Origin of the sequence: Mucilaginibacter gynuensis (assembly GCF_039541195.1) — a bacterium.
GTDB classification, from domain to species: domain Bacteria; phylum Bacteroidota; class Bacteroidia; order Sphingobacteriales; family Sphingobacteriaceae; genus Mucilaginibacter; species Mucilaginibacter gynuensis.
On record NZ_BAABFT010000016.1, the window covers coordinates 1 to 57,671 of the forward strand.

Below are 57,671 nucleotides of genomic sequence, written 5' to 3' on the forward strand. Positions count from 1 at the left end.
AACTTTTCCTGGTGGCTTTTCTTCCCTTGCATATTACAAGATAAGAAACACCTCGCCTTTCATTATTAATGTCTTTTCAACATTGTGTTAGTTGTGCAACAGCCACGAAAAGAAAAAAGTACATCCATTAACGATAATAATCGCAGAAACATTCCTAACGAAGCACAAACTACAATGATTCATTTTAGCTTGCGATGCCTGATCAAGAAGATATGATACCAAGTAAAAGCTAAAAAAATAATTCTAACTTTACCGCACTTTTAAAAACTAACAAAATGGCTTATAATTTATTAAAAGGCAAAAAAGGGATCATATTTGGCGCGTTGGATGAAAATTCGATCGCCTGGAAAACTGCCCAGCACTGCAAAGCAGAAGGTGCCGAAATTGTATTAACCAATGCGCCGATCGCATTACGTATGGGTGCCATCAATAAACTGGCCGAAGAAATTGGAGCACCGGTTATTCCGGCTGATGTTACCAGCGATGAAGATATTGAAAACCTGTTCATCAAATCAAAAGAGCATTTTGGCGGCGGTGTCGATTTCGTGCTGCACTCTATAGGCATGAGTATCAACGTACGTAAGGGCATTCACTATACCGAAAACAACTACGATTTTACCCACAAAGGTTTGGATATATCAGCCATCAGCTTACACCGTGTATTAAAGATCGCTTTAAAGCACGATGCTATTAACGAATGGGGATCAGTTGTGGCTTTAACCTACATTGCTGCCCAACGCATATTCCCTGATTATAATGACATGGCCGACGGTAAAGCTATGCTGGAAAGCATTGCCCGTAACTTTGGCTACCATTACGGTGTTAAAAAGAACGTACGTATCAATACCATTTCGCAATCGCCAACCCGCACTACAGCAGGTTCGGGCATTAAGGGCTTCAATGGCTTTATTGATTATGCCGAAAAAATGAGTCCGCTGGGTAATGCAACTGCTGATGCCTGTGCAGACTATATCGTTTCCCTGTTCTCTGACCTTACCAAAATGGTTACCATGCAAAACCTGTTCCACGATGGTGGTTTTTCATCAACCGGAGTTACCCAGGCGGTTATCGAACAAATGGAAAAAGAATAATCATATTCCACATAAATGCAAAAAGCCATCCGGTGTACGGATGGCTTTTTGCATTTATTAACGTTATTGATTACGGTTGCGAATCAACAAATACTACTTTGATTAAACCTGTTGGTGGCGCGCTGGTTAGCGGGTTACCATCAGAGTCTTCGGCATCAATTTCAATACTACCTGCCTTGTGGGTATAGCTGTACGAAACACCTTCGTAAGTTTGTGGTATTTGTTCGTAAACACCATTATCGCCTCTTGAAAAATAAACCAGTACCGCGCCGTTATCGTTAAAGTAATTATCAATTTCAGGAGTGCTGTAGGTTACAAAGTAAATACCGGTAGATGAATTGCGTTCCCACTTATCAAGATTGAACAATACAGTTTTATTTGGCTGAACAATTTGAGTGATTTCTTTACGGCATGATGAGGCTAACAGGCCCACACTTAGTAACAAAACGAGAGTTAATATTTTTTTCATAATACATGTTTTTTATATTTATAAGAACAACTAAATAAGGAAAGGTTTAATTACTTTTAACATTAATTATACTAACCAATACCTTATTTATGTCCCTCAGGATATTATTAACGCTAATATTGTTCTTTCCAGTATGTTGCTTTGCCCAATATAATATCTCCGGCAAGGTGTATAACGCGGTGGATAATAGCCCTTTCCCTGATGCCAGCGTGTTCCTGAGCAATACCACTATAGGTGCCCGCAGCAATGCTGACGGTTCATTTTTTATTAATGATGTTAAGCCCGGAAAATACACCCTGGTGGTATCGGCAGTTGGTTTCGAGAGCCACACCGAGGAGATCATGCTCGACAGGAATTTCAGCCTGCGCGATGTGAAACTGCTGCCCAAAAGCACCGTATTGCAGGATGTTACCATTAAGTTTGATGCCGCCCGTGAGAAACGGCTTAAGCTATTCACCCAGGAACTTTTAGGCTGGAGCGAGAACGCCAAAGAAACCAAAATACTCAATCCCGAGGTAGTCAGTTTAAAAATAGATAAGGACAGTGTACTCACCGCATCGGCAGACGATTATATTCAAATAGAGAACAAGGCGCTGGGTTATAACATCAAGTACCTGCTAAAGGTATTTTCGCTGCAATTGAAAACCGGGCTGGTATCATACACCGGCGAGTATAAGTTCGAAAAGATGCAGGGCACTTCATCCGAAGATCACCGCTGGGAGAAACACCGCAAAGAAGCCTATTTAGGCTCGCCCAAACATTTCTTCCGCTCGCTGATTGCCAATACTTACAAAAAAGATGGCTTTACAGTTTACAAGGTGGTGCGCGAACATAAACCCTTGTTTGTGGATACCAACTTTGTTAAAAGTTTGATAGTTAACGATTCGCTCATCCGCGTAAAAGATGATACCAACAGCTATCGGGTAGTAGTGAAAAAAGACACGGTGAAGTACAATAAAAAGAACCCGCCAATGGAGAAACTGCGTATTATTGATCCGCAGTTGACGGCAAAAGAAATATTCAGCCCGACAGATCAGCCCGGGATATACGCGCTCCGTTTTGATGACCTGCTTAAAAATATCATGTTTGTGATATACACCAAAAAACTCACCATGAACAGCGCTTACGAATTTGTGAACCGTCGCCGGTTCTTAATCGACAGGCCAACCACTTTTGTAGCATTTACCAAGCCTTATGCCTTGTTCGATAGCAACGGCATTATCACCAGCGCGGGCAGTATTGCCTACTCCGGCGATTGGAGCGTAACACGTGTGGCCGACCTGCTCCCGGTAGATTACTGGCCAAATGAATAACCCAAAACCAAGCCTATGAGAACGATATTCCTGATATTTTTATACCTGTTACCCCTCGGCTGCCTGGCCCAATACAGCATCACAGGTAAAATAGTAAACGCTACTGATAATACGGCCTTCCCCGATGCCAGCGTATTGTTAAGTAATACCACCGTGGGTACCAAAAGTAATGATGACGGTAGCTTTACCTTGAACAATGTTATGCCGGGCAAGTATACCCTCATTGTATCGGCAGTAGGGTTTGAAAAGTACCAGCAGGAGATAATGGTAAACAAAAATATTGCTGTTAACAATATCACCCTAAAAGTAAAAACCACAGTATTACAGGATGTAACCATAAAGCTCGATCCAAACCGTAATAAATACCTGGCGATGTTCACCAAGCAATTTCTTGGCAGCAAGGGCAACGCGTTGCAATGTAAAATACTGAATCCGGAAGTATTAAGGTTTGATTTTGACCAGGCTGCCAATGTGCTTTATGCCTATGCCGATGACTTTATAGAGTTAGAGAATAAGGCCCTTGGTTATAAGATCAAATACCTGCTAAAATATTTCTCAACCAATGAATCGTACGGGCAAACTTCATATACCGGCGAGCATGTGTTTGAAAAATTAACCGGCGATGCAAAGGCCGAAAAGGAATGGGAAGAGAACCGAAAGGAGGCATATAACGGCTCGCCTAAACATTTCTTCCGCTCACTTATTGCCAATAATTTAAAGAAGGAAAAGTTTTACGTGTTTAAAGTAACCCGTGAAGGCTGGTCGTTACTGCCTAATAAATTGCTTATTAAAAAATTGATAGATAAGGATACTTTAAGGCTCAAAAACATTACTGATGCCGATATATCAAGCACCAGTTTTGGCAAGCCGGGAAACGAGAGACTAAAATTGGTTCAGCCGAAATTGGAGAGGGCCGATATATTCAGTAAAACTGATCAGCCGGGCTTATACGCCTTGCGGTTCGATGACCTGCTTACACACCTTATGTTTGTAATGTATACCAAAAAAACTGTGCTCAAAAACACTTACTATTTTGTGAATACCTCGTTTACAATAGACAAATCTGCCACGTTTATTATATTTAGCAAGCCATATGCTTTGTTTGATGATAACGGCATAGTTGCCAGTTCGGGTAGTATCGTATTTTCGGGCGAATGGAGCGACTCACGTATCGGCGAGCTTTTACCTGCCGATTATTGGCCCGATAAATAACCCTAAATTATGCGGATAAACCTATTGCTCTTGTTATTCCTGTTACCGATATGTTGTTTTGCGCAGTACAGCATCAGCGGTAAAATTGTTAATGCTATAGATGGTTCGCCGTTTGCAGATGCCAGCGTATTTTTGAGTAAAACCACAGTGGGTACTAAAAGTAATGCCGATGGTACCTTTACCTTAAACAACGCCCTGCCGGGGCAGTATACGCTGGCTGTTTCGGCAATAGGCTTTGAAACCTATAACCAGGAAATACTGATTGATAAGAGCATCACCATTGCCGACATCAAGCTTATCCCCAAAACCACCGTATTGCAGGACGTTGTCATCAGGATTGATCCTAACCGCGAAAAATACGTTAAGATTTTCACCGAGCAGTTTTTGGGCAAGTATGACAATGCCCGTCAAAGCAAAATATTGAACCCCGAAGTGGTGAACTTTTATTTTGATAAAATCACCAACATACTTACTGCCACTGCCGACGACTTTTTGGAGATAGAGAACAAAGCCTTGGGCTATAAAGTAAAATATCTGCTTAAAGATTTTGAATATGCTGACAATGACGGCTCCGGCAAAACAAGCTACGAAGGCGACTTTCTGTTTGAAAAACTGAAAGGAAAACTCAAAGACGAGGCCCGTTGGCAGCGCAACCGCTTAAATGCCTACAAAGGTTCGGCGAGGCATTTTTTCCGCTCGGCAATAGGTAACATCATTCCCGACGAAGGATTTACGGTTTACCGCATTAAGCGTGAGGTAAACGACGGCACCGAAGACACTGCTTTTATCAGGAGCAGGATAGATTATCTCTCGCAAAAAGTGATTGACGGTCGCCCTGTAAAGTTGAATGATTCCTTGCAATACTATATCAAAAAACGGGATGGTATACCGGTTTTAAGACTTGATAAAGCAGAACTATCGCCGCTTGATTACATTACCAATACCGATAGAAAAGGCTTATACGCTATCCGCCTGGATACACAACCCAAGGATCTGCTGTTCGTGATATATAATAACCGGAAAGATGAACGTGCTATTTACGATTTCTTTAACGGCAGTTTCAGCACTAATAAACAAGCCACCATTATCAGCTTTGATAAATCCTACGCTACTTTTGATATCAATGGCATGTTAAACAGTTCTAAAAGCCTCACTTTTTCGGGGTATTGGACAAGGCTGCGGGTGGCAGATCTATTGCCGGTAGACTATCAGCCGGGGAAGTAAAATTTGGCTTTAATAAAACACCGTCATTGCGAGGTACGAAGCAATCTCTACTTAGGCTGAGCTTGTGCTGTAATTGACATTAATCTGCTCTTGGCCGCAGAGGCCCATTACTTTTGAGGGCAAAAGTAACAAAACCCATGTCCAGCAAAAGGCTTCTTTGCCGCACGAGGCCATTACCCTGCAAAGCAGCCAGAACTTGGGGCTGGAACTTTTGCCACACCGCTCATTTCCTACCCTCATGCAACAAGTTCCTATGCCCGCCTTTGCGCTCGTAATCTCCAAAGTTCTGCCCGCTTTCGCCCGAAGCTGTTTGCTGACGAGGGAATCTCCTTTAAACACTGTCATGCTGAGGCACGAAGCATCTAATCGCTCACCCGCAAGGTAAAGAAGATTCTTCGCTCCGCTCAGGATGACAGTTAATTATTGCCCCAAACAATAAATGCCCCGCAGTACGCGGGGCATTTATATTTATAAGTATGTTAACTTATTTTTGTTCTTCTTCTTCAGGTGTTTTGTCTTCACCTTTTCTGTCGAGGATAACGATCTGGTCGAGCTCTTTGTTGTAGTCTACCTGCATGGTATCACCTTCATGAAGCTCGCCTTTCAGTATCTCTTCAGCAATCGGATCTTCCAGATACTTCTGAATGGCACGTTTAAGCGGACGGGCACCGAACTGCGAGTCGTAACCTTTTTCGGCTATGAACTCTTTAGCGTTTTGGGTAAGTTCAATTTTGTAACCTAAACCGTTAACCCTGCTGAACAGGTAAGCCAATTCGATATCGATGATCTTGAAGATCTCGTCTTTACCCAATGAGTTAAACACGATCACATCATCAATACGGTTCAAAAACTCAGGAGCGAAGGCACGTTTAAGCGCGTTCTCTATCACACCTCTTGAGTGTGCATCGGCCTGTGTAGTTTTGGCGGCTGTAGTGAAACCAACACCCTGTCCGAAATCTTTCAACTGGCGTGCGCCAATGTTTGAGGTCATGATGATGATGGTATTCCTGAAGTCAACCTTGCGGCCTAACGAATCGGTCAGCTGGCCTTCATCCAATACCTGTAACAGTATGTTGAATACATCGGGGTGAGCTTTTTCAATTTCATCAAGCAATACTACCGCGTAAGGTTTACGACGTACTTTCTCGGTCAATTGTCCGCCTTCTTCGTAACCTACGTAGCCCGGAGGCGCTCCCACTAAACGTGATACCGCGAATTTCTCCATGTACTCGCTCATATCAATTTGTATCAGCGCGTCTTCAGTGTCAAACATAAAACGGGCAAGCTCTTTAGCCAACTCTGTTTTACCAACACCTGTAGGGCCCAGGAATATGAACGAACCTATTGGTTTTTTAGGATCTTTCAAACCGGCACGGGTACGTTGTATAGCACGTGTCAGCTTTTTAATAGCATCTTCCTGCCCAATGATCTTGCTCGATATGGTATCGCCCATTTGCAACAGCTTAACGCTATCGGCCTGGCCAACCCTTTGTACCGGGATACCGGTCATCATTGATACTACTTCGGCAACATTATCTTCCGTTACGGTGTAACGTTTCGATTTGGTTTCGGCTTCCCATGCTGATTTTGCTTGTTCAAGCTCTTCCAGCAGGTGCTTTTCAGTATCGCGAAGCTTAGCGGCTTCTTCATACTTCTGGCTGCGTACTACCTTGTTCTTTTCAATTTTTATCTGCTCAATCTTTTGCTCAATATCCAATATGTTTTGAGGCACGTGAATATTGGTCAGGTGAACGCGTGAACCCGATTCGTCTAAAGCGTCGATAGCTTTATCCGGTAAAAAGCGATCGGTAATGTAGCGTGTTGTTAAGTTAACGCAGGCCAAAATTGCTTCCGGAGTATACGTAACACCGTGGTGTTCTTCGTATTTCTCTTTAATCCTGTTTAAAATTTCAACAGTTTCATCCGGTGTGGCCGGTTCAACCATTACCTTTTGGAAACGACGGTCTAAAGCGCCGTCTTTTTCAATGTACTGGCGGTACTCATCTAAAGTAGTGGCGCCAATGCACTGGATCTCTCCTCGGGCTAAGGCCGGTTTAAACATGTTAGATGCATCGAGCGAGCCTGAAGCGCCACCTGCACCAACAATAGTGTGGATCTCGTCGATAAATAAAATTACATCGGGCGATTTTTCCAGTTCGTTCATTACCGCTTTCATGCGCTCCTCAAACTGACCGCGGTATTTGGTACCTGCAACCAATGAGGCCAGATCTAAAGTAACCACACGTTTGTTGAACAATACGCGCGATACCTTACGCTGCACTATTCGTAATGCCAAACCCTCGGCAATGGCAGATTTACCTACGCCCGGCTCACCTATCAAAATAGGATTGTTCTTTTTACGGCGCGATAATATCTGCGATACCCTTTCAATCTCTTTTTCACGACCAACGATCGGATCCAAGCGGCCATCTTCGGCGGCTTTGGTTAAATCGCGGCCAAAATTGTCAAGTACCGGGGTTTTTGATTTAATGTCTGATACTTTTTTAGGCTGGCTGAATGATTCTTCTTCTTTAAAATCATCCTCCCCCCCTGTTGATGAGCCCGGCATCTCGTCGGTTACATCATTTTTGTGGGCTTCCACCTCTGCTTTAAACACCTCGTAGTTCACGTTGAACTGCGATAGTATCTGCGAGGCAATATTATCTTCATCGCGAAGTATAGAAAGCAGCAAGTGCTCGGTTCCTATAACATCGCTTTTAAATATCTTAGCTTCAAGATAAGTGATCTTTAATACTTTTTCAGCTTGTTTGGTCAGCGGGATGCTGCCAATATTTACGTTAGTTCCTGTTGTTCCTTTAACAGCATCTTCAACGGCACGGCGCAATTTAGCGGTATCAACGCTAAATCCCTTCAGCAACTTAATTGCAACACCGTCACCGTCGCGTATCAATCCTAATAAAAGATGTTCGGTACCAATATAATCATGCCCAAGGCGCAATGCCTCTTCCCTGCTATACGATATAACATCTTTAACGCGTGGCGAAAATTTAGCTTCCATATAATACCTTTCTGATTAAGAACGTCCCTAATTTATTAATTCAATTTTTAATAGTTAAAAACGTACTGTGCAACATTTATCAACAACATTGCCAATAATTTTCGCTATATAAAAACAGACACTGTTATGATATTGCAATCTATTAATTTTAAGCAAACAGAACAATTATATAACAATAAAACACCGTTTTTTTTATTCTTTTTTACAAAAGCATTGAAATACAATAATTTGATGTGGCAATTGTTAAAAAGTTTAACACAGCGCACTATATTTTTTGTTTAAATGGCAACAAAGGCAATTTCGTCACTATTTATGACAGAACGGCACACGACACATTAACAACTGTTATTAAGATATACGCAAAATCATACCAAACTGATTTGCTAAAGGCATAATTTCCACTCATATTTGACATCTTTTTATTTTGATACTTATGGCAGACGAAAAAATCATATTTTCAATGGCTGGGGTTAGTAAGATCTACCCTCCGCAAAAAACTGTTTTAAAGAATATTTACCTGTCTTTCTTCTATGGCGCCAAAATCGGCGTTATCGGTTTAAACGGTTCGGGTAAATCATCCCTGTTAAAAATTATAGCCGGTATTGATAAAACCAATATTGGCGAGGTTATATTTTCGCCGGGTTACTCGGTAGGCTATCTAAGCCAGGAGCCCGAGCTAGACCCTGAAAAAACCGTGCGCGAAGTGGTGGAAGAAGGCGTGGCCGAAATAACCGCTATATTAAAAGAGTACGAAGACATTAACGAGAAATTTGGACTGGAAGAGTACTACAGCGATGCCGATGCCATGGATAAGCTGATGAACCGCCAGGGCGAATTGCAGGACAAGATAGATGCCGTGAACGCCTGGGAGCTTGATACCAAGCTGGAACGTGCCATGGACGCCCTGCGTTGCCCGGAGCCTGACACCAAGATCGCGGTACTGTCAGGTGGTGAGCGCCGCCGTGTGGCATTATGCCGCTTATTGTTGCAGGAGCCCGATGTTTTACTGCTTGATGAGCCTACCAACCACCTGGATGCCGAGTCGATCGACTGGCTGGAGCAGCATTTACAACAATATAAAGGTACTGTAATTGCCGTAACGCACGATCGTTACTTCCTTGACAACGTAGCTGGCTGGATCCTGGAACTTGACCGCGGCGAAGGTATCCCGTGGAAAGGCAACTATTCATCATGGCTGGATCAAAAGGCTAAACGCCTTGCCCAGGAAGAAAAAACCGAAAGCAAACGCCAGAAAACTTTGGAGCGCGAGCTGGAATGGGTGCGCATGGCCCCGAAAGCCCGCCAGGCTAAAGGCAAGGCCCGTTTATCGAACTATGAAAAACTGGCATCAGAAGAAACTAAGGACAGGGAAGAAAAATTGGAGCTGTTCATTCCGCCGGGCCCGCGTTTGGGTAATGTGGTAATTGAGGCTACCAACGTAACAAAAAGCTACGGCGATAAATTATTATTTGATAACCTGAGCTTCAGCTTGCCGCCCGCGGGTATAGTGGGTATTATTGGCCCCAATGGTGCAGGTAAAACCACACTTTTCCGCCTCATTACAGGACAGGAACAACCCGATGCAGGTACCTTCCGTGTAGGTGAAACAGTTGCCCTGGGTTATGTTGACCAAATGCACGACGATCTTGACCCTAACAAATCTGTTTGGGAAAACGTAACCGGCGGCCTCGAAACCATTATGGTGGGTAACCGCCCCATTAACTCGCGTGCCTATGTATCGCGCTTTAACTTTAACGGTGCCGATCAGCAAAAGAAGGTAGGTGTATTATCGGGTGGTGAACGTAACCGTGTCCACTTATCTATCACGCTAAAAAAAGGCTCGAACGTATTACTACTGGATGAGCCTACCAACGATATCGACGTAAACACGCTCCGCTCATTAGAAGAAGCCCTGGAAAACTTCGGCGGCTGCGCGGTGGTGATCAGTCACGACCGTTGGTTCCTCGACCGTATTTGTACGCACATCCTGGCTTTTGAAGGTAATTCACAAGTTTACTTCTTTGAGGGTAACTACTCTGATTACGAAGAAAACCGTAAAAAACGTTTAGGTGACGTAGCGCCGAAACGCATCAGGTATAAAAAACTCGTATAATCTTATTCTTAACAGCCCCGGTCTAAATTAGATCGGGGCTGTTTTTGTTTTAACACTTTTCCATCAAAATCGGCGGAGCCACCCACTAATCAATAAAATGGCGAAAAGAATAAAAAATATACATTTGCATATAACATCAGTATATGAACCGAATTTGCCTCATTGAAGACGAAGAGAAAGTGGCCGCTTTTATTACAAAGGGGTTGCAGGAGCATAACTACCATGTTGAGGGAGCGGTTGACGGTATTGCCGGGCTGATGCAGGTACTGCAAAACGATTATGATCTGGTGATTCTCGATATTATGCTGCCACTGCTTGGCGGCATTGAGGTTTGCAGGCAAATAAGGCAAAAGAAAGCACAGCTGCCCATATTAATGCTGAGCGCTTTAGGCACTATTGACGATAAGGTGAACGGTTTGCATGCCGGGGCTGATGATTATTTGCTGAAGCCATTCCATTTTAAAGAGTTGCTTGCCCGTGTTGAGGCATTGCTTCGCCGCAGGCAACCTGCCGATACGGGGAGCCATCACCTCACCTTTGCCGATCTTAAACTGAATACCTGGGATAAAACAGCCGAACGTGCCGGTAAACAAATTATGCTTACCGCTAAAGAGTATGCTCTGCTCGAATTGTTTATACACAATCCTAACAGGTTACTCTCTCGCGAATTCATTACCGAGAAAGTATGGGGGTTCAACTTTGATACCCAAACCAATATGGTTGATGTGTATGTGAATTACCTGCGTAATAAGATACAGAAGGGGTTTGATAAAAAATTGATCCACACGGTGATTGGCATGGGGTATATATTAAAGGAGCAATAGTGGCATGAAGATCAAAACCCGGCTATCGTTATATTTTACCCTCATTAGTTCGGGGGCATTGCTGATAGTTTTGGTGGTGATCTACTTCGTAGTGTTCTCCTTTTTTCGGGCCGATTTTATAGAGCGCCTTACCGACCGTACCAATGTAGCCTCGCAATTGTATTTAAAGGCAGATGAAATTGATGCTGATTCGATGTTGCAGGTACAGCAGCGTTACCTCGAAAAACTCCCCGATGAGGTGATCCGCATTTATAACAAGAATAACCGCATCGCCTTCAATACCCATAATAATGTGTTTTGGACATCTTCTATTATTGATCAGGTACGCCGGGATGGGTATATTGAATACCAGGAAGGCGAGCGCCAGGTAGTGGGCAAGTTGTATAAAGATAACCAGGGCGATTTTGTGATACTGGCTTCGGCTATTGATAAGAGTTTTTCGCGACGGGCCATGATGTTGGGCAAAACGGCCGTGCTGCTGTTCCTGATATTTATGCTGATCTCCTTTTTTGCCGGGCAAATTTTCGCTAAAAACGCGCTGGCACCCATAAAAAAGATCATCGACCAGATGCGGCAAATACGATCGAGCAATCTGCATTTGCGGGTTGATGGCGTAAAGAACAAGGACGAAATTGCCGACCTCATCAGTAATTTCAACAGTTTGTTGGAGCATTTGGAAAACGCTTTTGAGTTACAGCAAACCTTCGTATCCAACGCGTCGCATGAGTTGCGCACGCCTGTTACCAGTATTATGGGCGAGGTGGATGTGGCCCTGTCCAAAGAGCGCAGCAGCACAGAATATAAAAGGGTATTGCAATCCATCTCAGCAGATGCGTTCCGCTTGCAGGAAACCATTACCAGCCTGATGGAACTGGCCCAGGTTGATTTTAATTACACACAGGCTACGCTATCGCCGGTGCGTATTGATGAACTAATATGGGAACTGGAAGAGCATTGGTCAGCCAGGCAGGGCCCGGGTATGCTCAACCTCAAATTTGCCGATCTGCCGGAGGATGAGAACGAGCTGATCATCTTCGCTAACAAGCCGCTGCTGTACATCGCCATTAATAATATTATAGATAACGCCTTTAAATATTCGGGCACTCAACCTGTTGATATTTACTTTGAGGCAGGTATCAGCCAAATTAAAATAACCATTACTGATAAAGGCCCCGGCATTAAGGCTGCCGATACCGGTAAAATATTCCAGTCTTTCTATCGCTCGGCAAGTGTTAAAAACATCCCGGGCAGCGGCGTAGGGCTATACATTGCCAGCAAAATCATCCAGTTATGCAAGGGAAAAGTAGCCGTTGTAAGCGATGGCGAAGCGGGCAGTACCTTCATTATTGAGTTTGCCAAATAGCCAAATCAATTTTAATGCTTTTCTAATGTCGGTTTAATTCGGGTCTAATTCGGGTACAATAGTTTTGATTTAGTCAAACAGATCAAAATAAGATGACCGCGAAATATTTAAAATTACTCATAGTAATACTGGCCACAGGTTTTACCCAAACCGCCTGGTGCCAAACCGATACCCTTAAGCTGTCGTTTAAGGATGCCGAAAAACTATTCATCAACAATAACCTGAGCCTGCTTGCCCAAAAGTATAATGTAGATGCCAGCAAAGCCATGATACAACAGGCCAAACTTTGGGACAACCCCGTACTAAGCACCGACCAAAATATTACCGATGCCTCTAAAAAATATTTTAACCATGCCAACGGCAACGGGCAAATATTTGTACAGCTAAGCCAGCTGATACAAACTGCCGGCAAACGCGGTAAGCAGGTGCGCCTGGCTACTGATGATGCCAATATACAGCAGGCGCAATTTGACGACCTGATGCGTAACCTGCACTATAACCTGCTGCTCGATTTTTCACAGGTAGCTACACTGGCCGATCAGAGTAAGGTTTACAAGAACGAAATTGCTTCGGCTACCAATTTGGTTAACGCCATTGATAAATCGTACCAGGCAGGTAACTCGTCCTTAAAAGATCTTATCCGTTTAAAGGCGTTATTGTTCAGCCTGCAAAATGATTTGGTGGAGAACGACCGCCAACTGAACGATCTGCAAAGCGAGCTGAAAACATTGCTGGCTACCAGGCCTGATCAATTCATCGCCCCGCAAATTACCTTTAGCAATACCGATACCCCGCTGGATGCAGCCGCTTTAGCCGAACAGGCAAAAACCTTCCGTGGCGATTACCTGGTGAACAAATACGGCCTCACCCAAAGTAATGATAACCTTGCCCTGCAAAGAGCACTGGCCGTACCTGATGTTACTGTAGGTGCCGCTTTCGATCAGCATAGCAGCTATGCCAACAACTATGTGGGCTTGCAGATTAGCGTACCGCTGCCATTGTTCAACCGTAACCAGGGCAGTATAAAATCGGCCAGGCTGGCTGTACAAAGCCAGGAGTATACGCTTAAGAACAGCGAATTGCAGTTAACCAATGATGTGTACTCGGCCGTTAACCAATACCGCCTGAGCCAGCAACTGCTCAATAAAAACGAAACCGACTTTTACGATAAGTACGACCAACTGTATACCAGCATGCTCAAAAGCTTTAAAGAAAGGCAGATAGGGTTGCAGGAGTTCATCGACTTTTTCGACTCGTACAAAGAAACCAAGCTTAAAATTTTACAGCAGCAGCTTAACCTGCAAAAGGCTATCGCCGATATTAATTATGCCGTTGGCACCACAGTAGTAAATCCTCTATAAACAAAATATTTCAGCATATAAAAAGATGAAAAAAGCAGCAATATATATAGCCCTTGCCGGTATGGTAGCCCTGGCATCCTGCGAAGAAAAGAAAACAGGTACCATGGAAACCAAGCAGGTTTGCATTAGCGATTCACTGGCGAAAATGGTAACCATCGATACCGCCAAAACATCGCCCATGAAAGATGAACTGGCGCTATCGGGCGAGGTATCGTTTGATGAAAATAAGGTAGTAAAGATATTCCCGTTTGCAAGTGGGCAGGTAACTGAAGTGAAGGTGTCATTGGGAGATAAAGTGAGCAAGGGGCAAACCCTTGCCATTTTAAAAAGTGCCGATGTGGCGGGCAGCTATTCTGATCTGTCATCGGCCAAGGCAGATCTGGCCATCAGCAAACGCCAGTTGCAACAAGCCGAATACCTGTACAAGAACGGCATCAGCAGCGAACGCGATTATACCGAGGCCAAAGAGAATTACAACAAAGCCGAAAATGCCGATAACAAAGTTCGCCAGCAAATAGCCATTAATGGCGGAGGCAATACCAATGCCAATGGCACCCTGGTAATTACAGCACCACGCGATGGTTATATTGTAGAAAGGAACATCGCTGCGGGCAACTACATCCGCCCGGATAATAACAGCAGTTTGTTCACCATATCAGATATGAAAGATGTGTGGATAACCGCCAATGTGTTTGAGACCGATATATCAAAGGTTAAGGTAGGCTTTAATGCCAAAGTAACCACCATAGCTTACCCTGATAAGGTATTCACCGGTAAAGTGAACCTCGTTAATTCGGTGCTCGACCCTGATACTAAAGTAATGACGGTGCGCATCGCCCTGCAAAATGCCGACCTGCTGTTAAAGCCGGAGATGTTCACCAATGTACTGATCACCAATAGCGAACCAGGCCAGGCGGTATCTATCCCGGCGGCGGCCATTATATTCGATAATAGTAAGAACTACGTGGTGCTATACAACAGCAAATGCGATTTGCAGGTGCGCGAGGTTAGCATAATAAAAACCGTTGACGGCACGGCCTACATTTCATCGGGCTTAAAACCGGGCGATAAGATCATTTCAAAAAGCCAGTTACTGTTGTACAACGCCTTAATCGCGGAGTAAGCACCCGATGTTGCTTTACCTAATTTTTTAAATCTACAGAACATACACTGTACTACATAAATTGCAATGAATAACCTCATTAAAAGCATTATACATTTTTCACTCAGGCGCCGGGCGTTTATATTTTTCCTTACCGGGGTGCTGGCTGTATTGGGTGTATGGAGTTATATGAATACTCCTATCGAAACATTTCCGGATGTTACCAACACCCAGATCATTATTATAGCGCAATGGCCGGGCCGCAGCGCCGAGGAGGTAGAAAAAATGGTGACCATCCCTATGGAAACCGTGCTTAACTCGGTACAAAAAAAGGCTAACCTGCGCACTACTTCATCTTTCGGGCTATCCTATGTCCGCATTATTTTTGATGACGACGTTGACGATGCCTTTGCCCGGCAGCAGGTATTGAGCAGACTAAGCAATGCCGACCTGCCCGATGGTGTAAAACCCGAAGTAGAGCCGCCTTATGGCCCTACCGGCGAAATTTTTCGCTATACGCTGAAAAGCAAGACAAAATCAATACACGACCTTACCGAGATACAGGATTGGGTGCTCGACCGCCAGTTTAAAGCCATCCCCGGTGTTGCCGATGTTAACAGCTTTGGCGGTGAGGAGAAAGATTACGAGGTAAGCGTTAATCCATCTTTACTTCAAAAATACGGTTTAACATCGCTGGATGTGTACAACGCCATTAACCGCAGTAACATTAACGTAGGTGGCGATGTAATTGAAAAGAACGACCAGGCCTTTGTGGTACGTGGTATAGGTTTGATCAACAACATCAGCGAGATAGAGAACATCATTATCAAAAACATCAACGGTGTGCCTATCCTCACCCGCAACGTAGCCGATATTAAAGAGAGCGGGCTGCCTCGTTTGGGCCAGGTTGGCAGGGATAAGAATAACGACGTGGTAGAAGGTATTGTGGTGATGCGCAAAGGCGAAAACCCTGCCGAAGTATTGAAAAGGATACGCGATAAGGTGACCGACCTGAACGATAACGTGCTGCCGCCGGATGTAAAAATAAGCACCTTTTACGACCGCACCACGCTGATGGAGTTTTGTACCGAAACCGTGTTGCATAACCTGGTTGAAGGTATTGTACTGGTTACCGTTATTGTGTTTTTGTTTATGGCCGACTGGCGCACCACCTTAACCGTGGCCATTATTATACCGCTGGCACTACTGTTCGCCTTTATATGCCTGCATCTAAAGGGCATGAGCGCCAACCTGCTCTCTATGGGTGCGGTAGATTTTGGGATCATCATAGATGGAGCGGTGGTAATGGTGGAAGGCATATTCGTCGCCCTTGACCACAAGGCGAAGGAAGTTGGGATGCAGAAATTTAACGGCCTGGCCAAGCTGGGTTTGTTTAAAAACGTGGGTAGTGAAATGGGTAAGGCTATCTTCTTCTCCAAGCTCATTATCATTACCTGCCTCATTCCAATATTCGCCTTTCAAAAGGTAGAGGGTAAAATGTTTTCGCCGCTGGCCTATACATTGGGTTTCGCCTTACTGGGCGCGCTACTGTTCACGCTTACGCTGGTGCCTGCTTTGTCAAGTATCCTGCTTAAAAAGAATGTGAGGGAAAAACACAACCCGGTAGTGATCTTCTTTGAGAACGGGATCCGCCGCATGTTTAGCTTTACTTACAAAAATCAAAAGCTAAGCCTGCTCGTCGCCCTAACCTGCATGACGCTCACCTTCGCATCGGCCAAGTTCTTAGGATCGGAGTTTTTACCGCAGCTAAACGAGGGGGCCTTATGGGTAACCGCGCAAATGCCGATGAGTACCTCATTAGAGAACTCGGTTAACATTACCAACAAAATGAGGCAGATCCTGTCACAGTTCCCGGAGGTAAAACAAACCCTGTCGCAGGTAGGCCGTACCAATGATGGTACCGACCCTAAAGGCTTCTTTAACGTGCAGATCCAAGTGGACCTTTACCCTAAAAAGGACTGGAAAAGGCACATCACCCAGGAAGAACTGATTGCCGAAATGGATAAAAAGTTAAGCCTGTATCCCGGCATCATATTCAACTATTCGCAGCCTATTATTGACAACGTGGCCGAGGCCGTGGCTGGTGTACCAGCATCAATGGCCGTAAAAATATTCGGCCCCGATTTTAACGTGCTCGATGAGGATGCCAACAAAGTGATGGCTACGCTTAAACAGGTTAAGGGTGTAGAAGATCTGGGCATACTGCGTAACCTTGGTCAGCCCGAGTTCAGGATAGAGCTTGATCAGCAAAAGATGGCCCGTTACGATGTAGCTACCGCCGATGCCAATGCAATAATTGAAATGGCCATTGGTGGTAAGGCTGCCACCCAGCTATACCAGGGCGAACGCAAATTTGATATCCGCGTACGTTATCAGAAACAATACCGTGCTACGCAAGAAAAAATAGAATCGCTGATGGTACCTACCCTTAATGGTTCAAAAATATCGCTAAAGGAGATCTCTACCATTAAAGAACTCATTGGTCCGGCATTCATTTTCAGGGATAACAATATGCGCTATATCGCGGTGAAATTTTCGGTACGCGGTCGCGATTTGGGCAGCACCATTGCCGAAGCCCAGCAAAAGGTAAACGATGCCGTAAAACTTAAACGCGGCTACACCTTCACCTGGAACGGCGAATTCGAAAACCAGATCCGTGCCTCTAACACCCTGGCGCATGTGGTACCGGTTTGTTTACTGGTGATCTTCCTGATACTGTATACCACCTTTGGTAATGCTAAAGATGCTATACTGGTAATACTCAACGTACCGTTTGCCCTTATTGGCGGGATACTGGCACTGCATATTACCCAAACCAACTTCAGTATATCTGCCGGTATCGGTTTCATCGCGCTGTTTGGGGTGTGTATCCAGAACGGGGTAATCCTTATCTCGGTGTTCCGCAAAAACCTGGAGGAAGGTAAACACCTTGATGAAGCATTGCTTACCGGCGTAATATCAAGGGTACGCCCCGTTGTAATGACCGCTCTTATGGCTGCCATCGGCTTAATGCCTGCCGCCATATCAACCGGTATAGGTTCAGAAACCCAAAAGCCACTCGCCATAGTGGTAATTGGCGGACTGGTAACCTCTACCATACTAACCCTGCTGATACTCCCTATTATTTACGGGATAGTTTACAAATTCATCCGCAAGCGTGAAAACCGTAAACTGCTCAAAAAGATAGGCGCTATCAACAGCTAACCGTTCCCCTTAATTATCTATATATAAATACCCCCTGCCCTCAGCGTGTAAATGCTGGGGGCTACTTTTTTGAATAGGATAGTTTTGGGTGCGCTAATGGTTTTGATGTGTAGATAGAGTTTGATGTGCAGATGTGCAAATTAGCAGATGTGCAGATGATGTTTTCTCCCATCCCCTCCTCGGAGGGGCGAGCGTAGGGAATGCGCGGTGGCGGGGTGGGTTTATACGATATTAATTGACACTATGCAGGTGACCGTTTTGGCAAAATCCGCAAATCTTCTCCTTTCCCCTCCTCGGAGGGGCGAGCGTAGGGAATGCGCGGTGGCGGGGTGGGTTTATGCGATATTTAAAGCCTCTTAAACAAATTTGAAAGGGAAAAAGATTTATTGGCTTGCCGTTTATGGTTTAGCTCTAAAAAGTCGGTTATATAATCGGCTGTTTCGAAAGCATGTGAACGGATTAGAGAATTAGGAATACGTAGTGTTATATACCCTCTTCTAAAGGAGTGGAATGTTCTTTTTAAATCGGCCAGTGCTTGTCGTTTATCATAATTGTGATGACCGCCGTCAACTTCTATATGTACTTTGGCCGCTTCAATAACAATGTCAACTGATTTATAGCCATCAAATTTTTCGAGTTCGGCGGGCACTCCATTTTCTTTTAGTAAAAAATACAGTTGAATAGCATCATCTGTAGCAACGTGATTTTTAATCCAATTTTGATGTGCGCGGCACAATGGTACATTAAAATTGTATACAGAATAATTATAGACATCCTGATAGATGCTGCATTTGCATTCTAAGCATTTCATAATTGTAAAAAGGTTTAGGTTATAAATATAATGCAAAAAATAAAAATGCAAAAGCCCCTTAAACCCGATAGCAGCGATACCGGCCCCGAGCTTAATGCCTGTGTAGTATAAGCGGATAGCGGGGCTATCGTAACCGAAGTACTACTGCTATTCATTTTCAAAAAAGCTATTGGATTAACTTGCTTGGCGTAGAAACCCACCCCGCCATCGCACGGGCTTGCGCTCGCCCCTCCGAGGAAGGGATATGGAAAAAGTGCATCATTCCATCATCTGCACATCTACTAATTTGCATATCTGCACATCAGATCAATCTGCACATCAAAACATCACATTCGAAACCTACTCCACACTTGCTATCGCTTGATTTAGCGTGGCGTCGTTGATGTTGATGGCCTGGAAATAGTAAGTGTCGCCCCATTTGAAGCGGGCGGCGTAGGCTTTAAGCAGCGATTTTATTTCGGTTTTTGATAGCTGTACTTCCGGCTCGTCGATGTGCTTGAGCGAGTGCGAGGCGTATTGTATAAAGCTGTTAAAATCGGTATCGGTTGGCGTGTAATTTTTTATGAAACCATCGGCCTGTGGGTATTCTTTCAGCAGGGGCTGCATCCTGTCTACAATGTAAGCGGTAAAAACCTGTGCCGAACTTAGTTTTTGAATAAGGCGGGTGGTTTGTGCGGTATCGGCAGGTATAAATACGTCGGGCATAATGCCGCCACCACTGAATACTTGTTTGCCGCTTGATGTACGGTAAGGCGATTGCTTGCTGAAAACACTGTCGTTACGGATGTTTTCGGCCGAGAAAAGTTCACCTTTTTTCATGCGTTCTGATAGCTCACGACGATAACTCTCCACCCCGTGGCTGTACGATTTTTGTATCGACCTGCCCGATGGAGTATAATACCGGGCCACGGTAAGATTAATGGCCGAGCCATCGCCAAACGGAAATTGCTGCTGCACCAATCCTTTACCAAACGAACGGCGACCAACAATTACGGCACGATCCAAATCTTGCAATGCTCCGGCTAAAATTTCACTGGCCGAGGCCGAATATTCGTCGATCAATACGGCCAGTTTACCTTGCTGAAACGCGCCTGAATCTGTAGCGAAATAATCGGTACGGGGTTCGTGCACACCTTTGGTGTAAACAATCAGCTTGCCTTTAGTTAAAAACTCGTCGGCCAGGGCGGTCGCGGTATTGAGGTAGCCACCGCCATTGCCGCGCAGGTCGAGCACCAGTTTTTTCATGCCTTCGGCTTTCAGCTTGTTGAGTGCTCCGCGAAAGTCTTTATCTGTAGTGGAGGCAAATTTGCCTATTTTGATGTAGCCTGTGTTATTGCCTGCAATGTAAGCGGCATCTAAACTGCTCAATGTTACACGGCCTGGTTTTACAAGGTATGGCTTGGCCTCCTTTTCGCCGGGGGCAATAGCGGTAAACAGGATGGGTTTGCTTTTATCCTGACGTAAGGCTTTACTGATCTGATCGTCGGTTAGGCCTGTGCCCGCGAATTTTTTGTTGTTTATATCGATGATCTTGCAGCCGCCGGTTAAACCTGCGCGTGCCGCCGGGCTACCCGCATATACTTGCGTAACCACAAAGGTATCGCGCAGCAGCAGGTATTCGATACCCACGCCGGTAAAGCCGCCTTCCAGTTTTTCGCTTAAAGCCGATGCCTGTTGCGGCGGCAGATACAGCGAATGCGGATCGAGTTTTTGCAGCAGTTCGTTAACGGTAACGCCGGTTATGCTATCCACATTTACCGAATCAACGTAGTTATATTGCACCAGTTCCAGCACTTTCGACATTTTATCGTCAGTACCCGAAAGCGACAAGCCCATACGCCTCCCCGTAAGTCCATTATCGCTAATGAACAGCCCCAGGGCTATACCAATGAGTATGAGCAGGGTTGAACGGAAAATTACGGATGCTGTTTGTTTCATAAATAGCGCTTAACACAAAGATAACAATTGCCCGGGATACCAATTATTAATTAGCTGTAGTATTTGATGATTTTTACCGAATTTTGTTTCAACTAAATTGAAAAATGGAAGCTACTACCGAGAAGAGTTCATACTATAATAACCTGGAGCAGATGACCGTCGCGGAGATTCTGCAAAGCATTAATACCGAGGACAAAAGCGTTCCGCTGGCGGTAGAAAAGGCCTTGCCGCAAATTGAGGCGCTGGCAACCGCCATTGCCGAAAGGATGAAAAAGGGTGGCAGGTTGTTCTATATTGGTGCGGGCACCAGCGGCAGATTAGGCGTAGTTGATGCCAGCGAATGCCCGCCAACTTTTGGTGTTCCGTTGGATTTGGTAGTAGGTATTATAGCCGGGGGCGACGGCGCCATACGCAAAGCGGTTGAGTTTGCCGAGGATGATGCCGAGCAGGCCTGGAAAGATCTGTCGGCCTATAACATTAACGATAAGGATGTATTGGTAGGCATAGCGGCATCGGGCAAAACACCTTATGTAATTGGCGGGTTAAAAAACGCTAACGAGCACAATATTTTAACGGGCTGTATCGTATGTAACAGTGGCGGCCCGGTTGCGGCTATAGCCCAATACCCGGTAGAGGTAGTAACCGGTCCGGAATTTTTAACGGGCTCAACCCGCATGAAGGCCGGTACCGCGCAAAAACTGGTATTGAACATGCTTACTACCAGCGCCATGATACAGCTTGGCCACGTAAAGGGTAACCGAATGGTAGATATGCAACTATCAAACAACAAACTGATAGACCGCGGCACCCAAATGGTAATGGCCGAAACAGGCTTGCCCGAAACGGAAGCGGCCACCCTGCTGAAACAACACGGCAGCGTACGCAAAGCAGTTGAGAGCTTCAACAAAATATAAAATAAGTCAAAATTCAAAAGTAAAAAGTCAAAAAAGGGAACTTTCAAGGCTTTTGAATTTTGACTTTTAACTTTTGAATTTAAAAAATGCACGAGATAGAGCCATATTACCGCTGGCGGGATGATTATATAGCATCAGAGGATGAGCTATCACCTTTTTATGCTACGCAGTACAACGAGTTTGAGTTTGATAAGCAGATCTATAATTACCTGCTTCACCCGCAATGGGATACCTTTGGCTCAAATACCCTGTACCTGAAGGTGCTGTTTGTTGATTACGATAAGGGCTTTTCCATTATTGAACTGATTGGCGAGTGGAACGATGCCATCAATAACGATATTATGCTGATGAAGCGCGAACTGCTGGAGCTGATGATTGACGCTGGCGTAACCAAGTTTGTGCTGATCGGCGAAAACGTGCTGAACTACCACTCGTCCGACGATTGTTATTACGAGGAATGGTTTCAGGATGTGGAAGATGGCTGGATTGCCGGTGTTAATTTTCGCGACCATGTGATAGCCGAGTTTAAGCAAAACAATATCGACTATTACATCAACTTCGGCGGCGAACTCGATAACCTGAGCTGGCGCGGATTAAAGCCGGTACAGGTATTTAAAAAGGTAGAAGAACAGCTGATGAAAAGGCTTAATTGATTAAACCATCGGGCCCGAAATTCGTCTAACTGTTATAACAACAAATTAGCCGCGGTAATTATTTTAAGCAGGGTAATTTTTAGTAAATTCGTACAATTTAAACCATATAATAAAAATGGAGATTAATAAAAGTAATTACACTTATGATAGTGTATTTGTAAATGAAGATGCAGCTGCATCGCGCAAATTTATTGCGAACGTGTTTTTATGGATGTTTGTGGCATTAGGTATATCGGCAATATGCGCGTGGGTGTTTGCGCACGACAAAACGCTGATCAGTTCATTGGTTGATTTTAATACAGGCCGCAGAACAGGCTTGGGTACAATCGTTATGTTTTCGCCGCTGGCTTTTGTTTTAACGATGAGTTTTGCATTCAATCGCCTGTCATTTGCCATGCTGGCCGTGTTCTTTTTAGGTTTCGCGGTAATGATGGGCATTAGCCTTAGTTTCATATTTTTAGCTTATACAAGCGGAATGATCTATGGTACTTTTATTACCGCATCGGTAGTATTCGGTATAATGGCTATAGCGGGTTATACTACCAGCCAGGATCTTACCAAATTCGGTTCAATTTTAGGTATGTTCCTGATAGGTATTGTTGTAGCCTCAATTGTTAACTGGTTTATCGGCAGTTCCGGCTTAAGCATGATCATCAGCTATGTAGGTGTTGCTGTATTCGTTGGCTTAACCGCTTATGACGTACAAAAACTAAAACGTATTGGTGCCGGTTTAGAGTACGGCGATCAGTCAACTCAAAAAATAGCGATCATGGGTGCATTAACCCTGTACCTTGATTTTATCAACCTGTTCTTGATGTTACTGCGTGTATTCAGCGGCAACAGAAAGTAATAGTATTGATTATACAATATTTGAAAAGCTGCATGTAAATGCGGCTTTTTTTGTGGACTCACCCGATCTACGCTTCGCTGGATCACCCTCTCTGCTGCGCAAAGAGGGCTTTGTTTTGAATGTTACGGAACATGTAATACTTATACCTTCTTTTTCGCTTGCGAAAGAGAGGGGCGCCCAGCGAAGCGTAGGCGGGGTGAGTTAAAACCCTTCCTGCAACAATATTGCATTTCGCTTATATACATAAGCCAAAAGCCTATTGCACATTAAAACTTTATTATGCACCTTTGTGCTGCTTATGGAGAAAGACGGAGGGATTAGACCCTGCGATGTCTTAGCAACCTGTACTTACAAGGTGCTACATTCTACTTAACAAGTCAACTGGACCGGTTAGGAAAGATAAGCGAAAGTCAAATACACACGCCCGACTTTTCGAGATAAGCTGTTATAGTATCAAGTAATTAGTATCAGGTATCAAGTAGTTTTTACTGTTGATCACACTGTGCTAATCACGCGGGCTCATAAAGTCTTGCTACTTGATACTCGCTACTTGATACCAAAATGGATATTAGAAAAGAACTACAGAAACGCATTTTAGTGATTGATGGGGCTATGGGTACCATGATACAACGGTACCAGCTCACCGAGGAGGATTTTCGTGGTGAGCGTTTCCGCGATCATATATCCGATTTAAAAGGCAATAACGATTTGCTGAATATCACCCGCCCGGATGTAATTAAGGCTATTCATGCCGAATACCTGGATGCCGGGGCAGATATCATCGAAACCAATACCTTCAGTACCCAACGCATTTCATTGGCCGATTACCACATGGAAGAGCTCGACTATGAGCTGAGCTATGAGGGTGCCCGCATTGCCCGTGAGGTGGTTGACGAATATAATATAAAAACACCCGAAAAACCGCGCTTTGTTGCCGGTGCCGTTGGCCCAACCAACCGTACGGCTTCTATATCGCCGGATGTGAACGACCCGGGTTACCGCGCGGTATCATTTGATGACCTGGCCGATGCTTATTACGCGCAGGTACGCGGACTGGTAGACGGTGGATCGGATTTGCTACTGGTGGAAACCATATTTGATACCCTGAATGCCAAGGCGGCATTATTTGCCATACAACGCTACGCCGAAGAAAGCGGCAAGCATTTGCCTATCATGATATCGGGTACTATTACCGATGCTTCCGGCCGCACCCTTTCGGGGCAAACGGTGGAGGCATTCTGGAACTCTATCCGCCACGCCAACCTGCTGTCGGTAGGGTTAAACTGTGCTTTGGGCGCCAGGGAAATGAGGCCTTATTTGGAAGAGCTGTCTGAAAAAGCAGAGGTATACATATCGGCCTACCCTAACGCTGGCTTGCCAAACGAGTTTGGGGCCTATGATGAAACCCCGCACGAAACCGCGCACCAGGTTGACGATTTTATAAAAGCCGGCATAGTAAATATTGTGGGGGGGTGTTGTGGCACTACGCCCGAGCATATCAAGTGTATTGCCGATAAAGCAGCAAAATTCCCTCCGCGCAAAATCCCCGAAATAAAACCCTTTTTACGCCTAAGCGGACTGGAAGCAGTTACGCTTACGCCCGAAACCAACTTTGTTAACGTTGGCGAGCGTACCAACATCACCGGTTCACCAAAATTCTCCAAACTGATACTTGCCGAAGATTACGAGGCCGCGCTAACAGTTGCCCGTCAGCAGGTAGAAGGCGGCGCGCAGGTGATCGATATTAACATGGATGAGGGGATGATTGATTCGGAAGCCGTGATGGTGAAATTCCTAAACCTCGTAGCATCCGAACCGGATATTTCCAAACTGCCTATCATGGTAGATTCATCCAAGTGGACGGTATTGGAAGCCGGGTTGAAATGCCTGCAAGGCAAGGGCATCGTTAACTCCATATCCCTTAAAGAGGGCGAAGAAAAATTTATAGAGTACGCCCGTAAGATACAAAGTTATGGCGCTGCTGCCGTAGTAATGGCATTTGACGAAACCGGTCAGGCCGATTCGCTGGAACGCCGTAAAGAGATCTGCCAGCGCTCATATAATATACTGGTTAACGAAGTTGGTTTCCCTCCGCAGGATATTATCTTCGACCCAAACATACTTACCGTAGCCACCGGCCTCGAAGAACATAATAACTACGCGGTAGATTTTATTGAAGCTACCCGCTGGATAAAGCAAAACCTGCCTTACGCTAAAGTAAGCGGTGGGGTGAGTAACATTTCGTTCTCGTTCCGCGGTAATAACGTGGTAAGAGAGGCTATGCACTCGGCGTTCCTGTACCATGCCATTAATGCCGGTTTGGATATGGGCATTGTAAACGCGGGGATGCTTGAAGTATACGAAGAAATTCCGAAAGATCTTTTGATACTGGTAGAAGATGTATTGCTTAACCGCCGCCAGGATGCTACCGAGCGACTGGTAGAATATGCCGACACCATTAAGAGTAAAGGTAAGGAGATTGTTCGTGATGAAGAATGGCGTAAAGACCCGGTGGAAAAACGCTTGTCGCACGCGCTGGTAAAAGGCATCATTGAGTACCTTGATGCCGATGTGGAAGAAGCTCGTCAGAAATACGATAAACCGCTTGAGGTAATTGAAGGTCCGCTGATGGATGGTATGAATATCGTAGGCGACCTGTTCGGTTCGGGCAAAATGTTTTTGCCGCAGGTGGTAAAATCGGCCCGTGTAATGAAAAAAGCCGTGGCTTACCTGCTGCCCTTCATTGAAGAAGAAAAACGTAACAATGCCAATGCCGATCAGCGCAAAAATGCCGGTAAGGTATTAATGGCCACCGTAAAAGGTGACGTGCACGATATTGGCAAGAATATAGTAGGCGTGGTACTGGCCTGTAACAACTTCGAGGTGATTGACCTTGGGGTGATGGTGCCTGCGCAACGCATTATTGAAGAAGCCAAAAAGCAGGATGTGGACATCATCGGCCTGAGTGGTTTAATTACCCCATCGCTGGATGAAATGGTACATTTTGCCAAAGAAATGGAACGCGAAGGCTTTACCATTCCGTTGATATTGGGTGGGGCTACTACCTCACGCATCCATGCCGCGGTAAAGGTGGCGCCTAACTATTCAGGGGCAGCCATTCACGTGCTTGATGCATCGCGCAGCGTAACGGTTTGCAGTAACCTGATGAACCGCGATGGTCGTGATACGTATATACAAGGCATTAAGGATGAATACGCCAAAGCACGGGAGGCGCACGCCAACAAAAAATCGGACAAGCGTTTTGTGAGTATTGAGGATGCCCGTAAAGCGAAATTTCAGATCAACCTTAACGGCTCGATACCGAACAAACCTACCTTCACGGGTACTAAGGTATTTGAATCGTTCCCGCTGGAAGAATTAGTACCGTATATCGACTGGACCCCCTTCTTCCATACCTGGGAGTTACGCGGCAGCTACCCGAAGATATTTAACGATAAATATGTAGGCACCGAAGCGCAAAAACTATTTGACGACGCGCAGGTGCTGTTGAAAAAGATAGTTAAAGAAAAATTGCTGCATGCTAATGGCGTAATCGGTTTTTGGCCGGCCAACAGCGTGGGCGATGATATCGAGATCTACTCGGATGAAACCCGCAAGCATGTGATCACCAAAATACATACCCTTCGCCAGCAAGGCGAAAAGGTAAAGGATGATCCGTATTATGCGCTGTCGGATTTTATTGCGCCCAAAGAAAGCGGCGTTACCGACTATTGGGGCGGCTTTGCCGTTACTACCGGAATTGGTTGCGACGAGCTGGTGGCCGAATTTGAAAAAGATCACGACGATTATAACAGCATTATGGCCAAAGCCCTGGCCGATCGCCTGGCCGAGGCCTTTGCCGAAAAAATGCACGAACTGGTACGTAAAGATTACTGGGGTTACTCGAAAGATGAGCAACTGGATACCGACGGATTGATCAAAGAAGAATACCAGGGCATCCGCCCGGCACCAGGTTATCCTGCTTGTCCGGATCATACCGAGAAAACGACACTATTTGAACTGCTGAAAGCTGAAGACAATGCCCACATGCACCTTACCGAAAGCCTGGCCATGACACCGGCGGCATCGGTAAGCGGTTTTTACTTCGCCCACCCGCAGGCCCGCTATTTCGGCCTCGGCAAAATAAGTAAAGACCAGGTACAAGACTACGCCAAACGCAAAGCCCTACCACTGGAAGAAGTAGAAAAATGGCTGGGACCGAATTTGAACTATTAATCAGGTTGGGTTCGAGGTTTCAGGTTCGTGGTTTGAGTGTTGGGTTTTGAGATTTGGGTGATTCGGTTTTAATTTGCGCATTGGTAAAGAATATATGATTTATACAGATTTAGAGGCATGGAAGGAAGCCCGGATTTTGGTTAAGTTGGTTTATCTCAACTTAGTTAACTTCCCGAAGGATGAATTGTTCGGGTTGCAATCTCAAATTCGCCGTTCTGTAGTATCAATACCATCAAATATTGCTGAAGGGTCGGGCCGTAACCACCGGAAGGATACACTGCAATTCTTTTATATTGCGAGAGGTTCAATATATGAATTAGAAACACAGCTTTATCTTTCCTTCGACCTTGGTTTTTTACAGGAAGAGGTATTAAATAAGTTATTAAACCAAATTGGAATTGTCAGAAAATTATTAGCTGGCCTGATCAATTATTTCAAATCTAAATTAGAAGCATAACCAGTATTGTTTTTTACAGGCCACACGAACCCCAAACCACGCCACTGATACACAAATGAAGATCACCGAACACATAAAGAACGCTAACGGCAAAACACTTTTTTCTTTTGAACTGATTCCGCCATTGAAGGGGCAGAGCATACAGGGTATTTATAACGCTATTGATCCGTTGATGGAGTTTAAGCCGCCGTTTATTGATGTTACCTCGCTGCGCGAAGATTTTATTTATAAGCAGCATAACAGCGGTTTGCTGGAGAAACTGGCTTACCGCAAACGTCCGGGAACTATTGCCATTTGCGCGGCTATCATGAATAAGTACAAGGTAGATACCGTTCCGCATTTGCTGTGCGGTGGCTTTACTAAGGATGAAACCGAGAACGCGCTGATAGACCTGGAGTTTTTAGGTATCGAGAACGTACTGGTGCTTCGCGGTGATGCCCGCAGTGGTGATTCTGCCTTTGTGCCTAATCCTAACGGTCATTGCTATGCTACTGACTTGCTACAACAAGTAGTGAACATGAACAATGGCGTTTACCTGCACGAAAATTACGATAACATTCAAAAAACTAATTTTTGTATAGGAGTGGCCGGTTACCCCGAAAAACACTTTGAGGCACCAAACCTTAAAACCGACTTTAAATACCTCAAACAAAAGGTAGATATGGGCGCACAGTTTATTGTAACCCAAATGTTCTTCGATAATAAAAAGTACATCGAGTTTGTGAACAACTGCCGGGCTAATGGCATCAATGTTCCCATCATTCCGGGTTTGAAGCCGATTACCTCGTCGAAACAGTTGGTGAGCCTGTCAAAAACCTTCCATATCGATATGCCCGAAGATTTGAGCGATGCCATACAAGCCTGTACCAGCGAAAAAGATGTACGCGAAGCAGGTATAGAGTGGATGATCAACCAGTGTAAGGAGCTGGTTGCTTTTGGCGTACCTGTATTGCACTTTTATACCATGAGCAACGCCGGGCCAACAAAGCGTATTGCCGAAGCTATATTTTAATATATTTGCGGCAACATAAATTCTTATCACATGCGTATTTTTTATTGCGCGGTATTATTGCTTTTACCGCTTTTTGCCTTGTCGCAGGCAAATTATCATGATGGCTACGTTGTAAAAGCCAATGGTGATACTGTAAAGGGTTATATTAATGCAAGGGAGTGGGCGCACAGTCCGGAAGTTATTGAGTTTAAAAACTCAAAGAGCGACAAAGATGCCCTGCGTTTTTCGGCAGCAGATATATCCCTTTTCCACATTACACCTTATGATACTTACGTAAGCTATACCGGCCGTATCAGTAATAATCGTAACGGGTTCCCTAATATGGATAAAAGGCTGGATACTACTAAAACCCAGGCTACCATATTTATGAAACGCGTTGCTTCAGGGCCTAATGTTACATTATATGCACAGTCAGACAATGTTAAAACCCGCTATTTTTACCAGGAGAAAAGCGATGTAGTAACAGAATTGGCTTATTACTATTATTATAACAATAGCAGTGTGACCACAGTTGTCACCAAATTATACGTCGGACAGTTGCTTTTACTTCATAAAAAGTACAATAATGACAATAATAAGAATCGTTCTACGATAGAAAATTCCAATTTTGTTGAAAGCGATTTAGTAAAAAGTATTAATATCATTAACAACAGTAGCAGTACTACGAGCAACACTCAGAAAGGTACTGAAGTAGTAAGGCCATCAAATAATCGTTTTTTTGTTGGCCTTGGGCTAACCTATACTAAAACACGTTTCAAAGGCCAAAATCCGTTTGATGGCGGCGATGGCGGTAAAACATATACGCCCAAGATAAGCATAGGTTATGACGCCTTTGCCAATTCGCAGGTACAACGAGTTGTTTTCAGGGGCGAATTATCCTTCAACTATATTAGCTCAAAAATAACATCAACCCAAAGTGCTACATCAGGGGCTGTATATTCTTTTAACCAGGGCAACTTTGCTTTTACGCCGCAATTAATATTCAACTTATATAATACTGATGATCTTAAACTTTATGTCGAGGGTGGCGCGGCGCTTACTTTTTCTTTTTTTAGTAATGATAAGATCGTATCCGGAAACAGTAATATTACGAACCAGGCAAAGCCATATGATGTCGAAAGTTTTTGGCTTAGCTATCCTTTCCAGATAGGCGCTGTTATTAATAAAAAGTTTGATGTATCGGTAGGTTATACTCCATCGGCAACATATACCCGTTACACCTTTTTTACTTTAAGCAATGAAGTGATCGGCTTAAACCTGAAGTACTTGTTTAACAAAAAATAGCACTCCATTTATATAAAAACAAAACGGGCAACTTATCTAATTAAATTGCCCGTTTTGTTTTTATGGATGTATTTTATTTAACAATATCCAATCGCCATAGTTCGTGTACGCCTTCAAAAAGCATAAGGCCGCTCAAGGCTACTGATGAATGGTATTCGTCGTTTTTAGGTTGTTCGCGCCAGTTTGGTCCGTAATATCTTTCCGGGCTTTTTACAGCGGTAGCAACAAGGCTTTCGGCATTCTTTACCAGGTAGGTACTGTAGGTGGTTTTAGTAGCCGCATCGAGGTCGCCTTTAAGAATCAGTTGTACCATGTAGCGGATAAGGATGCCTTTAAACAAGCCACCATCTCCCGTACCGTTACCTATCAATATCCCTTGCGAGTTAAAGAACGAGTCGGTTAATATCGAGTTGGTAGTTTGCTTGGCATCGTTCAGGTATTTAGCTTCTTTGGTAATAGCGTATAACTCAACGGCAGCGCCAATGTAAGTACCCTGGTTATAAGTGAAACGCCAGCCATTGTCATAATTGCCGTAAGCATCCCATACCAAACCAGTAGCAGCATCTACTAAGTATTGCTTTTCCCATTCATATATCTTTTTAGCCCAAGCCAAATCATCCGGATTTTTATCGAGCTGGTAAAGGCGCGCAGCTATAATAGCGGCAGGCCCGTTTGAACAAGCGTTTTTACCATCGGGTGTGTTGATGTTCCACATAATACCACCGTGATTTTTATCAGTCCAGCCGGTTTTTATGTAGCCCCACAGCTCCACAGCCGCATTTTTGTAAGTAATATCCTTAGTGGCGTCATAGGCGCGAAGGCACGATATGGCCCACCATTCCATATCATCATAAAAATCATTTTTGAATTTGTTGCCGTTCTTATTGTACGATCCCTGCAATACGTTTTTCATCTGCGTAAGATATTTAGGATCGTTAGTGCGGTTATAGGCATCCACCTTTACACCAAGGGCGTGCGCATTCCACCAATAGTTAAAGCCAAAATCAGTTTGGGTAGTCTTGTAGTATTTACCGGTAGGATCATAAAAGTATGTCTCCAATGCTTCCTGTCCCTTTTCGGCATATGTATTCCATTTACTTGGGTCGGCTACGGCAATGGTAACCTCTTTTTTGGCTATATTGCCATCAGCATCGGCAGTAGTAAAAACAACCTTGAACGAGCCGTAAGCCGTGTATTTATGTTCGGCATTCATTTCGGTAGAAGTATTACTGTCACCGAAATCCCACTTAACGGTTTTGTAGTTGGTAGCAATACCTTTAAACGAGTAAGTCTTTCCGAATTTATCGGCAGTAACAGTTTGCGCGGTAAAGTTGGCCGTTGGTTTAGTCTTTTCGGGCGTTACTACCTCCGGGTTATCGGCGGGTTTGGTATCGCTCTTTTTGCACGATTGTGTGAGGGTTGCCGCAGCTACGCACAGCATGAATGTGATAGATGTAAATCTGTTCATGTTAGGTTATAATTTAGTAAAATTGGTTTCAATGGGCTCGGGTGTTCGCAAATGTTTCGGCACTCATCGGCAGCAGAACAACCTGGTTTACAAAACCAAAGCTAAAACAATTTAATAAACATGCAAAAGGATTTATTAGTGAGTTGCAGGTTGTGTGTCGTAAGTTGTGTGAAGTTGTAAGTTGCGGGTTGTAAGTTGTAAGACTTGATTGATAATGGAAGGAACAGGAATATGGAATTTGTATAGCCCCACAACTTACAACACACAACCTGCAACTCAATTTGAAATCGTATCTTTGCGGCAATGGGCCGAAAGCACTACAGATCAGTGGTATGGGCTAAACGAATATGGAAGCAGTAGCGGGATTAAATCAGGGTATTAAGGGATATAACAATTACGGTGCATGGCTGCGCGAGAAGTACGCAGGCCAGCGCGTGTTTAAGGTTATTGTGGATGGTGGTTTTACATGCCCTAACCGTGATGGCTCAAAAGGTTATGGCGGTTGTACCTATTGCAATGTTGATTCGTTTACGCCATCGGTATCACGCAAAGCGCCTTCGTTGCGCGAGCAGGTGATACAGGGCATGGAGCGTGCCATAAAGGGTAATAAGGCCGATAAATTCATTATTTACTTTCAGCCCAATACCAATACTTATGCCCCGGCACATTACCTTAAAATGATGTACGATGAGGCTTTAAGCATCAACACCGAAAACATTGTGGGCCTGTCTATTGGTACCCGTCCCGATTGTATCGATGCTGAAAAGATAGCCCTGCTGGAAAGCTATACCGACCGTTTTGATGTGGACCTGGAGATGGGTATGGAATCCATCTATAACGAAACCCTTAACCAGATCAACCGCGGCTGTACCCACGAAGACCTTATTAATGCCCTTAAACTTACCGAGAACAGCAAGTTGGACATTTGTGTGCATACCATATTCGGTTTCCCATGGGAAACAAAGGAAATGATGCTGCGCTATGCCGACGAGATAAACCGTCACCAGCAAATAAAATTCGTGAAGTTTCACCACCTGCATATTGTTGAAGGCTCAGTAATGGGAGTGAAATACAAACGCGAACCATTCAAGCTGTTCAGCTTAGATGAATATGCCGAATTTTTATGCGAACTGCTGCCGCTTGTACGGCCCGATGTGGTAGTGCAAAGGCTGTTTGGTCTCAGCGACCGCGAACTGCTGATTGCCCCTAACTGGCAATTAAAGAAATCGGAAATACAATACTATATCGATAAAAAGATCGCCGATAGAGGGATCATTCAGGGTTCGGCATTGATGTAGTTATTAACTTACTATGCCGAAATAAGATCGGACGAATGTCCATTTGCCTTTAATTTTTTTATAAAGCCCCACACCGCTAAAAGCACATAAATTGCCACAATAGTGATTAATGTAAATGAGGCAGCGTTGTTTGTTTTTTGAATAATAAGGTTTCGATAATTTGATATATATCAGGTTATATTTAAATTTTTTGAGTTGCCTAATAGAATCTATGTAGCTGCTTTTAACAATCCTTAAACTATCAAATAAATCAACATTCCACTTTACAGGGCGGGATGAAGCGATCTGACCTTTAATATAGTTAATATCATTTTCGTTATTTAACTCATCCATTTTTGCAGCTTCCAAGATCAGATCATCACGATAAACCACACTATCAACCAAAAATGGCTTGCCACGTCTTGCGGGATCTTTAATGTAATCCAGCTGCCCGAAAAACTGTTTTGCTTCTTTGGCATCCATATCTATGGATTTAATACATGATGAAAAACAGGCTACCAGTATTAACAGGATTGCATATTTCATAGATAATGGGTTTAGTTAGATAAAGCTAATAATATTTACCTTGCTATTGTGTTTATACTTATTTCATCCGCGATTATATAAAACAATACTCAGATACCATTTTGCTTCAAACCCGACCTCAAAACTATATTCCGGCACTTACAGGTGTGCGTGCTTTGGCGGCTTACCTCGTATTTATATCGCACTATTCGTATGTATTTAGCACCAATATGCCTCCTATTGCGCAGCGGTTTTTCGGGGAGTTCCACATCGGGGTAACCATTTTCTTTGTGCTGTCGGGCTTTTTGATCACCTTCAGGTATTATAATAATTTTCATTTAACGGCTCACTGGTTTAAGCAATACCTCAAAAACCGGGTAGCCCGTATCTACCCCATGTACGCGCTGCTTACTATAGGGGCGTTTATTTATTATGCTTTTACTAAAGACGAATCCATTACCAAAGGCTATAACCCCGTAGTGATGTTGCTGCTTAATATCAGCTTCGTCCGTGGTTTTTTCTATAATTTTTGGAATACCGGCATTGCGCAGGGATGGTCGTTAACGGTGGAGGAATGTTTTTACTTTTCGGCACCGTTCGCGTTTTTAATAGCGCGGCGTTATAAAAAGTTTTGGTTGCAGCCAATAGTAATCACCCTTACCGGGCTGTTGTTGGTAACCATGTTTAGGCATGTTAACTGGTATGGCTTTTTGGGCAACTTCACTTTTATGATGTTGTTTACCTTTTTAGGCAGGTGCTTTGAGTTTTTTGTGGGCATTCAACTGGCCATATATGTGCTTAAGCATAATTTTACGCGCAGCAATAAGATTAGCTACACCTATTTAGGTTTCGCGCTACTATTTGTTTGCGTGCTGATCATGGCATTGCTGCCTATCCCCAAAGGCTGGGCAGCGGGCTTGCAACATCCCGTGGGTATACTTATCAACAATTATATTTTGCCGGGGTGTATAGCCTGGTTTTTCTACGGCTTACTTACCGAGGGCACACTGCTTAAAAATATACTGGCCAATAAAACGGTTGAACTGTTGGGCAAAAGTTCCTACATATTTTATCTCATTCATTTGGGCTGGATGTATAACCTGCTGAACAATTGGTTTAACCGTGGCAATGATTTCGCTTTTGAATGGTACGACAAATGGGGGATCAACTGGCCTTCACCTTTCGAAAACGACACGGTTAATTTACTTTATGCCTTTGTGCTGCTCAACCTGGTATCGGTTATATTGTTTAAAACTATTGAAGAGCCCCTGAACCATTACATCCGCAAATCAAACTTCCTCGTCAAAAACAAACCGCATAACCCGGAGAACGGATCGGCGCTCATAAAATAGCCGCACCCTTACACGGGCATCGGGCCAAATAATTCTTCAATGGCTTTGGTGCGATAATAAAAGATCTTGTTCACTTCTTTTTTTACCAGTATGCTGTTGGCTAACGTGCCTATGGCGCCGTATGGAATTGCGTAGGTAAGTCGGTCCGTCATGTATATTCCACCGGGGATTTCTTTAAAATGATGCTCGTGGTGCCACATGGCGTAGGGGCCAAAGCGCTGCTCGTCAATAAAATATTCTTTATCGGGGTTAATGTGGGTGATCTCCGTGGTCCAGTTCATTTTTATACCGAACAGCGGGGCTATTTTGTAGCTGATGAGCATGCCCTCATACATTTTGGTATCGACTGTAAAATCAGATGTGATAACAAAGCCCATGCCCTGCGGGGTAATTTTGGCAAGGTTAATTGGCGACGAAAAGAAATCCCAGGCTTGGTTAAGGGAGATAGGTATGGCCTGCTCCCATTTTAGTGTATAAGTTTTCACGCTTATTTAACGTAACGGGGGCTTAATAGTTTAGCGTTAACTAACTATTTACTGTACAATTTTGTTGGCGCAATACGAGCTTGCAAAAGCCTCCGGCTTGGCCTTAAATACAAAGCCCATGCTCAAAATATAACCCATGGCCTCGTGCAGTGCCTGGTTCGATTTAAACATAGGGTTAGTGTTAATGTCGGCATGCACCTCCAGGTCTACATCGTACAAGTCAAGCAGGTCGCAAAGGCTGTAGGCCGTGTCGATAGATTTTTGCACTTCGCTAAGCATACGTTCTTTAATGCTCATTTTTTGCGAGGTACGCTCCTGGTGGATAAACATGAATCCGCCACGCTGTTCGCGTAAAAAAACAATAACGGTGGCAAAATCAGTCACCGCGCCTTTTACTTGCGAATCTGTACCGATACATACTTTTAGTTTGTTGCCGAGCAGGGCTTCACGTTCAATGGCATGTTCAACTTCTTCGAGAATGGGCGTTTGGATAACTTCGCCGCTGAATTTTCTCCAGGTCATAAAATTGAGTTAAGTTATTTTAGTAAGACCTTGAATAACAGGTTTATAAAAATAAGCCATAACATTTCATATATACATCACCCGCATATTATTTATTTGTTAACATTTTGGTGATTATCAACAGGTTGTGGGTTGGGTTGTAAGTTGCGGGTTGAGGGTTGTGTGGGGTGCGAGGTTCGGGGTTGCAGGTTCGAGGGGCGGGTGGCTGTGGCGATTTACGTTTTTGTGAAAACGGTTGACAGGGCCGTGCGGATGCCGGCTTTACAATATGATAAGGTTTAGGTTGAAATCCGTATTGACTATGATTCAATCCTTACGTAAAGCTACTTTGCCGGCTTTAATACCGCAATACCTGAATCCGGGTATTTTAATTGAATTTTAATGTGTTACGATATTTGCTCAGCCAAAAGGCAGTATGTATTCGGGTATACTTGGCGAAATTAATAATGCCTATTTTTGGCCCGTTCACCATATCAAAACAACTTGCGCTACTTTTTTCATATAGGTTACCTCGGTACAAATTATAGCGGCTGGCAAAAGCATCCCGATGGGTTAAGCGTGCAGCAGGTATTAGAAAACTGTTTGACACAGGTATTTAAAAAGCCCATGTGGATTGTTGGCTGCGGCCGTACCGACGCGCAGGTGCATGCAAGCCAGTTCTTTTTTCATATGGATGTGGATGAAGCGTGGGATTTCGACCTGCTGTTCCGGTTAAACCATTTGTTGCCTGATGACATAGCCGTTTTTGATATTATACCGATGGATGGCCAGCAACACGCCCGGTTTGATGCTACCGAAAGGGCGTACGATTACTTTATCCACACCTATAAAGATCCTTTTTTGAGCAATTTCAGCTCATTATACATAGTTAAAAGCTGGGACATAGCGTTAATGCAGCGAGCAGCGAACCTGCTGTTAAAATATAACGACTACCACGCTTTCTGTAAAATGCCCAACCGCAATACCCATACCATTTGTAATGTGAGCGATGCCGGTATTTTTGTAGATAGCACCGGCGATAAGTTGCGCTTTCACATAGCAGCCAACCGCTTTTTAGGGAAAATGGTGCGCATAATAACAGGCAAACTAATAGATATAGGCACAGGCCGCTTAAGTATCGACGAGTTCGAATCGCACCTCATTGATCCGCAATTACCGCAAAATATTAAACCGGCTTACCCGCAAGGGCTATATCTCAGCAAAATCACCTATCCGTATCTTGATATTCGGCCTCGCAGCAACTTCAGCCAAATGCTTGCAGGGGCGGGAGAATGGCGATAGTAGCTTAAACGGCATTCTATTTTAAGGCTTTTTGCTTTTGTAAGCGCTCTGTTTAATTCCGCTTTAATTTAAAGATGATCTTGCAGTTACAATAAGCTATAAACATTTTGAAGGGATATTGCTTATTTTACATATTATATGAAAAAGACAAGCCTGGCCGTAGGTATCGATGTAGGTGGTACCAATACAAAATACGGCATTGTAAACCAGCAAGGAGAAATTTTGCAGCAGGGAGAAGTTAAAACAACGCTTTTCCCCACTATCGAATCATTTGTTGATGGGTTATATGAGCGCTTGTCGCCCATGATAACCGAGCATGGTAAAGAGGCCACTATTAAAGGCATCGGTATCGGCGCGCCCAATGGCAATCATTTTAACGGCTCTATTGAACATGCGCCCAATCTGAAATGGAAAGGCATAGTGCCGATAGCCAAGCTGATGTCTGAAAAATTCGGGATTCCTTGTGTGCTGAATAACGATGCCAAAGCTGCTGCTTTAGGCGAACTCAAATTCGGAGCGGCCAAGGGCATGAAAGATTTCATTATGATCACCCTGGGTACCGGTGTGGGCAGCGGCATTATTGTTAACGGCGGTTTAATATACGGGCACAATGGTAATGCCGGCGAATTGGGGCACACCACCATTCGTCATAACGGGAGGCTGCATTGGTCTACCGGGTTACGCGGAACGGTAGAAGCATACTGCTCGGCAACGGGCATACGCCTTACGGCAATAGAGATGCGTAACCGGGCCAAAAAACCAACCCTGCTTCAGCAGTATAAAGACGACGAGATCAATTCCAAAATAGTATTCGATTGCGCCATGAAAGGTGATAGAGTAGCCAAACGGGTATACGAATTTACCGGGCAGGTTTTAGGCGAAGCATTAGCCAACTTTACCATGTTCTCTTCGCCGGAAGCCATCGTACTTTTTGGCGGGGTAACCCACGCTTGCAGCATGCTGATGGAGCCTGCAAAAAAAGCGCTCGAAAAAAATGTGCTCACTGTTTACAAAGGCCAGGTAAAACTGCTGTTAAGCAAACTCAAAGAAGCTGACGCGGCGATACTGGGTGCCAGCACTTTGGTTTGGGATTGACGTAAGATTAATCCCTTAACTTCCGCTCTTTTAAATACCTGATCATTTCTTTTGGCCGATCGGTTTGGAGGATGTTGGCGCCGTGGGCAATCAGCCAGTCCCAACTGTCGCGGGTGTTGTGCTGCTCAACGGCCATGTCGTCGTAATGGCCTCCGTTCAGGCTTGCCCATAACGAGTTGATCCATATTTTTGAGCCTTTGGCATTGATCGTATTCTTACTGAGGATGCCCGAAGTATCCCGCCCGAAGATGAGTTCGAAAGCTACGGGTTTTAAATTTTGCTGATAGCTGTTGATAGTCTTTTGCGCTTCGGCGTTATCAATGTTTACTACCGGCATATATGTTATTTTATCAAACAGCGTTGGGTATTTCGCTTTAAGGTCTTCATACTTCGCGTCCGATTTAAATATGGCTTGTTTCAGCGTATTGGTTTCCTGCAATACTTTATAGGCTTGCTGATAGTATGGGTAACTTTTATCGAGGTTCACCAGCACTTTGTTTTTCGCCAGTAACATTACTTCTTTAAGGGTGGGGATGGTATGAGTGGTGAGTATGCCCAGTCCATTACGCAGGTGAAATTTCTTTATTTCGGCCAGGGTATAATTAGCCGGACTGCCACGCCCATCTGTTGTACGGTCAATACCGCCATCGTGCATAATAATGATCACGCTGTCTTTGGTCATGCCTAAATCTACCTCAATAATATCAACGCCCATATCAATAGCATTCTGATAAGCCTGTAAAGAATTTTCGGGAGCATTGCGCCAGTCGCCACGATGCGCGGCTACCATAATGTGCTTGTGTGTAGGGTTATGTAGTTGTTTGATCAGCTTGTCGATTTTGCCGGTCTGCGAAAAACCATTTGTGCCGGTAAACACCAGTGCTATCAGTAATAAGCCTTTAAATATGTTGTTCATTTGGAGGGATATTTGCCTGCCCAAATTAGTAAATTATTGTGTGCGCTATGTTAACAATGCTGATACGCTAAGCTACTTTATCGTTTTAGGCACACGGTTTGCGCATAGTTGATTATAAACCAATTAAACTATTTAATACATCTGCTTCCTGAAAGGTGATTATCTGCAATACAAATTGCTGCAGGCTGTTTTTGATGTGTTTTTCACCCTGATTAACTAAACCGATTTAGGCCGATCGTCAATTATTGTCCTGTAATGGCGACAAGCCGTTGTAGCGGCCGCGTGTGTTTTTGTATACAACACGTTTTTTTAAAGCGAGCAAGTAAACCACTATAAAAATTCAATTGTAATTAACCAGATTATGAAAAACAACTCAACCAATTTGCACTACACACGTGCAGTTTCTAATTACTCATTATTATTACAGCATGGCAGGCATATCCTAACCATAGTTGTATTAGCTTGTTGCGCCTTTGCAGCGGGTTGTAAAAAAGACATTAAGACGGATGCCGCCACCGCCGATGCCATATCATCCGGCAGAAAATTGCGTACCGAAGCCCTGCCTACCCGTGCCGAAGCTTTGGTGGCCATACAGGTGTACAACAACAATTTTTACAATCAGTATGGCAGCTACGGTCCATCGTTCAAAGCTTATTACTGGAAAGACCAGAACCATACCTCGCGCATGGACTTTTGGACACAGGCCGAAGCCATTGAAATGCTGATCGACGCTTATTATATTAATCCAGGTACCGATCTTCAAAACAAGATCGCGTACCTGTATAATGGCATGCGCGATAACTGGGGCCTTACCTGGGAAAGTAATGAGTTTAACGACGATATTATTTGGGGGGCGCTCATGTGTGTAAGAGCCTATGCCATTACCAATGATGGCGGTATGCTGGATATGGCTAAAAATAACTTCGCTATTGTGTGGAACCGGGCCTGGGATACCCAATTGGGCGGCGGCCTGTGGTGGAAAACCGACAAGCAATCAAAAAATGCCTGTGTAAATGCCCCGGCGGTAATATGTGCCATGAAGCTTTACGCCGCTACCGGCGATGCCGCGTATAAAACCAAGGCCAAGCAAATTATGGATTGGATGGTTGGTAAGTTCTACACCTCATCGGGTGAGGTAAAGGGTGCCGTTAACGCTGCCGATGTAATTACCGAAGGTGCACGTACCTACACGCAAGGCACTTTTATAGGTGCCTGCGATTTACTGCGGAATGAATACCCGGCAGTAGGTTATGCTACCATGGCCAATAATGTAATGAACTATACCAAAAACAATATGTGTAACGCGGCGGGCATACTGCCCGACGAATACGATACCGGCGACACCGAGGGGATGAAAGCCATATTTGCACGCTGGGCATGTATTTACGTGCAGTCGGCATCGTTGGTAAGCACTTACGGAGCCTGGCTGGATGCCAATGCCGAAAAAGCATGGTCGGTACGTAACAACAGTGGAGTAATGTGGGGCAAATGGGGTACCCGTACCCCCGATAACACTACCCTTAACTCGTTTGAAACTACCACAGGTGTTTCTATGATGAATAACGTTTACTGGTATCATTAAAAGCTAAATATTACTTGCTCAATAGCTTTTAATGAAAACGAAGCCCCGCCTTAATATTTAGGGCGGGGTTTTGTTTGTTTAACTGTTAAGTAAAGCTGCTTTGATTATCCCCACGAAATTTCTTACGCGAATTTTACTCCATACTTTTCATCCAGTACCTGCGCCATGTAGGCTATGGCTTCAGTAGGCGGTGAGCCTTGCGGCGCGGTTACCTGCGGTTCGCCTTGTACCGGCGTGCTGAACTCCATAAAATAATCAACAAACTTACCGGGAGTAACCATGGTAAGCATGCGGGCTTCGGCGGTATTAAGTGTAAAACGGTGAGCGATGCCGCGCGGCGCGAATACGGCTTCGCCATGTTTGGCGATGATGGTTTCGTTGCCTATTTCAAAGCTTACTTCGCCATCTATCAGGTAAAAGGTTTCGTCTTCATGTAAATGGATGTGCGGCGGTGGTTCGGAACCTTTAGGTAATCGTATATCGATAATACCCATGGCTCCCGCCGTTTGTTCGGGCGAAATTAATACGCTGAAAAATCCGCCATGGTAGCTTCTGTAAGCTACCGGCGCTGTTACACTGGTTTCTGAAATTGTGATACTCATATTCTTTTGGTTATTTATATTGATGACGTAGCCGGTAAAGCATATGCTACAAGCAGGTAAGCATTTAATTATAAATGCCGCTTTCAATCAATAAAACAAACCTCTTAGAATCCTTCCTGCAACATTCAAGCGGAAGCTACTGTGTTAAAATAAGTTAAATGCCTCATCACTATCGGTATATTAAATAACTTAGGGCATAATTATAATGCCGGCGTAAAATCCGCACAAAGCAACCAACCTACACACAGCATGATCAAAAACTACTTAAAGATAGCCTGGCGCAACCTGGCCAAAAACAAGGTATCGTCGTTCATTAACATAGGCGGACTGGCCATTGGTATGGCGGTAAGTTTTATGCTGCTGTTGTATGTGTACAATGAGTTTAGTTTTGATAAATTCCACAACAAGGCCGACCGTATTTACCAGGTATTTAAAAACCAACCCGGCAATGGCGAAATAAAAACCAAGCCCTTAACTCCACAGCGGCTTGCAGGTACCTTAACGCAGGATTTCCCCGAAGTTGAACGCGTGGCCCGCATTAACGAAGCCAAGGACGTACTGATAAAATATGCCGACAAAGGCCTCAAGTTTAATACCGTAGCTGTAGACCCGGCACTGCTGCATATTTTCGATTTTGATTTTATATATGGTAATAAAGCCACCGCGCTTACAGATCAATCAACCATTGTACTCACCGAATCTGCCGCGAAGGCACTGTTTGGCAATGTAAACCCGGTAGATAAAATCGTTCAGTTTGACGTGCGCTTTCCGCTTAAGGTGAGCGGGGTAATTAAGGACAACCCAGCTAATTCAAGCTTTACCTTTAAGGCGCTCATCCCCTGGAACGCTTTTATGGCCCAGCAACCATGGCTAAAAGATGAAACCTGGGGTTACTATTCGTACTTTACTTATGTGCTGCTAAAACCGGGCGCGTCGGTTAGCGCGGTTAATGCCCGTATAAAAAATCTTATAGGCGAACACTTCGCTGCGGATAAGGACGTAAAGCTGTTTATGTATCCATTTACACAGCTGCACCTCTATGGCGACTTTAAGAACGGCGTTCAAGCGGGCGGCAATATCGAATATGTGCGCCTGTTTTTAATATTGGCCATCGGCATACTGGTTATTGCCTGTATCAATTTCATCAACCTGTCAACCGCGCATTCGGGCAGGCGTGCCCGTGAGGTAGGCATCCGCAAGGCAATGGGTGCCCGCAGGGCCGCGCTCATCAGGCAGTTCATGGGCGAATCATTATTGATGACCCTGCTGGCTTTTGTATTGGCGTTGATACTGGTTGCCCTGCTGTTGCCTGCCTTTACCAATTATGTAAATATCCATATCACCGTACCGTTTAAAAATGTATGGGTATGGCTTACCATTTTGGCGGTTACGCTATTTACAGGCTTGGCGGCGGGGAGCTACCCGGCCTTGTTACTATCGGCATTTAACCCCGTGAGCGTGTTAAAAGGTCAGTTATTAAATACCAATACTGCGGCTAAACCCCGGCAGGTACTGGTGGTATTGCAGTTCACCTTCGCGGTATGCCTTATTTTGTCGAGCATTTTCATTTACAAGCAGATCAATTATATAAAAGATCGCCCGGTGGGTTATAACCGCAATGGGTTAATTGAATTACCTGCTGATGGCAGTATGTTCGAAAAATTTGAGAGCTTCAGGCAGGATGCCCTCAACGCCGGGGCAATTACCGAAGGCGCGTTAATCTCCGAGCCTATAACCACAGTTACTAACGCCACCTGGCAAAATACATGGCCCGGTCAGTTGCCCGGCGAAGAAAAAATTCCGATTGATTGTTTTGCGGTCACGTATCATTTCATCGATACCTATCAGCTTACCTTACTGCAAGGCCGCGATTTTGCTACCGACAGGCCTGCCGATTCAACAGCCGTAATACTTAACGAGGCCGCGGTAAAACTGATGCGCTTTAAAGATCCCATAGGGCAAACTATAAAATGGATGGACGCTAAGCGGACGGTTGTTGGTGTGGTAAAAAACTTTGTTTGGGCTTCGCCTTACGAACCGGTAAAGCCTGCCATCATAGGCTTTGTACCCGGCTGGGCGGGCAATATCGGGTTGAGGTTAAATCCGGATGTATCTGTCGCTAAAAATCTTTCGGTATTAAAAACCTTGTATGGCAAGTACAACCCGTCCTTCCCGTTCGAGTATAAATTTACCGACGAAAGCTTTGCTTCCAAGTTCAGGAGCGAAAAATTGCTGGGCACCATGTCGGTATTGTTTACCGTTTTAGCCATCATCATTTCGGCACTGGGATTGTTTGGCCTGGCCTCCTTCTCGGCCGAGCAACGCCGCAAGGAGATCAGCATCCGCAAAGTATTAGGGGCAAGCACGGCAAATTTGTGGCTCAAACTCTCGCAGGAGTTTATCAAACTGGTTATTATCGCTTTCGTGATAGGTTCGGCTATTAGCTGGTATAATATTAACCGCTGGCTAACGCAATACACCTTCCATACCAACTTTGAGCTGTGGATCTTTTTAGTCACCATGGCGGCGAGTATAGTCATCTGCCTCGCGGCGGTAAGCTGGCAGGCCATAAAAGCCGCGTGGGCAAACCCGGTTAATAATTTGCGAAGCGAGTAATATTACGTGGCTGATCATAGCTACATCTTCCACGGTAATAATTATTTACTAATAGTGCAAAATCGTTTTTCAAACTGGTTTTTTAGTTATATATTGCCCGAATAAACCTCCTTATGACGCCTAAACGCGCAATAATTATTATCTATTGCTTAATATGTTCTGCCACTGCCTTTGCCCAAACCAATTATGGTGTTAAGGGGCTGGTTGCCGATACCTCATCAAATATCTCGCTGGATAAAGCCACCGTTTGCGTGCTTAACGCCAAAGATTCCATCCTTTTAAAGTATAGCTATACCGACAAGGGCGCATTTAACATCGACAAACTGCAACCGGGCAAATACATGCTCATGGTTACCTATCCCGACTATGCCGACTTTGTAGAGACTTTTACGCTGGATCCCGATCATCCGCTGAAGGATTTTAACAATATAGGCATGATATTACGCTCAAAACTATTGAACGAGGTGATCATTAAGGCGAGGGCCGTAGCCATTAAAATAAAGGGCGATACCACTGAATTTAACGCCGCCGCCTACATCACACAAAAGAATGCCAAGGTAGAAGACCTGCTGAAACAATTGCAGGGCATGAAGATAGATCAGCGGGGGAAGATCACCTTTCAGGGGCAGGCCATAGATAAAGTATTGGTAGATGGTGAAGAATTTTTTGGCGACGACCCGCTGCTGGTTACCAGAAACCTGCGGGCCGATATGGTAAGCAAAGTTCAGGTATACGACCAAAAAAGCGAAGAGGCCAAGCTGAAAGGTATAGACGATGGTGTAAAAATAAAAACCATTAACATACAGCTCACCGAGGATAAAAGGAAAGGTGTTTTTGGCAAAGCCGAGGGGGATTATGGCACCGGCAAATACAATACAGGACAGCTAATGGTGAATAAGTTCACCACTAAAGAAAAGATCGCGGCTTTTGGTAGTTTTAGCAACACCGGTAAGGTAGGTTTAAACGGCGATGATAATAACAAATATGGCGGTGGTGATTATAATAACGGTAACGGGAGCTATGATGGCGTGGGCTTACCGCTGTCGCGGAATGCGGGCGCTTTTTACAGTAACAAATGGAATAAAGACAAGCAATCTATCAACACCAGTTATAAAATAGGCTCGTTTAATGTTGATGGCGAGGGCAGTTCCTTTACCCAAAATAATTTGCCGGGCAATTTTAATACCAGTAACCGCAACAATACATTTCACAGGTATAGTTTTAATCAATCGTTATCGGGAACCTTTAACTCGCAAATAGATTCAACCTCCGACATTAACACCCGCTTTGGCGCTTACAATACTAATGGTAAAAGCGATGGTAAAAGCAACACAACCACCCTGCGTGGCAATGGCGTTTTGCAAAACACAAGTGATAACGCCACCTTTGGCGACTATGACCATAACTCGTTATCCGGTTCCGTTTATTATACGAAACGCCTGAAAAAGAAAGGCCGTTACATCTCCTTAAATGCTTATGGAGCAGCCAGCAAAGGCAACAATAACAACAACCTCAATACAACACTCAAATATTATAATGAGCAAGGTACGTTAGATAGTACAAGCCTTATAGATCAACACAAGCCCGGCACCTTTAAAAGCAACGATTACGGAGCGGGCGTATCCTATGGTGAACCGCTTTCAAAAAAGATTACTGTATCGGCAGGCTACAATGTAAGCAGTAACGTTAGCCATAACAGCCAGTTATCATTCAACAAATCGGCAGCAAACCGGTACGATGCACTTGATTCACTTTTCAGTAACGACTTGAGAGTTACTAACCAATCCGGCGGTTATAGTGTAGGCATGTCTTACTCGGGTACCGGTACTTATTTCAGCATAGGTACTAATGTAGCAAGGGTTAACTCAAAACAGGCTGATCTGTTTGCCGATACAGTACTGAGCCGTAAGTTTGTCAATTGGTCTCCGAATGCTTACTTCAGCCATCAGTTAAGTAAGGCGGCATCCATCAATTTTAATTATTATGGTTTTAGCGGCCAGCCATCATTTAATCAACTACAGCCTTTAAGGCAAAACTCCGATCCCCTAAATATCACCATTGGTAATCCGGCTTTAAAATCATCATTCTCTAACCGCTTCTCTGCTAATTACCGGCTTTATCAGCCAACACTCGATAGGGGGATCAACTTGAACGGTTCGTATGGTAACACCTATAATGCCATTGTGTATAACCGCACAACCGATTCGGCCGGGGTAAATACGCTGCAATATGTAAATATTGATAAAAAGCCCACCAGTTGGAACATATATAGCGAGGTATATGGCCACTTCCCGAAGCTCGATTTTATTGTGAGCATCAATATGTCGGTTAACGGTAACACGCAGTTCAATTATGTTAACAACCAGTTAAATACATCAAAATCTGTCACCTATACACCGCAGATCAACATTTGGAAGAACAAGACCAACTATTCATACTTTTTTGATTTCGGGTTGAATTATGTGGTCAACTCCAGCTCATTACAGCAGATCAATAATAACAGCCGCGGTTTTCTTACCAATGCCGGATTTAGTTTTAAGCTGCCGCATGGCTTTTTTGTAAACAGCGATGCCCGGTATAGCTATACTGCTAAAAACAAGGTATTCGACCGCGATTTCAGTCGTTACCTGATCAACTCTACCATTGGCAAAACTTTTTTGAAGGATGAAAGCCTGAAGATCTCGATAATGGGGAACGACCTGCTCAACCAAAATACAGGTTACAGCCGCAATGGCAATGCCGATAACTTTACCGAAGAACGCAACACCACCATAAGGCGCTACTTCCTGTTTTCGGTAACGTGGGATTTTAGCAAATTCGGTAAATCATTACAACCCGTACCACAACCATGAAATATATAGTCTATATTTTTATTTGCATGTTTATGTTTAAAGCAGAGGTATCGCCTGCTCAAAACAAGCACTTTATAACAAGCGGTGTTATTGAATTTGAACGTACCGCCAACATGTTCGCGCTGGTTAAAAAGAAGGTAACCAAAAGCACCATGGATGTGAAACCTTATTACGAAGAGTATTTAAGAACCCAGCCCCAGTTCAGGAAGTTGAAGAGTACCCTGACTTTTGGCAATAATACTACCCTGTACAACCCGTTGCCTGCGGATACCTGGGTATATTACTGGTATGATTCGCCAATGGCGAACCAATTGAATATCGTGTTTTCTGATCTTACTAAAAGAACGTCAGTTATACAAAAAGATTTTTACGAGCGCACTTACCTGGTAAAGGATAGTCTGCGTACTATTAAGTGGAAAATAACCGACGAAACACGGGTAATTGCAGGGTACAATTGTCGCCGGGCAAACGCGCTGGTGCTCGATTCTATTTATGTGGTTGCCTTTTATACCGATGAGATCCATATATCCGGAGGTCCCGAATCGTTCAACGGTTTGCCGGGTATGATACTGGGCGTTGCCGTTCCGCACGAAAACGTTACCTGGTTTGCTACCAAAGTAACCGAAAAAGCAATCGAAAATAAAACCCTCGTACCGCCCACCAAAGGCAAGGCCGTAAACAACAAGCAATTGTACGAGGAAATTATGAAGGCAATAAGCAATAGCGGCGATTATGCTATTGTTCAATTAAAAGGGTTGCTGTTGTAAACACTGTTACGCTACTTAAGCTCCATCAGCAGTAGTACAGCGTTATTACTCAGGGCTTCGACTTCTACCTGTTGGGTATGCCAAAGGGCGAGCCCATCACGTTCGTGCAATAGCCTGTTTTGTAGTTCGAAAGCTCCGGCTATTACAAAGGCAAATACCTGCGACTGTTCATCTTTTAAATTATACACAGCTTCGGTACGCCCGGCAAAGCGGCCAATGTGCAGGGCAAAGGGCAATGCATCATTATCAACAGCAGCTACCAAGCTATCCGGGTTTCCGTCTATATCAAAAGCAAAATTTTGCGCGGATGCCAATGTCGCCGCATCTGCTTTTATTTGCATCACTATAAAATTTACCCAATTTTCAGGATAGGGATTAGTAAGGGTAAACACCTCATTTTCGACAATCGGCAGTAGCAGCACTTCTCCGGCATCGGCTTCATGTGTTTGTGCCCCTATCGTGATCTGTACTGCGCCGGTAACCGGCAGTATAATCATATAGCCACCAAAGCGAACCTGTTGCTGTACGGATGCCCCGGCAGCAAGCATTTCATCATTAAAGGTATACAGGTTGCCCGACCCTTGTTTATGCTCGTTGTAATAACCGGCAAAATTGAAGGTGCTGTACCGGCGTTCGAGGTTTGTTTCAGTAAGCCCTCGATCATCTGCCAAAAATATTTTACCGTGCGATTGTTCCATAGCGTTTAATCAATCATTTGTACAGAATAGATGCTCAGGTAAGGCTGCAACTGAAATAAGTGAGTAAGCACCACGCTTTCGGCGGGTATCTCGTTACCGATCAATAAATAATTATCAATGGTATCGTACCACAGCACCGGTTCTGAAAAAAAGCTGATAGAAACCTGGTGCTTGTCCTTCAAATGTAAATGCGAATTAATGATCTCGAACTGAAAGGTTTTAAACTTTAAAAACCTGCGACCAAGATTGTTCAGTATATCCGGCATTACCTCGTTCAGCTGTTGTATATAATTCATAACCGCGCCGCTAACAATATGGTTCAGCTTTTTCACTTCGGGTACATGGCTAAGTAATTCGCCGTAAGAGGGGTACGTTTGTACCTCGGCAAAATTTTGCACCTGCATCCTGAACTCCATATAGCTATCGTTAAACACCAGTTTCTCCCAGGGTTTATTGGAATTTACATCGATGATTTTACGATAACACAATACTATTTTACGCTTGGCCATTAGAGCGGATAAATAAGGGCACCCAACATTCGCCGGGTACCCCTGGTTATGAAACAGAACAATTATGCAGGTACAGCAAGCGCTATAGAAAGCGCGAAACCATCGGTAGTATTACCGGTTACGGTAGCAATTTCTACTCCGGCAGTATCATCACTAAATACATTATCGCTTTTGTTATAGGTATAATTGCTCATGCCTTTTGAGTAACCGTTTACCGCCGCAACGGCAGTGCCCGTACCTTCGGGAAAAGCGATCTGCGTAACTTTTAACGAGGTGCCCGAGCTATTGTATACATGCACGTGTATGTGCGTAGACCTGCCACTATACCAGCCCGGGAAGATGGAAGTAAAGGTAACCAGCCCGTTAGCATCGGTAGTTTGGCGGCCCCGTAAAAAGTGAACTAACTGATAATTGGTAGATTGCATGCCCGAGCCTCCGTATTCGGAGTAATTGCCCTCGGCATCGCAATGCCATATATCAACCAGCGCGCCCGATACTGCCGCGCAGCTTTTGCTGCTGTTATTAATGGTGATTTTAATAGTAAGCTTGTAGCCCGTACGATCTGACGTGATATCGCTGCGTACATAAGATGCAGGCTGCTTGGTAGGGAACGGCCCTTCTGTTTCGGTTGGCGCTACCACGCAGCCACCCTCCGCCGATCCATCTGCCGTACTGCTTGAAGTAGTTGTAGCATCCGGCGAAGCCGAATCACTATCCTTTTTGCAGGCCTGTAATATTACAGGTGCCGATACCGCGCTGATCACTAAACTCTTTAAAAAATTCTTTCTTTCCATAACCTAAAGTTTATAATGTAAAGGTGTGCGAAAGAACGGCCTGTTTAATGAGAGTATCGGTGAAGCGGGCTGATGTGTCGATAATCAGGTTACAAAAAAGGGAATCAGCCCCTTATAAGAATAAAGAGACCGATTCCATTACTGTTTTGCTGTCGCGATATTAAAAAGCGGCGGCAAACTCCTGCGCGAAGCTTTCAAAATTGCGGCTGCCGAATGTGGCCGGTTTGTGGGCATCGTAATGTTGCCATAAAATGCCGCTGCGCACGGCGGTGCCCATTTCTACAAAGTTACGTGCCATTTCGGCGGGTAAACCGCCTTGTAGCATACCGTTAAGGGCTTGCTCGTCGGTAAACTCTACCCATGGCAGTTCGGGTTTGCCAATGGCCGCGCCCAATACCGCGGCGGCCTCGTTAGGAGTACGTTCATCGCTTACGAGGTAACGCACAGTATGGCCTGTAAAATCATTTTGAATTTCTTCGGCAGCTATATCGGCAATATCGGCCGGGTGCACCATTACCAGGCGGGCATCACCGGGATAATTAGCGCCGAGGATACCTTGGTGTTTGATGAGATCCACATTACCGTAAAAGTTAACGTAAAAGAACGGCGCACGCAGGTGTTTTATCGCTACATTTTCCAGCTTGCTAAAAATTTGCTCCACATCGTGCAAGCCTGCGATTGGACCTGTGCCGCCATCTAAATGCGCGCCAATGCTGCTCAGGTTAACAACGCGGGTTACACCTGCCTGTTTAATGGCTTCGGCGTAGTTTTTACCAATACCACCAACATGCTGCCTGAAATTTTCGGCATTATAGCTGGGCGGCACCATGGTATATATGGCATCGGCACCGGTAAAAGCACCGGTAAGAAAGGCCACATCGGTTATAGAACCAATTTTGGGCTTAGCGCCTAACGCCTCTATGTCGGCCGCCTTATTGGCATCGCTGCTGATGATACTAACCTGATGACCAGCTTTAATTAATTGTATGGCCAGGGGCTTGCTGATATTACCCAATGAACCTAAAAGTGTGATTTTCATGCTGATTTATTTAATTTTTATTGTCAGCAAAGCTATATTTGTACTTACTTTTATACAAGTACTTACCCTAAAGTGTGTATACTATGACGGCCATTAAAGAGAGTTCGACCCGACAGGAAAACAAACACCTGGCGTTTAAAGAATGCCCTGTAACGTATGTGATGGATAAAATAGGCGGACACTGGAAACCCATCATTTTATTTCATTTACTATCGGGCAGTAAACGCTATAGCGAATTGAAAAAGACCATACCGGCCATTACCGAAAAAATGCTGATACAGCACCTGAAACAATTGGAAGCCGATAAGTTGCTAACCCGTGAAGCACGCCCCGTAGTGCCGCCCTATGTTACTTATACGCTTACTCCATCGGGCATGGGGCTTAAACCCGTGCTGCTTGCCATGGCGGTATGGGCCATGCAGGAACGCATGGACGATCCGAAAATAACCCATAAAGATCTGGCCGGTTTTCCGGGTTGAAAATTACCCGTAATACACCAAAAAAGGCGCTGACTGCTCATCGCTGCCAACGCCTATATAAACATAACTAAACTATACTATTCGCTGCGCAGGCTTTTCACCGGGTTGGCAATGGCTGCCTTAACCGATTGAAAGCTCACTGTAAACAAGGCAATAAATGCCGATAACAAGGCGACCCAGCCAAATACCTGCCAATCAATTGCTATGCGGTAGGCAAAATCGTTAAGCCATTGGTGCATAGCATACCAGGCTAGCGGCCAGGCTATCAGGTTGGCAATTAACACCAGTTTTATAAAATGCCCCGATAGCAGCAGCACAATGTTTTGTACCGATGCGCCAAGTACTTTGCGTACCCCTATTTCCTTTATACGCTTTTCGGCCGAATAAGATGCAAGGCCCAGTAAACCAAGTGCCGAGATCAAAATGGCCAGTCCGGCGAGAATCCCTACAATTTTGCTTACCTGGTTATCGGCCTGGTATACTTCGTTAAAATGATCGTCTAAAAACTGGTATTCAAAAGGGCGGTCAGGGTAAATGCCATTCCACTTGGCTTGCATAAAGGCAATCGCTTCCTTGGCTTTACCCGGGTTTATCTTTACCGAAACTTGGCTGAAGCCCCATTCCTTTTGATTGAACATAAACATGGTTTCAATTTTATAGTGCAGCGAGTTAAAGTTGAAATTCTTTGCCACGCCGGTTATCACCCCTAACGAATCGAAACCGAAGGGCTTACCGATGAGTGATGACAGGGGTGCTTTTTTATCGTCCTTCAATAGCTCTTTAGCCAGTGCCTCATTAATAATATACTCGCGGCCCTTGCCGTTCTCGGTAAAGTTTTTTCCTTCGGCGAGTTTTATTTTATAGAGGTCAAGGTAATCGTGATCTACTACTAAACGCGTTACCGCCAGTTGCCGCTTAGGGCCATTACCGGGCTGAAACTCCACCCCCGATTGATCAAGGTGACTGCCCAGTACATCCTGCGCGGCGGTTACACCCGAAATAAGGGTATTGTTGGCCAGTTCTGATTTAAGCAGATCATACTTTCTGGAAGTAATATCATCCAGCGGAATGGTTACCACCTGCTCGCGGCTAAAACCGGGATCCTGCTGCTGCATAAACCGGAGCTGCTTTACCACAAATACGGTAGCTATCATCAAAAAGACCGCGCTGGTAAATTGCCCAACCACCAGCACATTACGTAACGATGCCTTGTTGCGGCCAACTTCTATAACGCCTTTCAGCACCTTTATGGGCTTAAACGACGACAGGAAAGCAGCAGGATAAAGGCCAGATAGCAAGCCTACCACCAGCGTTAAACCAAAGATGATCAGCAAAAATTCGGGGTGGCTAAATATGGGCAGGCTTATACTACGCTGACTAAGGTTATTGATATAAGGCAGACTGATCTCTACCAAAACAATTGCCAGCACTAAGGCAAATAAGGAGAGCAGCACGGTTTCGCCCAAAAACTGGATAGCCAGCTGAAAACGGTGCGCGCCTATCGATTTACGGATGCCTACTTCCTTAGCCCGCTCTGCTGAACGCGCGGTAGAAAGGTTCATGAAGTTAACACAGGCTATTACCAATACGATGATGGCGATAATGGCAAACAGGTTGGTTGAGCGTTTATCAAATTTCTGATAGTTCAGGTAATCCAGCCCGATATCTGACGTACCGGCGTGGATTTCTTTAAGTGGCACGTAAAACAACTCATAGTATTTCCAACCCTCATTTTTCGACATGTATTTTTTAAGATAGCCCGGCATTTTCTTTTCCAGCGAAGCTATATTGGTGCCCGGCGCCATTTCGAAATAAGTATTTAGCCAGTTACCACCCCAATTCTCCATCCATGGTTTATAAGTACTGCTAAAAGAGAACAAGCCATCAAACTGAAGCTGCGAGTTTTGCGGTACATCGGCCATTATACCGGTTACGGCGAAGCTCACGGTATCCTGCGCGTAGTGGGTAATTACCTTGCCTATCGGATCCTGATCACCAAATAGCTTTTTTGCTGTTTTTTGGGTAAGCACCACAGTGTTGGGCTTTTGCAATACGGTTTTGCGGTCGCCTTTTATCAGCGCGAAATCGAAAATATCCAGAAAGGTAGAATCAACAAACAAGGCCTGCGGCAAAAAGAGCTTTTGCGAGGCAAAGGTCATCTGGTATTTAGGATTCCACCTAACCCGGGTAAAGTTCTTTATTTCAGGGAACTCGTTTTTAAGCGTTGGTCCCATCGGGTACATGGATAAAGCCACCTTTTGCGATGATACCATGCCCGGAAACTTTTGCACTTCGCTGAGGCGATAGATGTTTTTGGTATGCAGATTATCGAAACTCTTTTCGTAAAAAACAAACAGCATGATCACTATACAGGCGGCCATACCCACGGCAAGGCCAATAATATTGATAGCCGAAAAAAACTTGTTTTTCCACAAGTTGCGCCATGCAACTTTAAAGTAGCTTTTTATCATAATTGCTTAATTTTCAGGAAATAATGTACCGATACACTTTTTGCTTACCACATATTACATGCCATGCTTTTATCTGATTGACTATCAAGTAAATAGGTTGTATTTTAATTTAGAAAATGTTCGGCTATGATATAGCTTACGTGCGGTTATGTTACAGCGAGTAATAGTACGGGATGGTTAGGCAGTCGCCGGGATATTCGATTATTACATCCGGATGAAAGGCACTAAATATTTATCGTATACTTTTACTTATATTCATCTGATTGAGATACTGCCATGTTTGCTGTTTTTAAAAAATATATCGACGATAAAATTAACCTGACTGCCGAAGACTGGGCGCTGATTGAAAGCCTGGTTGTTATTAAAAAGCTGCGCAAACACCAGTATTTATTACAAGAGGGCGATTTGTGGAAATACCATGCCTTTGTATGCGAGGGTTGCCTGCGCACCTATCGTATTGATGATAAAGGGCAGGAAAACATTATGTACTTCGCCATTGAAAACTGGTGGACCGGCGACCGTGAAAGCCTGCATTCGGGCAACCCGTCGCGCTCAAATATTGACGCGGTAGAAGACACTGTGGTATTGCTTTTTACCTATAATAACTTTGAGGCCATTAAAAATACCATCCCTGTTTTCAGGGAGCTTATTAATACTATTATAGACAGGAGTTTGGTTGCAACGCAAAACCGTGTGCATACTTCCATTAGCCAAACTGCCGAAGAACGGTACAATAGTTTCCTGGCAAACTCGCCGCATTTAGCCAACCGTGTGCCTCAGCACATGATAGCCTCCTACCTGGGCATCTCGCCCGAAACACTTAGCCGGGTGCGTAAGCAAGCGGTTAAAAAGTAATTCTGTTGATATTTGTCAAGTTTTTTGGCATCAAACATCAATGGATCGAGGAGCTTGGACTTTGCACATTTGTCTTAATAAATCACAACAAAAAATTAAGAAAATGAGCAAAGTAATTTTAATAACCGGAACAAGTACAGGCTTTGGCAAATTAATGGCTATCACCTTAGCAAACGCAGGCCATAATGTAATTGCCGGTATGCGCGGCGTTACTGCCAAAAACGCCGAAGCTGCAAAAGAACTGGGGGCCTTGCCTAATATAGAAGTAGCCGAACTTGATATAACCAGCGATAACTCAGTTAACGAAGCTATCAGCAAAACGCTCACCAAATATGGCAAAATAGACGTGTTGGTGAACAACGCGGCGGTAAGCGGCTTCGGTTTGCTGGAGGCCTATTCGTTAGATCAGATCCGCAACATGTTCGAGGTGAACTTTTACGGTGTGCTGCGTACTTACAATGCGGTGCTGCCATCAATGCGTGCCAACAAAAACGGATTGATCATCAACATTACATCGGGCGCAAGCGGCCACACCCTGCCTTTTATGATCCCTTACCTGGCCTCAAAATTCGGGGTGGAAAGTATTACCGAAGGCTTGCAGGATGAACTGAGTCAGTTTGGCATCGAGAACGTAAGCATACAACCGGGCGTTTACCCTACCGAAATGAACAACGGCAGTAAAAGCGGTATCCATGCCGATAAACCAGCCATAATTGATGAATACGGCGATACCGCTACACAACAGTTCAACGCCCTTGGCAGCGCGCTTTTCAGTAAAATGGCCGAGTTTAAAATGGATCCGCAAACCATTGCCGATGGTGTATTGGCCTTAGTAAACATGCCTAAAGGTGAACGCCCGTTACGCTACCCGCTTGATGCCGTTGCACAAGGCACGGATCAGGAATTTATTGACGCCAGGGCCACTATTAAAGCCAAATGGCTTGCAAAATATAGTAACTAAAGGCTATAAAATCAGCATAAGCAAACAAATGAGAAAACCTCTTGGAGTGATCTGAGAGGCTTTTAATATATTCCTCCGTTTACAATTATCGAGTAGGCAACTAACCCTATTATTAGTAATGAAAATAAGAAGATAGAAATATTGATGTAACGGTTTCTTTTGAACCATTCTTTGTAAGCAATGGTTGTATAAATGCTTACACCAAACAAAATAAGTATAAAGCTAAAAAACAGTAAGAGAAGATAGCCGAATCCGTTTTGCGAAATTTCAGACCCGCCAGTAATTAATTTAAACAGCAGAAAAGCAAAACTTACGGCCAAAAAGATAAAGCACTGTCTGTATATGTCAGATGGCGTTTTGTAGGTTATTGCCTGATTTTGGTTCTTATCCGTCCTTTTTTCGCTAACCTCATTGCTCCAATCATACAAACCATTGGGTTTAAATAAACCGTTTTTTAAAAAACGGTCTAAAAATTCAGCGAAATTTCGAGTCAGTATCCAGGTTTGATCTATATTCGAAATACGATAGCTGTTGTCATTTACTTCCAACTGCCATGCATTACTATATATCAAATATTCGGCTATGTAAATATTATGATCATCATTCCTGCCTTTATATTCTATCATTTCATCAAGGGGAATAATTCTAAACAGGTCTTCGTCCGATTCAAAACCATTGCAGAATAAGTAGAATTCTTTGATATCATCCGGAAGTTTAACATTAAATGTTGTTTCAAACTTATTAATAAGCTCAATGGGGGCAGCCTCATAAAGCGTTATGTCTGTTTGACCTATGTGGGTTTTTAAATAGGTGATTATTTCGGATATCGACATGTGCGATGATTAATAGGTATTGTTGCGATAAATTCAGATTTGAATTTGTAAAGTATATTGATGTTAAATCGGAAATAGATGAGCCTTAAACGAACAATTTACTTTTGCAAAAGAGTTTTTAAAGTAAGTTAACATATTGAATTATTACTTTAAGAGGTCATCTAATGATTCCTCGGGTAGAAACTCTTTTCCATTAGCAACAGCCATTAAAATTATATATACATTATCTTTTGCTTTAACAAAGCTTAAACACATTGGCTTACAATTTCCATTGTCTGTTTCACCATATAGTTCATAGCTTGAAGAATTATAGCTTATTGAAAAGTTTTTAAAACAAGAAAAGAGGCTGATTATTTTTTCGCTTTGTTTAATAAGCATTATTTGTTGGTCGCTGTTATAAGTAATAAGTGTTACCAATGCATCATCATTGAAACCACTTCGTAAATCATACTTATAAGATGGCATACTGGCAAACACCATGTTGTCTACAGAATACGCTCGTTGGTATTTTACAATTTTTGAAAGAAGTTCCCTTTCGAGAGTTTTTGTTTTAAATACATGGATATAATATTTTTTATTATAAATGTAAGTTGAGGCAGGAGCCTTATTTCGGGATATTGTAGTACCAAGTATATCTAATTTGCTGTTTGCCTTATCATTAAACAAATTGTTATATTCCGCTATGCTATTATGGTTAAATGTTGCAAAACTATGTATTACAAAATAGATAAACCATCCTCCAATCACCAAGACAATGGCAATAAACGAAAAAATCAGTATCTTCTTTTTCATAAATTCATTTGGCATAAAATAAAAATATACTTAAGCACTACTGCCAACGGGACAAGGAACGGCAACCCAAACGAGAACCAGTAACCTAATTTATAGAGCCGTACTCTAAAGGCGTCGTTATCTGTTGTATTAAAGCCGGCATCTACCGCGTAGCCCAAAGTATAAAACAGGTTGGCCACTCCCATCATAATTAAATAGCCTACCCCCTGAAAAAACATGGTGAATAGTGTTATCTCAAATTCCTCATCATGGGGCGCTATGAGCAAACTGCCTAAAATGACATACAGCACAAATGCTATTATGCCTGCTATAACTAAACCCTTGTTATAATGTAAGCGTCTTTTTTGCCACCAGTCAAGGCTGATCTGCTGCCTGTTAAGATTGTTCTGTGTAAAATTATCTGGGGTTGACATGATAAGGATAGCAGGC

Annotated in this window: 46 protein-coding genes and 1 riboswitch; of the genes, 28 read left to right on the forward strand and 18 right to left on the reverse strand. The window is 44.1% G+C overall.

Translation table 11 applies throughout. The features are described 5' to 3' along the window. Positions 1-275: 275 nt before the first annotated feature. The gene (locus tag ABD894_RS22365; protein ID WP_345213311.1) at positions 276-1,091 is read left to right on the forward strand and encodes an enoyl-ACP reductase FabI; all 816 of its coding nucleotides are present in this window, start codon (positions 276-278) and stop codon (positions 1,089-1,091) included. Positions 1,092-1,161: 70 nt separating this feature from the next. Here the strand turns inward: ABD894_RS22365 and ABD894_RS22370 are convergent, their stop codons facing one another. After that, on the reverse strand, positions 1,162-1,560 hold the full coding sequence (locus ABD894_RS22370; RefSeq protein WP_345213312.1) for a hypothetical protein: 399 nt from the start codon (positions 1,558-1,560) through the stop codon (positions 1,162-1,164). An 89-nt stretch (positions 1,561-1,649) separates the two neighbouring features. On the opposite strand from ABD894_RS22370, the gene ABD894_RS22375 reads away from it, so the two are divergent. From ABD894_RS22375 to ABD894_RS22385, 3 genes are read left to right on the forward strand one after another with little or no spacing between them, the layout of a single operon-like run. After that, positions 1,650-2,873, forward strand: a complete 1,224-nt coding sequence (locus tag ABD894_RS22375) for a carboxypeptidase-like regulatory domain-containing protein (protein WP_345213313.1) — start codon at positions 1,650-1,652, stop codon at positions 2,871-2,873. A gap of 15 nt (positions 2,874-2,888) precedes the next feature. Continuing rightward, a complete protein-coding gene (locus ABD894_RS22380; RefSeq protein WP_345213314.1) occupies positions 2,889-4,085 on the forward strand; it encodes a carboxypeptidase-like regulatory domain-containing protein in 1,197 nt (398 codons plus the stop codon). Positions 4,086-4,094: 9 nt separating this feature from the next. After that, entirely contained in the window at positions 4,095-5,309 is a 1,215-nt protein-coding gene (locus ABD894_RS22385; protein WP_345213315.1) for a carboxypeptidase-like regulatory domain-containing protein, read from the forward strand. 484 nt (positions 5,310-5,793) lie between these two features. Here ABD894_RS22385 and ABD894_RS22390 read toward each other — a convergent pair whose 3' ends face one another. Continuing rightward, positions 5,794-8,328, reverse strand: coding sequence for an ATP-dependent Clp protease ATP-binding subunit (locus tag ABD894_RS22390; protein ID WP_345213316.1), 2,535 nt, complete (start codon positions 8,326-8,328; stop codon positions 5,794-5,796). A 433-nt stretch (positions 8,329-8,761) separates the two neighbouring features. Between ABD894_RS22390 and ettA the strand changes: the two genes are divergently transcribed. From ettA to ABD894_RS22420, 6 genes are all read left to right on the forward strand, one after another. Further along, on the forward strand, positions 8,762-10,441 hold the full coding sequence (gene ettA, locus ABD894_RS22395) for an energy-dependent translational throttle protein EttA (RefSeq protein ID WP_345213317.1): 1,680 nt from the start codon (positions 8,762-8,764) through the stop codon (positions 10,439-10,441). A 143-nt stretch (positions 10,442-10,584) separates the two neighbouring features. Beyond that, a complete protein-coding gene (locus tag ABD894_RS22400; RefSeq protein WP_345213318.1) occupies positions 10,585-11,265 on the forward strand; it encodes a response regulator transcription factor in 681 nt (226 codons plus the stop codon). Positions 11,266-11,269: 4 nt separating this feature from the next. Further along, entirely contained in the window at positions 11,270-12,628 is a 1,359-nt protein-coding gene (locus ABD894_RS22405; protein ID WP_345213319.1) for an ATP-binding protein, read from the forward strand. A gap of 92 nt (positions 12,629-12,720) precedes the next feature. Next, on the forward strand, positions 12,721-13,989 hold the full coding sequence (locus ABD894_RS22410; protein ID WP_345213320.1) for a TolC family protein: 1,269 nt from the start codon (positions 12,721-12,723) through the stop codon (positions 13,987-13,989). A gap of 25 nt (positions 13,990-14,014) precedes the next feature. Then, a complete protein-coding gene (locus ABD894_RS22415) occupies positions 14,015-15,112 on the forward strand; it encodes an efflux RND transporter periplasmic adaptor subunit (RefSeq protein WP_345213321.1) in 1,098 nt (365 codons plus the stop codon). 66 nt (positions 15,113-15,178) lie between these two features. Continuing rightward, positions 15,179-18,316, forward strand: coding sequence for an efflux RND transporter permease subunit (locus tag ABD894_RS22420; protein ID WP_345213322.1), 3,138 nt, complete (start codon positions 15,179-15,181; stop codon positions 18,314-18,316). A 346-nt stretch (positions 18,317-18,662) separates the two neighbouring features. Here the strand turns inward: ABD894_RS22420 and ABD894_RS22425 are convergent, their stop codons facing one another. Continuing rightward, positions 18,663-19,127 carry a DUF559 domain-containing protein gene (locus ABD894_RS22425; RefSeq protein WP_345213323.1) on the reverse strand — a complete coding sequence of 155 codons (465 nt, stop codon included), beginning with the start codon at positions 19,125-19,127 and terminating at the stop codon, positions 18,663-18,665. Positions 19,128-19,466: 339 nt separating this feature from the next. Further along, on the reverse strand, positions 19,467-21,065 hold the full coding sequence (locus ABD894_RS22430; protein WP_345213324.1) for a S41 family peptidase: 1,599 nt from the start codon (positions 21,063-21,065) through the stop codon (positions 19,467-19,469). 104 nt (positions 21,066-21,169) lie between these two features. Between ABD894_RS22430 and murQ the strand changes: the two genes are divergently transcribed. From murQ to ABD894_RS22465, 7 genes are all read left to right on the forward strand, one after another. After that, positions 21,170-21,979 (forward strand): N-acetylmuramic acid 6-phosphate etherase, encoded by an 810-nt coding sequence (gene murQ, locus ABD894_RS22435; protein WP_345213325.1) that lies wholly within the window; start codon positions 21,170-21,172, stop codon positions 21,977-21,979. An 86-nt stretch (positions 21,980-22,065) separates the two neighbouring features. Continuing rightward, a complete protein-coding gene (locus tag ABD894_RS22440) occupies positions 22,066-22,632 on the forward strand; it encodes a hypothetical protein (protein ID WP_345213326.1) in 567 nt (188 codons plus the stop codon). 115 nt (positions 22,633-22,747) lie between these two features. Continuing rightward, on the forward strand, positions 22,748-23,482 hold the full coding sequence (locus tag ABD894_RS22445; protein WP_345213327.1) for a Bax inhibitor-1/YccA family protein: 735 nt from the start codon (positions 22,748-22,750) through the stop codon (positions 23,480-23,482). A gap of 293 nt (positions 23,483-23,775) precedes the next feature. After that, positions 23,776-23,888: riboswitch (SAM riboswitch) on the forward strand. Between the two features lie 155 nt (positions 23,889-24,043). Then, positions 24,044-27,718 (forward strand): methionine synthase, encoded by a 3,675-nt coding sequence (gene metH / locus ABD894_RS22450; protein ID WP_345213328.1) that lies wholly within the window; start codon positions 24,044-24,046, stop codon positions 27,716-27,718. Between the two features lie 73 nt (positions 27,719-27,791). Next, a complete protein-coding gene (locus tag ABD894_RS22455) occupies positions 27,792-28,175 on the forward strand; it encodes a four helix bundle protein (protein WP_345213329.1) in 384 nt (127 codons plus the stop codon). 55 nt (positions 28,176-28,230) lie between these two features. Continuing rightward, positions 28,231-29,187, forward strand: a complete 957-nt coding sequence (metF, locus tag ABD894_RS22460) for a methylenetetrahydrofolate reductase [NAD(P)H] (protein WP_345213330.1) — start codon at positions 28,231-28,233, stop codon at positions 29,185-29,187. Positions 29,188-29,217: 30 nt separating this feature from the next. Continuing rightward, positions 29,218-30,471 (forward strand): hypothetical protein, encoded by a 1,254-nt coding sequence (locus ABD894_RS22465; RefSeq protein WP_345213331.1) that lies wholly within the window; start codon positions 29,218-29,220, stop codon positions 30,469-30,471. A gap of 73 nt (positions 30,472-30,544) precedes the next feature. Here the strand turns inward: ABD894_RS22465 and ABD894_RS22470 are convergent, their stop codons facing one another. Then, positions 30,545-31,939 (reverse strand): glycoside hydrolase family 76 protein, encoded by a 1,395-nt coding sequence (locus ABD894_RS22470; RefSeq protein ID WP_345213332.1) that lies wholly within the window; start codon positions 31,937-31,939, stop codon positions 30,545-30,547. Between the two features lie 347 nt (positions 31,940-32,286). On the opposite strand from ABD894_RS22470, the gene mnmL reads away from it, so the two are divergent. Then, the gene (gene mnmL, locus ABD894_RS22475; RefSeq protein ID WP_345213333.1) at positions 32,287-33,237 is read left to right on the forward strand and encodes a tRNA modification radical SAM protein MnmL/YtqA; all 951 of its coding nucleotides are present in this window, start codon (positions 32,287-32,289) and stop codon (positions 33,235-33,237) included. A gap of 3 nt (positions 33,238-33,240) precedes the next feature. Here the strand turns inward: mnmL and ABD894_RS22480 are convergent, their stop codons facing one another. Next, positions 33,241-33,762, reverse strand: a complete 522-nt coding sequence (locus ABD894_RS22480; protein ID WP_345213334.1) for a hypothetical protein — start codon at positions 33,760-33,762, stop codon at positions 33,241-33,243. A gap of 101 nt (positions 33,763-33,863) precedes the next feature. On the opposite strand from ABD894_RS22480, the gene ABD894_RS22485 reads away from it, so the two are divergent. Beyond that, positions 33,864-35,093, forward strand: a complete 1,230-nt coding sequence (locus tag ABD894_RS22485; protein ID WP_345213335.1) for an acyltransferase family protein — start codon at positions 33,864-33,866, stop codon at positions 35,091-35,093. Between the two features lie 8 nt (positions 35,094-35,101). Here ABD894_RS22485 and ABD894_RS22490 read toward each other — a convergent pair whose 3' ends face one another. After that, positions 35,102-35,578 (reverse strand): SRPBCC family protein, encoded by a 477-nt coding sequence (locus ABD894_RS22490; RefSeq protein ID WP_345213336.1) that lies wholly within the window; start codon positions 35,576-35,578, stop codon positions 35,102-35,104. A gap of 48 nt (positions 35,579-35,626) precedes the next feature. Next, the gene (locus tag ABD894_RS22495; protein ID WP_345213337.1) at positions 35,627-36,100 is read right to left on the reverse strand and encodes a ribonuclease H-like YkuK family protein; all 474 of its coding nucleotides are present in this window, start codon (positions 36,098-36,100) and stop codon (positions 35,627-35,629) included. A gap of 456 nt (positions 36,101-36,556) precedes the next feature. On the opposite strand from ABD894_RS22495, the gene ABD894_RS22500 reads away from it, so the two are divergent. Continuing rightward, positions 36,557-37,381 (forward strand): tRNA pseudouridine synthase A, encoded by an 825-nt coding sequence (locus tag ABD894_RS22500; RefSeq protein WP_345213338.1) that lies wholly within the window; start codon positions 36,557-36,559, stop codon positions 37,379-37,381. Between the two features lie 138 nt (positions 37,382-37,519). Continuing rightward, positions 37,520-38,476 (forward strand): ROK family protein, encoded by a 957-nt coding sequence (locus ABD894_RS22505; protein WP_345213339.1) that lies wholly within the window; start codon positions 37,520-37,522, stop codon positions 38,474-38,476. A gap of 7 nt (positions 38,477-38,483) precedes the next feature. Here ABD894_RS22505 and ABD894_RS22510 read toward each other — a convergent pair whose 3' ends face one another. Further along, positions 38,484-39,392: a glycerophosphodiester phosphodiesterase family protein gene (locus ABD894_RS22510; RefSeq protein WP_345213340.1), complete on the reverse strand. Its 909-nt coding sequence runs from the start codon at positions 39,390-39,392 to the stop codon at positions 38,484-38,486. 361 nt (positions 39,393-39,753) lie between these two features. On the opposite strand from ABD894_RS22510, the gene ABD894_RS22515 reads away from it, so the two are divergent. Beyond that, a complete protein-coding gene (locus tag ABD894_RS22515; RefSeq protein WP_345213341.1) occupies positions 39,754-40,974 on the forward strand; it encodes a glycoside hydrolase family 76 protein in 1,221 nt (406 codons plus the stop codon). A 122-nt stretch (positions 40,975-41,096) separates the two neighbouring features. On the opposite strand, the gene ABD894_RS22520 is transcribed toward ABD894_RS22515, so the two are convergent. Continuing rightward, positions 41,097-41,576 carry a cupin domain-containing protein gene (locus ABD894_RS22520; RefSeq protein WP_345213342.1) on the reverse strand — a complete coding sequence of 160 codons (480 nt, stop codon included), beginning with the start codon at positions 41,574-41,576 and terminating at the stop codon, positions 41,097-41,099. Positions 41,577-41,825: 249 nt separating this feature from the next. Between ABD894_RS22520 and ABD894_RS22525 the strand changes: the two genes are divergently transcribed. The 3 genes from ABD894_RS22525 (at position 41,826) to ABD894_RS22535 (ending at position 47,811) form a co-directional block, all read left to right on the forward strand. Further along, entirely contained in the window at positions 41,826-44,192 is a 2,367-nt protein-coding gene (locus ABD894_RS22525; RefSeq protein WP_345213343.1) for an ABC transporter permease, read from the forward strand. A 113-nt stretch (positions 44,193-44,305) separates the two neighbouring features. Further along, entirely contained in the window at positions 44,306-47,044 is a 2,739-nt protein-coding gene (locus ABD894_RS22530; RefSeq protein ID WP_345213344.1) for a TonB-dependent receptor, read from the forward strand. Then, positions 47,041-47,811, forward strand: a complete 771-nt coding sequence (locus ABD894_RS22535; RefSeq protein WP_345213345.1) for a GLPGLI family protein — start codon at positions 47,041-47,043, stop codon at positions 47,809-47,811. Before ABD894_RS22530 ends, ABD894_RS22535 begins: the two co-directional genes overlap by 4 nt. An 11-nt stretch (positions 47,812-47,822) precedes the next feature. Here ABD894_RS22535 and ABD894_RS22540 read toward each other — a convergent pair whose 3' ends face one another. The 4 genes from ABD894_RS22540 to ABD894_RS22555 all read right to left on the reverse strand — a co-directional run bounded on the left by ABD894_RS22540 (position 47,823) and on the right by ABD894_RS22555 (position 50,851). Continuing rightward, complete coding sequence (locus ABD894_RS22540; protein WP_345213346.1) at positions 47,823-48,509, reverse strand: pirin family protein; 687 nt, start codon at positions 48,507-48,509, stop codon at positions 47,823-47,825. A 5-nt stretch (positions 48,510-48,514) separates the two neighbouring features. Next, entirely contained in the window at positions 48,515-49,018 is a 504-nt protein-coding gene (locus ABD894_RS22545; RefSeq protein WP_345213347.1) for a hypothetical protein, read from the reverse strand. Between the two features lie 62 nt (positions 49,019-49,080). Continuing rightward, complete coding sequence (locus ABD894_RS22550; protein ID WP_345213348.1) at positions 49,081-49,812, reverse strand: dioxygenase family protein; 732 nt, start codon at positions 49,810-49,812, stop codon at positions 49,081-49,083. Positions 49,813-49,972: 160 nt separating this feature from the next. Beyond that, entirely contained in the window at positions 49,973-50,851 is an 879-nt protein-coding gene (locus tag ABD894_RS22555; protein ID WP_345213349.1) for an NmrA family NAD(P)-binding protein, read from the reverse strand. Between the two features lie 83 nt (positions 50,852-50,934). Between ABD894_RS22555 and ABD894_RS22560 the strand changes: the two genes are divergently transcribed. After that, positions 50,935-51,330, forward strand: a complete 396-nt coding sequence (locus tag ABD894_RS22560) for a winged helix-turn-helix transcriptional regulator (protein WP_345213350.1) — start codon at positions 50,935-50,937, stop codon at positions 51,328-51,330. Positions 51,331-51,407: 77 nt separating this feature from the next. On the opposite strand, the gene ABD894_RS22565 is transcribed toward ABD894_RS22560, so the two are convergent. Beyond that, on the reverse strand, positions 51,408-53,801 hold the full coding sequence (locus tag ABD894_RS22565) for an ABC transporter permease (RefSeq protein ID WP_345213351.1): 2,394 nt from the start codon (positions 53,799-53,801) through the stop codon (positions 51,408-51,410). A gap of 276 nt (positions 53,802-54,077) precedes the next feature. Between ABD894_RS22565 and ABD894_RS22570 the strand changes: the two genes are divergently transcribed. Both ABD894_RS22570 and ABD894_RS22575 read left to right on the forward strand, forming a co-directional pair. Next, positions 54,078-54,656, forward strand: coding sequence for a Crp/Fnr family transcriptional regulator (locus tag ABD894_RS22570; RefSeq protein ID WP_345213352.1), 579 nt, complete (start codon positions 54,078-54,080; stop codon positions 54,654-54,656). Positions 54,657-54,759: 103 nt separating this feature from the next. Then, on the forward strand, positions 54,760-55,617 hold the full coding sequence (locus ABD894_RS22575; protein ID WP_345213353.1) for an SDR family oxidoreductase: 858 nt from the start codon (positions 54,760-54,762) through the stop codon (positions 55,615-55,617). 62 nt (positions 55,618-55,679) lie between these two features. Here ABD894_RS22575 and ABD894_RS22580 read toward each other — a convergent pair whose 3' ends face one another. The 3 genes from ABD894_RS22580 to ABD894_RS22590 all read right to left on the reverse strand — a co-directional run bounded on the left by ABD894_RS22580 (position 55,680) and on the right by ABD894_RS22590 (position 57,655). Further along, entirely contained in the window at positions 55,680-56,450 is a 771-nt protein-coding gene (locus ABD894_RS22580; RefSeq protein WP_345213354.1) for an SMI1/KNR4 family protein, read from the reverse strand. Positions 56,451-56,594: 144 nt separating this feature from the next. After that, the gene (locus ABD894_RS22585; protein WP_345213355.1) at positions 56,595-57,242 is read right to left on the reverse strand and encodes a hypothetical protein; all 648 of its coding nucleotides are present in this window, start codon (positions 57,240-57,242) and stop codon (positions 56,595-56,597) included. Further along, entirely contained in the window at positions 57,239-57,655 is a 417-nt protein-coding gene (locus tag ABD894_RS22590; protein ID WP_345213356.1) for a hypothetical protein, read from the reverse strand. Before ABD894_RS22590 ends, ABD894_RS22585 begins: the two co-directional genes overlap by 4 nt. Between the last annotated feature and the right edge of the window lie 16 nt (positions 57,656-57,671).

Excerpts from the sequence above, each read along its gene's own strand:
- ABD894_RS22365 (WP_345213311.1), top strand. The coding sequence starts at position 276 with ATGGCTTATAATTTATTAAAAGGCAAAAAAGGGATCATATTTGGCGCG.
- ABD894_RS22370 (WP_345213312.1), bottom strand. The coding sequence starts at position 1,560 with ATGAAAAAAATATTAACTCTCGTTTTGTTACTAAGTGTGGGCCTGTTA.
- ABD894_RS22375 (WP_345213313.1), top strand. The coding sequence starts at position 1,650 with ATGTCCCTCAGGATATTATTAACGCTAATATTGTTCTTTCCAGTATGT.
- ABD894_RS22380 (WP_345213314.1), top strand. The coding sequence starts at position 2,889 with ATGAGAACGATATTCCTGATATTTTTATACCTGTTACCCCTCGGCTGC.
- ABD894_RS22385 (WP_345213315.1), top strand. The coding sequence starts at position 4,095 with ATGCGGATAAACCTATTGCTCTTGTTATTCCTGTTACCGATATGTTGT.
- ABD894_RS22390 (WP_345213316.1), bottom strand. The coding sequence starts at position 8,328 with ATGGAAGCTAAATTTTCGCCACGCGTTAAAGATGTTATATCGTATAGC.
- ettA (WP_345213317.1), top strand. The coding sequence starts at position 8,762 with ATGGCAGACGAAAAAATCATATTTTCAATGGCTGGGGTTAGTAAGATC.
- ABD894_RS22400 (WP_345213318.1), top strand. The coding sequence starts at position 10,585 with ATGAACCGAATTTGCCTCATTGAAGACGAAGAGAAAGTGGCCGCTTTT.
- ABD894_RS22405 (WP_345213319.1), top strand. The coding sequence starts at position 11,270 with ATGAAGATCAAAACCCGGCTATCGTTATATTTTACCCTCATTAGTTCG.
- ABD894_RS22410 (WP_345213320.1), top strand. The coding sequence starts at position 12,721 with ATGACCGCGAAATATTTAAAATTACTCATAGTAATACTGGCCACAGGT.
- ABD894_RS22415 (WP_345213321.1), top strand. The coding sequence starts at position 14,015 with ATGAAAAAAGCAGCAATATATATAGCCCTTGCCGGTATGGTAGCCCTG.
- ABD894_RS22420 (WP_345213322.1), top strand. The coding sequence starts at position 15,179 with ATGAATAACCTCATTAAAAGCATTATACATTTTTCACTCAGGCGCCGG.
- ABD894_RS22425 (WP_345213323.1), bottom strand. The coding sequence starts at position 19,127 with ATGAAATGCTTAGAATGCAAATGCAGCATCTATCAGGATGTCTATAAT.
- ABD894_RS22430 (WP_345213324.1), bottom strand. The coding sequence starts at position 21,065 with ATGAAACAAACAGCATCCGTAATTTTCCGTTCAACCCTGCTCATACTC.
- murQ (WP_345213325.1), top strand. The coding sequence starts at position 21,170 with ATGGAAGCTACTACCGAGAAGAGTTCATACTATAATAACCTGGAGCAG.
- ABD894_RS22440 (WP_345213326.1), top strand. The coding sequence starts at position 22,066 with ATGCACGAGATAGAGCCATATTACCGCTGGCGGGATGATTATATAGCA.
- ABD894_RS22445 (WP_345213327.1), top strand. The coding sequence starts at position 22,748 with ATGGAGATTAATAAAAGTAATTACACTTATGATAGTGTATTTGTAAAT.
- metH (WP_345213328.1), top strand. The coding sequence starts at position 24,044 with ATGGATATTAGAAAAGAACTACAGAAACGCATTTTAGTGATTGATGGG.
- metF (WP_345213330.1), top strand. The coding sequence starts at position 28,231 with ATGAAGATCACCGAACACATAAAGAACGCTAACGGCAAAACACTTTTT.
- ABD894_RS22465 (WP_345213331.1), top strand. The coding sequence starts at position 29,218 with ATGCGTATTTTTTATTGCGCGGTATTATTGCTTTTACCGCTTTTTGCC.
- ABD894_RS22470 (WP_345213332.1), bottom strand. The coding sequence starts at position 31,939 with ATGAACAGATTTACATCTATCACATTCATGCTGTGCGTAGCTGCGGCA.
- mnmL (WP_345213333.1), top strand. The coding sequence starts at position 32,287 with ATGGAAGCAGTAGCGGGATTAAATCAGGGTATTAAGGGATATAACAAT.
- ABD894_RS22480 (WP_345213334.1), bottom strand. The coding sequence starts at position 33,762 with ATGAAATATGCAATCCTGTTAATACTGGTAGCCTGTTTTTCATCATGT.
- ABD894_RS22495 (WP_345213337.1), bottom strand. The coding sequence starts at position 36,100 with ATGACCTGGAGAAAATTCAGCGGCGAAGTTATCCAAACGCCCATTCTC.
- ABD894_RS22505 (WP_345213339.1), top strand. The coding sequence starts at position 37,520 with ATGAAAAAGACAAGCCTGGCCGTAGGTATCGATGTAGGTGGTACCAAT.
- ABD894_RS22510 (WP_345213340.1), bottom strand. The coding sequence starts at position 39,392 with ATGAACAACATATTTAAAGGCTTATTACTGATAGCACTGGTGTTTACC.
- ABD894_RS22515 (WP_345213341.1), top strand. The coding sequence starts at position 39,754 with ATGAAAAACAACTCAACCAATTTGCACTACACACGTGCAGTTTCTAAT.
- ABD894_RS22520 (WP_345213342.1), bottom strand. The coding sequence starts at position 41,576 with ATGAGTATCACAATTTCAGAAACCAGTGTAACAGCGCCGGTAGCTTAC.
- ABD894_RS22525 (WP_345213343.1), top strand. The coding sequence starts at position 41,826 with ATGATCAAAAACTACTTAAAGATAGCCTGGCGCAACCTGGCCAAAAAC.
- ABD894_RS22530 (WP_345213344.1), top strand. The coding sequence starts at position 44,306 with ATGACGCCTAAACGCGCAATAATTATTATCTATTGCTTAATATGTTCT.
- ABD894_RS22535 (WP_345213345.1), top strand. The coding sequence starts at position 47,041 with ATGAAATATATAGTCTATATTTTTATTTGCATGTTTATGTTTAAAGCA.
- ABD894_RS22540 (WP_345213346.1), bottom strand. The coding sequence starts at position 48,509 with ATGGAACAATCGCACGGTAAAATATTTTTGGCAGATGATCGAGGGCTT.
- ABD894_RS22545 (WP_345213347.1), bottom strand. The coding sequence starts at position 49,018 with ATGGCCAAGCGTAAAATAGTATTGTGTTATCGTAAAATCATCGATGTA.
- ABD894_RS22550 (WP_345213348.1), bottom strand. The coding sequence starts at position 49,812 with ATGGAAAGAAAGAATTTTTTAAAGAGTTTAGTGATCAGCGCGGTATCG.
- ABD894_RS22555 (WP_345213349.1), bottom strand. The coding sequence starts at position 50,851 with ATGAAAATCACACTTTTAGGTTCATTGGGTAATATCAGCAAGCCCCTG.
- ABD894_RS22560 (WP_345213350.1), top strand. The coding sequence starts at position 50,935 with ATGACGGCCATTAAAGAGAGTTCGACCCGACAGGAAAACAAACACCTG.
- ABD894_RS22565 (WP_345213351.1), bottom strand. The coding sequence starts at position 53,801 with ATGATAAAAAGCTACTTTAAAGTTGCATGGCGCAACTTGTGGAAAAAC.
- ABD894_RS22570 (WP_345213352.1), top strand. The coding sequence starts at position 54,078 with ATGTTTGCTGTTTTTAAAAAATATATCGACGATAAAATTAACCTGACT.
- ABD894_RS22575 (WP_345213353.1), top strand. The coding sequence starts at position 54,760 with ATGAGCAAAGTAATTTTAATAACCGGAACAAGTACAGGCTTTGGCAAA.
- ABD894_RS22580 (WP_345213354.1), bottom strand. The coding sequence starts at position 56,450 with ATGTCGATATCCGAAATAATCACCTATTTAAAAACCCACATAGGTCAA.
- ABD894_RS22585 (WP_345213355.1), bottom strand. The coding sequence starts at position 57,242 with ATGAAAAAGAAGATACTGATTTTTTCGTTTATTGCCATTGTCTTGGTG.
- ABD894_RS22590 (WP_345213356.1), bottom strand. The coding sequence starts at position 57,655 with ATGTCAACCCCAGATAATTTTACACAGAACAATCTTAACAGGCAGCAG.